53 protein-coding genes and 1 riboswitch (2 of these 54 running past the window's edge) are annotated in these 57,671 nt (G+C 39.9%); of the genes, 46 read left to right on the top strand and 7 right to left on the bottom strand.

All coding sequences use genetic code 11. The annotated features are described in order from the left end of the window. From asnS to BMX21_RS03965, 6 genes are all read left to right on the top strand, one after another. Positions 1-343, top strand: partial view of an asparagine--tRNA ligase gene (gene asnS, locus BMX21_RS03940; protein ID WP_022755345.1) — the 3' portion only. Its footprint begins 1,028 nt before the window's first position; only the last 343 of its 1,371 coding nucleotides appear in the window; its start codon lies off the left edge, out of view; its stop codon occupies positions 341-343. A 343-nt stretch (positions 344-686) separates the two neighbouring features. Next, on the top strand, positions 687-1,994 hold the full coding sequence (locus tag BMX21_RS03945) for a C40 family peptidase (RefSeq protein WP_177173911.1): 1,308 nt from the start codon (positions 687-689) through the stop codon (positions 1,992-1,994). A 165-nt stretch (positions 1,995-2,159) separates the two neighbouring features. Then, positions 2,160-3,716 (top strand): glutamine-hydrolyzing GMP synthase, encoded by a 1,557-nt coding sequence (gene guaA / locus BMX21_RS03950; protein ID WP_092041545.1) that lies wholly within the window; start codon positions 2,160-2,162, stop codon positions 3,714-3,716. A gap of 187 nt (positions 3,717-3,903) precedes the next feature. Next, positions 3,904-4,113, top strand: coding sequence for a helix-turn-helix domain-containing protein (locus BMX21_RS03955; RefSeq protein ID WP_022756159.1), 210 nt, complete (start codon positions 3,904-3,906; stop codon positions 4,111-4,113). Next, a complete protein-coding gene (gene rhuM, locus BMX21_RS03960) occupies positions 4,100-5,041 on the top strand; it encodes a RhuM family protein (RefSeq protein WP_092041549.1) in 942 nt (313 codons plus the stop codon). The genes BMX21_RS03955 and rhuM overlap by 14 nt, the downstream gene beginning before the upstream one ends. 35 nt (positions 5,042-5,076) lie before the next feature. Continuing rightward, a complete protein-coding gene (locus BMX21_RS03965) occupies positions 5,077-5,388 on the top strand; it encodes a HigA family addiction module antitoxin (RefSeq protein ID WP_207647637.1) in 312 nt (103 codons plus the stop codon). A gap of 74 nt (positions 5,389-5,462) precedes the next feature. Here BMX21_RS03965 and BMX21_RS19645 read toward each other — a convergent pair whose 3' ends face one another. Beyond that, the gene (locus BMX21_RS19645; protein ID WP_242952866.1) at positions 5,463-6,566 is read right to left on the bottom strand and encodes a GNAT family N-acetyltransferase; all 1,104 of its coding nucleotides are present in this window, start codon (positions 6,564-6,566) and stop codon (positions 5,463-5,465) included. A gap of 246 nt (positions 6,567-6,812) precedes the next feature. Here BMX21_RS19645 and BMX21_RS03980 point away from each other — a divergent pair, with 246 nt between their 5' ends. The 5 genes from BMX21_RS03980 to BMX21_RS04000 all read left to right on the top strand — a co-directional run bounded on the left by BMX21_RS03980 (position 6,813) and on the right by BMX21_RS04000 (position 10,415). Beyond that, the gene (locus tag BMX21_RS03980; RefSeq protein ID WP_092041552.1) at positions 6,813-6,995 is read left to right on the top strand and encodes a hypothetical protein; all 183 of its coding nucleotides are present in this window, start codon (positions 6,813-6,815) and stop codon (positions 6,993-6,995) included. Between the two features lie 138 nt (positions 6,996-7,133). Continuing rightward, positions 7,134-7,742, top strand: coding sequence for an SAP domain-containing protein (locus tag BMX21_RS03985; RefSeq protein ID WP_092041555.1), 609 nt, complete (start codon positions 7,134-7,136; stop codon positions 7,740-7,742). A gap of 185 nt (positions 7,743-7,927) precedes the next feature. Beyond that, positions 7,928-8,689, top strand: coding sequence for a GNAT family N-acetyltransferase (locus tag BMX21_RS03990; RefSeq protein WP_092041558.1), 762 nt, complete (start codon positions 7,928-7,930; stop codon positions 8,687-8,689). 32 nt (positions 8,690-8,721) lie between these two features. Then, positions 8,722-9,477: a class I SAM-dependent methyltransferase gene (locus BMX21_RS03995; RefSeq protein WP_027217452.1), complete on the top strand. Its 756-nt coding sequence runs from the start codon at positions 8,722-8,724 to the stop codon at positions 9,475-9,477. A 47-nt stretch (positions 9,478-9,524) separates the two neighbouring features. After that, the gene (locus BMX21_RS04000) at positions 9,525-10,415 is read left to right on the top strand and encodes an aminoglycoside 6-adenylyltransferase (RefSeq protein ID WP_092041561.1); all 891 of its coding nucleotides are present in this window, start codon (positions 9,525-9,527) and stop codon (positions 10,413-10,415) included. Positions 10,416-10,544: 129 nt separating this feature from the next. On the opposite strand, the gene BMX21_RS04005 is transcribed toward BMX21_RS04000, so the two are convergent. After that, on the bottom strand, positions 10,545-11,504 hold the full coding sequence (locus BMX21_RS04005; RefSeq protein WP_092041564.1) for an AEC family transporter: 960 nt from the start codon (positions 11,502-11,504) through the stop codon (positions 10,545-10,547). Positions 11,505-11,590: 86 nt separating this feature from the next. On the opposite strand from BMX21_RS04005, the gene BMX21_RS04010 reads away from it, so the two are divergent. The 5 genes from BMX21_RS04010 to BMX21_RS04030 all read left to right on the top strand — a co-directional run bounded on the left by BMX21_RS04010 (position 11,591) and on the right by BMX21_RS04030 (position 14,880). Then, positions 11,591-11,731 carry a helix-turn-helix transcriptional regulator gene (locus BMX21_RS04010; protein ID WP_155243674.1) on the top strand — a complete coding sequence of 47 codons (141 nt, stop codon included), beginning with the start codon at positions 11,591-11,593 and terminating at the stop codon, positions 11,729-11,731. 434 nt (positions 11,732-12,165) lie between these two features. After that, complete coding sequence (locus BMX21_RS04015) at positions 12,166-12,558, top strand: nucleotidyltransferase domain-containing protein (RefSeq protein ID WP_022753994.1); 393 nt, start codon at positions 12,166-12,168, stop codon at positions 12,556-12,558. Between the two features lie 75 nt (positions 12,559-12,633). After that, a complete protein-coding gene (locus BMX21_RS04020; protein ID WP_092041567.1) occupies positions 12,634-13,179 on the top strand; it encodes an NUDIX domain-containing protein in 546 nt (181 codons plus the stop codon). Between the two features lie 364 nt (positions 13,180-13,543). Continuing rightward, positions 13,544-14,638 carry a helix-turn-helix transcriptional regulator gene (locus tag BMX21_RS04025; protein ID WP_092041570.1) on the top strand — a complete coding sequence of 365 codons (1,095 nt, stop codon included), beginning with the start codon at positions 13,544-13,546 and terminating at the stop codon, positions 14,636-14,638. Positions 14,639-14,676: 38 nt separating this feature from the next. Continuing rightward, on the top strand, positions 14,677-14,880 hold the full coding sequence (locus BMX21_RS04030) for a dTDP-4-dehydrorhamnose 3,5-epimerase family protein (protein WP_092041575.1): 204 nt from the start codon (positions 14,677-14,679) through the stop codon (positions 14,878-14,880). 54 nt (positions 14,881-14,934) lie between these two features. On the opposite strand, the gene BMX21_RS04035 is transcribed toward BMX21_RS04030, so the two are convergent. Beyond that, entirely contained in the window at positions 14,935-15,819 is an 885-nt protein-coding gene (locus BMX21_RS04035) for an AraC family transcriptional regulator (protein ID WP_092041579.1), read from the bottom strand. Between the two features lie 290 nt (positions 15,820-16,109). Here BMX21_RS04035 and BMX21_RS04040 point away from each other — a divergent pair, with 290 nt between their 5' ends. Together BMX21_RS04040 and BMX21_RS04045 are read left to right on the top strand one after the other, a co-directional pair. Further along, on the top strand, positions 16,110-16,892 hold the full coding sequence (locus BMX21_RS04040) for an AAC(3) family N-acetyltransferase (protein ID WP_092041582.1): 783 nt from the start codon (positions 16,110-16,112) through the stop codon (positions 16,890-16,892). 594 nt (positions 16,893-17,486) lie between these two features. Further along, positions 17,487-19,925, top strand: a complete 2,439-nt coding sequence (locus BMX21_RS04045; RefSeq protein ID WP_092041585.1) for a glycoside hydrolase family 9 protein — start codon at positions 17,487-17,489, stop codon at positions 19,923-19,925. Positions 19,926-20,397: 472 nt separating this feature from the next. Here the strand turns inward: BMX21_RS04045 and BMX21_RS04050 are convergent, their stop codons facing one another. Next, a complete protein-coding gene (locus BMX21_RS04050) occupies positions 20,398-21,921 on the bottom strand; it encodes an alanine/glycine:cation symporter family protein (protein WP_092041588.1) in 1,524 nt (507 codons plus the stop codon). Between the two features lie 437 nt (positions 21,922-22,358). Between BMX21_RS04050 and BMX21_RS04055 the strand changes: the two genes are divergently transcribed. The 15 genes from BMX21_RS04055 (at position 22,359) to BMX21_RS04125 (ending at position 39,204) form a co-directional block, all read left to right on the top strand. After that, complete coding sequence (locus tag BMX21_RS04055; protein WP_022754000.1) at positions 22,359-22,982, top strand: ECF transporter S component; 624 nt, start codon at positions 22,359-22,361, stop codon at positions 22,980-22,982. A gap of 79 nt (positions 22,983-23,061) precedes the next feature. Continuing rightward, a riboswitch (FMN riboswitch) is annotated at positions 23,062-23,176 on the top strand. A gap of 308 nt (positions 23,177-23,484) precedes the next feature. Then, positions 23,485-24,930 carry a bifunctional diaminohydroxyphosphoribosylaminopyrimidine deaminase/5-amino-6-(5-phosphoribosylamino)uracil reductase RibD gene (ribD, locus tag BMX21_RS20140; RefSeq protein WP_177173912.1) on the top strand — a complete coding sequence of 482 codons (1,446 nt, stop codon included), beginning with the start codon at positions 23,485-23,487 and terminating at the stop codon, positions 24,928-24,930. Between the two features lie 76 nt (positions 24,931-25,006). Further along, positions 25,007-25,720 (top strand): riboflavin synthase, encoded by a 714-nt coding sequence (locus BMX21_RS04065; RefSeq protein WP_092041592.1) that lies wholly within the window; start codon positions 25,007-25,009, stop codon positions 25,718-25,720. A 56-nt stretch (positions 25,721-25,776) separates the two neighbouring features. Beyond that, complete coding sequence (locus BMX21_RS04070; RefSeq protein WP_092041597.1) at positions 25,777-27,021, top strand: bifunctional 3,4-dihydroxy-2-butanone-4-phosphate synthase/GTP cyclohydrolase II; 1,245 nt, start codon at positions 25,777-25,779, stop codon at positions 27,019-27,021. Positions 27,022-27,212: 191 nt separating this feature from the next. After that, positions 27,213-27,683 carry a 6,7-dimethyl-8-ribityllumazine synthase gene (ribH, locus tag BMX21_RS04075; protein WP_092041600.1) on the top strand — a complete coding sequence of 157 codons (471 nt, stop codon included), beginning with the start codon at positions 27,213-27,215 and terminating at the stop codon, positions 27,681-27,683. 176 nt (positions 27,684-27,859) lie between these two features. Next, positions 27,860-28,300: a hypothetical protein gene (locus BMX21_RS04080; RefSeq protein ID WP_092041603.1), complete on the top strand. Its 441-nt coding sequence runs from the start codon at positions 27,860-27,862 to the stop codon at positions 28,298-28,300. A gap of 2 nt (positions 28,301-28,302) precedes the next feature. Further along, complete coding sequence (locus tag BMX21_RS04085; RefSeq protein ID WP_092041606.1) at positions 28,303-28,956, top strand: prolipoprotein diacylglyceryl transferase family protein; 654 nt, start codon at positions 28,303-28,305, stop codon at positions 28,954-28,956. Positions 28,957-29,326: 370 nt separating this feature from the next. Then, positions 29,327-29,866, top strand: coding sequence for an RNA polymerase sigma factor (locus tag BMX21_RS04090; RefSeq protein WP_177173913.1), 540 nt, complete (start codon positions 29,327-29,329; stop codon positions 29,864-29,866). Further along, a complete protein-coding gene (locus BMX21_RS04095; RefSeq protein WP_092041612.1) occupies positions 29,863-31,032 on the top strand; it encodes a hypothetical protein in 1,170 nt (389 codons plus the stop codon). Before BMX21_RS04090 ends, BMX21_RS04095 begins: the two co-directional genes overlap by 4 nt. Positions 31,033-31,170: 138 nt before the next feature. Further along, positions 31,171-32,283: a hypothetical protein gene (locus tag BMX21_RS04100; protein WP_092041615.1), complete on the top strand. Its 1,113-nt coding sequence runs from the start codon at positions 31,171-31,173 to the stop codon at positions 32,281-32,283. A gap of 110 nt (positions 32,284-32,393) precedes the next feature. Next, positions 32,394-33,098, top strand: a complete 705-nt coding sequence (locus BMX21_RS04105; RefSeq protein WP_092041618.1) for a response regulator transcription factor — start codon at positions 32,394-32,396, stop codon at positions 33,096-33,098. Between the two features lie 345 nt (positions 33,099-33,443). After that, complete coding sequence (locus BMX21_RS04110; protein ID WP_092041621.1) at positions 33,444-34,442, top strand: sensor histidine kinase; 999 nt, start codon at positions 33,444-33,446, stop codon at positions 34,440-34,442. Positions 34,443-34,747: 305 nt separating this feature from the next. Then, on the top strand, positions 34,748-35,443 hold the full coding sequence (locus BMX21_RS04115) for an ABC transporter ATP-binding protein (protein ID WP_022756844.1): 696 nt from the start codon (positions 34,748-34,750) through the stop codon (positions 35,441-35,443). Next, entirely contained in the window at positions 35,440-38,031 is a 2,592-nt protein-coding gene (locus BMX21_RS04120; RefSeq protein WP_092041624.1) for an ABC transporter permease, read from the top strand. Before BMX21_RS04115 ends, BMX21_RS04120 begins: the two co-directional genes overlap by 4 nt. A gap of 219 nt (positions 38,032-38,250) precedes the next feature. Next, positions 38,251-39,204, top strand: coding sequence for a hypothetical protein (locus BMX21_RS04125; protein WP_092041627.1), 954 nt, complete (start codon positions 38,251-38,253; stop codon positions 39,202-39,204). A gap of 96 nt (positions 39,205-39,300) precedes the next feature. Here the strand turns inward: BMX21_RS04125 and BMX21_RS04130 are convergent, their stop codons facing one another. Next, positions 39,301-41,064 carry a hypothetical protein gene (locus tag BMX21_RS04130; RefSeq protein ID WP_092041633.1) on the bottom strand — a complete coding sequence of 588 codons (1,764 nt, stop codon included), beginning with the start codon at positions 41,062-41,064 and terminating at the stop codon, positions 39,301-39,303. A 641-nt stretch (positions 41,065-41,705) separates the two neighbouring features. On the opposite strand from BMX21_RS04130, the gene BMX21_RS04135 reads away from it, so the two are divergent. From BMX21_RS04135 to BMX21_RS04170, 8 genes are all read left to right on the top strand, one after another. Continuing rightward, entirely contained in the window at positions 41,706-42,035 is a 330-nt protein-coding gene (locus BMX21_RS04135; protein ID WP_022754015.1) for a PadR family transcriptional regulator, read from the top strand. A 1-nt stretch (position 42,036) separates the two neighbouring features. Continuing rightward, positions 42,037-43,386, top strand: a complete 1,350-nt coding sequence (locus tag BMX21_RS04140) for an FtsW/RodA/SpoVE family cell cycle protein (protein WP_092041637.1) — start codon at positions 42,037-42,039, stop codon at positions 43,384-43,386. A 110-nt stretch (positions 43,387-43,496) separates the two neighbouring features. Beyond that, positions 43,497-43,793 carry an MATE family efflux transporter gene (locus BMX21_RS04145; protein ID WP_242952867.1) on the top strand — a complete coding sequence of 99 codons (297 nt, stop codon included), beginning with the start codon at positions 43,497-43,499 and terminating at the stop codon, positions 43,791-43,793. A 34-nt stretch (positions 43,794-43,827) separates the two neighbouring features. Further along, on the top strand, positions 43,828-45,144 hold the full coding sequence (locus tag BMX21_RS04150) for an MFS transporter (RefSeq protein ID WP_092041640.1): 1,317 nt from the start codon (positions 43,828-43,830) through the stop codon (positions 45,142-45,144). Between the two features lie 32 nt (positions 45,145-45,176). Then, positions 45,177-45,539 carry a hypothetical protein gene (locus BMX21_RS04155; protein WP_092041644.1) on the top strand — a complete coding sequence of 121 codons (363 nt, stop codon included), beginning with the start codon at positions 45,177-45,179 and terminating at the stop codon, positions 45,537-45,539. 362 nt (positions 45,540-45,901) lie between these two features. Next, positions 45,902-46,426 carry a GNAT family N-acetyltransferase gene (locus tag BMX21_RS04160; RefSeq protein WP_092041648.1) on the top strand — a complete coding sequence of 175 codons (525 nt, stop codon included), beginning with the start codon at positions 45,902-45,904 and terminating at the stop codon, positions 46,424-46,426. A gap of 58 nt (positions 46,427-46,484) precedes the next feature. Then, positions 46,485-47,042: a GNAT family N-acetyltransferase gene (locus BMX21_RS04165; RefSeq protein WP_092041651.1), complete on the top strand. Its 558-nt coding sequence runs from the start codon at positions 46,485-46,487 to the stop codon at positions 47,040-47,042. Between the two features lie 153 nt (positions 47,043-47,195). Beyond that, positions 47,196-47,567 carry a hypothetical protein gene (locus BMX21_RS04170; protein ID WP_022754022.1) on the top strand — a complete coding sequence of 124 codons (372 nt, stop codon included), beginning with the start codon at positions 47,196-47,198 and terminating at the stop codon, positions 47,565-47,567. 209 nt (positions 47,568-47,776) lie between these two features. Here BMX21_RS04170 and BMX21_RS04175 read toward each other — a convergent pair whose 3' ends face one another. Next, positions 47,777-48,673 (bottom strand): LysR family transcriptional regulator, encoded by an 897-nt coding sequence (locus tag BMX21_RS04175; RefSeq protein WP_092041656.1) that lies wholly within the window; start codon positions 48,671-48,673, stop codon positions 47,777-47,779. Between the two features lie 494 nt (positions 48,674-49,167). Between BMX21_RS04175 and BMX21_RS04180 the strand changes: the two genes are divergently transcribed. From BMX21_RS04180 to BMX21_RS04200, 5 genes are all read left to right on the top strand, one after another. Beyond that, positions 49,168-50,490 (top strand): O-acetylhomoserine aminocarboxypropyltransferase/cysteine synthase family protein, encoded by a 1,323-nt coding sequence (locus tag BMX21_RS04180; RefSeq protein ID WP_022754024.1) that lies wholly within the window; start codon positions 49,168-49,170, stop codon positions 50,488-50,490. A gap of 356 nt (positions 50,491-50,846) precedes the next feature. Continuing rightward, positions 50,847-51,971: a cysteine desulfurase family protein gene (locus BMX21_RS04185; RefSeq protein ID WP_092041660.1), complete on the top strand. Its 1,125-nt coding sequence runs from the start codon at positions 50,847-50,849 to the stop codon at positions 51,969-51,971. A gap of 107 nt (positions 51,972-52,078) precedes the next feature. Beyond that, positions 52,079-53,155, top strand: coding sequence for a tRNA 2-thiouridine(34) synthase MnmA (gene mnmA, locus BMX21_RS04190; RefSeq protein WP_092041663.1), 1,077 nt, complete (start codon positions 52,079-52,081; stop codon positions 53,153-53,155). A gap of 190 nt (positions 53,156-53,345) precedes the next feature. Further along, the gene (locus BMX21_RS04195; protein WP_092041667.1) at positions 53,346-54,845 is read left to right on the top strand and encodes an ABC transporter substrate-binding protein/permease; all 1,500 of its coding nucleotides are present in this window, start codon (positions 53,346-53,348) and stop codon (positions 54,843-54,845) included. Positions 54,846-54,944: 99 nt separating this feature from the next. After that, positions 54,945-55,694, top strand: coding sequence for an amino acid ABC transporter ATP-binding protein (locus tag BMX21_RS04200; protein ID WP_278303924.1), 750 nt, complete (start codon positions 54,945-54,947; stop codon positions 55,692-55,694). On the opposite strand, the gene BMX21_RS04205 is transcribed toward BMX21_RS04200, so the two are convergent. Further along, positions 55,666-57,671 carry the 3' portion of a metallophosphoesterase gene (locus tag BMX21_RS04205; protein WP_242952868.1) on the bottom strand. 166 nt of this gene lie beyond the right edge of the window, so only the last 2,006 of its 2,172 coding nucleotides appear in the window; the start codon falls outside the window, past its right edge; its stop codon occupies positions 55,666-55,668. The genes BMX21_RS04200 and BMX21_RS04205 overlap by 29 nt on opposite strands.

Raw genomic sequence — 57,671 nt, forward strand, 5'->3', positions numbered from 1 at the left:
GGTATTCATCTACAACTGGCCCAAGGATATCAAAGCTTGGTACATGAAGCTCAACGATGACGGCAAGACAGTTGCTGCTGTTGACCTTGAAGTTCCAGGATCAGGCGAGCTTATGGGCGGTTCTGAGAGAGAAGTAGACATGGACAAGCTCGAAGAACTTATCAAGATCCATGGCGTAGACAGAAGCCAGGTAGAATGGTATGTAAACCTTAGAAAGTTCGGCGGATGCTACCACTCAGGATACGGAATGGGATTTGAGCGTCTTATCATGTACTTAACAGGCGTTGAGAACATCAGAGACGTAATACCTTTCCCAAGAACACCTGGTAACCTTAACTATTGATATAAGAGATATATTTTATCAAAGAGGTGAAGATCAAAATTCACCTCTTTTTAATGTGCATCTTGAAATAGCGAGAAATGATGATGGATAATACAGATCATAAAGATCATAAAGATGTTACATATATGCCATGGATGGCGAAGGATACAGTATTGTGATAAAATTACTCTAATAGGACTACTTTTACCGGGGGATTTTTATATCGAACGGAATAATCTAAAACATAGACAGGCACCAAAGCTTGAAGTTTGAAAATGTTTCATTTTCAAACCCGCCTTGATGTCGCGAACTCCATTAAGTTGAAACATTAGTCACTCGTTTCATTCGCGATATGAGGTTGAAATTGAACTTAAAGCATTCAGACTTTGATGTGGGAGAGACCATGAAAAAAGGCAAAAGGATTTTTTCCGTATTAACTATAGCTATACTTACGACAATTCAACTGGTGGCAGTACCTGTATGGGCAGCCACCAGTTCTGATTTGAAAAAACAAAAAGAAGAGCTACAAAAACAGCAGTCGCAGACTCAGGATGCATATGACAGCGCCAGTGACGCAGCGCAGGAGATAGCTGATGAGCAGACTGAACTTGGTGAACAGATCGATGATACCAATGACCAGCTTGTTGGGCTTATAGCAGATATCTCCTTGATTGAAGACGAAATAGCTGATAAGGAAGCCGAGATAGAAGCAACTCAGGCAGCTTATGATGAAGCCAAGGCACAGGAAGAAAAGCTCTACCAAGAGATGTGCGCACGTATCAAATATATGTATGAAAAGGGTGAGACTACATATGTTGAGATACTCATGAGTGCAACGAGCTTTTCGGATTTTACCACCAAGGCTGAGTATGTAGAACAGCTCTATGAATATGACAGGCAGCAGCTTGAAGCTTATGTAGAGGTGCAGCTTGAGAAGGCTACCTACAAAGTTCAGCTTGAGGATGAAAAGGGAGAATTGGAGACAACCAAGGAAGAGCTTGCCCAGGAGCAGGAACTTCTTCAGAAGACGCTGAATGAATATAAACTGGCCTATGCCGATTATGAGACTCAGCTTGCCAATGCCCGTGCTCAAGCTGCCACTTATAAAGAACAGCTCAAGGCTCAGACAGCACAGATCGCATCACTTGATAGTGAGATCAAGGCCAAGGAAGCTGAGGAAGAGGCTGCCAGAAAGGCGGCAGAGGAAGCTGCCAAGAAAGCAGCCCAGGAGTCGGCCAATGCTTCTTCCGGATCGGATTCGACTTCTTCGTCATCTTCATCATCAACGCCGTCATCTTCTTCAGGCAAGACTTATTCGCCTGCGGGAGAAGCTACAGGTGATAATATAGCAGCCTATGCCTGCCAGTTTGTAGGTAATCCATATGTATTTGGCGGGACGAGTCTTACTGATGGGTGCGACTGTTCGGGATTTGTTTATTCTGTTTACAAGGCATTTGGAATCACTGTGCCAAGGACTTCGTATGCACTTAACTCTGCCGGAACGGGAGTTGCCTATGAAGATGCCAGACCGGGCGATGTTATAGTATACGCAGGTCACTGCGCTATATACCTTGGTAATGGAAGGATAGTACATGCAAGCTCTGAAAAGACAGGAATTAAGTATGGATATGCAACATACCGCACGATCACCTCAGTAAGAAGGTTTGTATGACTATCTTTACAAATATACTGTGAAGAGATGAGATGTTTTGAATAATTGTTCAAAATTGCATGATAAATCTCGATTTTTAGCCCGTTTTTTTTACTTGCGTAATTTCGGCAATTTATGTAGAGTAATAGTGGTTTATTAAAAAGATATTATTTATAAGGAGAGTTTATGGCACAGGAACTTATTATCGTTCTTGATTTCGGTGGTCAGTACAAACAGCTGATCGCAAGGCGTGTCAGGGAATGCAATGTATATTGCGAGATTCACCCGTATACTATGCCTCTTGATGAAATCAAAGCAAAAAATCCCAAGGGAATAATTCTTACAGGCGGTCCCGCAAGTGTGTACAAAGAAGATTCACCGACTTACTCCCGTGAACTCTTTGAAGCAGGAATCCCGATTCTTGGAATCTGTTATGGTTCACAGCTTATGGCTTACAGAATGGGAGGCGTTGTTAAGACTGCTCCTGTTTCAGAATATGGTCATACAGAAGTTACTTTGGAAGCACTTGACAGCCTTCTTTTCCAGGATGTTGAGACAGATGGTGATGGCAACACAAGCTGCTGGATGAGCCACACAGATTATATTGCTAAGGCTCCGGAAGGATTTATGATCACAGGTCACACCAGAAACTGCCCTGTTGCAGCCATGGAGAATGCTGCTAAGAAGCTTTACGCAGTACAGTTCCATCCTGAAGTACTTCATACACCTCAGGGAACCAAGATGATCAGCAGCTTCGTTCGTAATGTATGCGGATGCTCTGGCGATTGGAAGATGTCTTCATTTGTTGAGACAACAGTTAAGGAGCTTAGAGAGAAGATTGGCGATGGTAAGGTTCTGTGTGCACTTTCAGGCGGAGTTGATTCTTCTGTATGTGCAGTTCTTCTGTCCAAAGCTATCGGCAAACAGCTTACATGCGTATTTGTAGATCATGGTCTTCTTCGTAAGGACGAAGGCGATGAGGTTGAGGCTGTATTTGGTCCGGAAGGCCCTTATGAACTTAACTTTATCAGAGTCAATGCACAGGATTATTTCTATGAGAAGCTTGCAGGCCAGACAGATCCTGAGACCAAGCGTAAGATAATCGGTGCAGAATTCATAAATGTATTCGAGAAGGAAGCTAAGAAGATAGGAGCAGTTGATTTTCTGGCTCAGGGAACTATATATCCTGACGTAGTAGAGTCCGGAATCGGCAAGGGTGCTACTATCAAGTCACACCACAATGTAGGCGGACTTCCTGATCATGTAGATTTCAAAGAGATCGTTGAGCCTCTTAGAATGCTCTTCAAGGATGAAGTAAGACAGGTCGGCCTTGAGCTTGGAATACCTGAAAAGCTCGTATTCCGTCAGCCATTCCCAGGTCCCGGACTTGGAATCAGAATCATCGGAGAAGTTACACCTGAAAAGGTTAGAATCGTCCAAGATGCAGACTATATCTACCGCTCAGAGCTTGAGAAGGCAGGCATAGACATGGGCAAGGGACAGTTCTTTGCTGCACTTACCAACATGCGTAGCGTAGGTGTAATGGGAGATGAGCGTACATATGATTATGCTATCGCTCTTCGCGGAGTTATAACATCTGACTTCATGACAGCAGAAGCTGCCGAGATCCCGTGGAATGTACTTCAGATATGCATGACTCGTATCATCAACGAAGTAAAGGGCGTTAACAGAGTAATGTATGATCTTACTTCTAAGCCGCCGGGAACTATTGAGATGGAGTAACGGGTGAGTAGTTCCAAGTGATTTACAAGTGTATGGAAATCCAGTAATATCAAGAGCTGAGAGCATTTACTCCCGGCTCTTTTTTACTATGATTCTATGAGTGATTCTAAAATGAAGCAAAAACCACACATTGCGTGTTTGACGGTCGTGTAATATAATTATATAAACGCAATGCGAGGAGGATGTTATGGATACTGCAAAGGTGATAAGAGAACTACGCGAGGGTGTGAATATGAATCGAAAAGAGTTTTCGGAACACACGGGGATTCCGGTCCGAACACTTGAGGATTGGGAAGCGGGCCGCCGTACTCCACCGGAGTACATTCCTAGGCTTATTGCGTATCAGCTGAAATATGAGGAATTAACGGGGGAGAAGAATCGGCATGAAGAAAAATGAGATTGTATTATTTGAGACAAAGGATAAGGATGTTACATTATCAGTTCCAATGGATGGCGATACCGTTTGGTTGACACAGGCGCAGATGACGGAATTGTTTGATGTTGATAGAACAGTTATAACGCGTCATGTGAACAATGTTTTCAAAGAAGGTGAATTGGATAAAGAGAGCAATGTGCAAAAAATGCACATTGCAAATGCAGATAGGCCGGTTCAGTTTTATGCGCTTGATGTGATTATATCTGTTGGATATCGTGTTAAATCGCATAGAGGAATTGAGTTTAGGCAGTGGGCGAATAAAGTACTTAGGGAGTATATTGTTGATGGCTATGCAATCAACGAAAAGCGACTCAATGCGTTGGAAAAGACTGTAGATATCCAAACACGAATGTTAGCAGATGCATTAAATGTTGAAGAAAAGGATATCTTAAGAGCAGTAAATCTGTATACGGATGCGCTGACTTTATTAGATCAGTATGATCATCAATCGATTATAAAACCTGACGGAAAGTCTCCTATATATAGGATTACTTATGATGATTGTATGACAATGGTTTCTCATATGAAGGATTCTTTTGAGACAGATGTATTTGGTGTCGAAAAAGAAGCGGGTAAAGTTAATGGGATTATTTCAGCGATTTATCAAAGCGCATTTGGTCAAGATGCATATCCGACTATAGAAGAAAAAGCTGCTAATCTACTCTACTTTATGATTAAGGATCATCCATTTGCGGATGGATGTAAGAGAATTGCTGCTTCTTTGTTCTTGGAATTTTTAGAGAGGAATCAAGCTTTGTTTAAAGATGGTAATAAGCGTATTGGCGATGGTGAATTGGTAGCCATCACGCTTATGATTGCGGAATCGAATCCGGATGAAAAGGATATCATGGTCAAGTTGGTGATGAATTTGCTGAATATGAAATATTAGGTGGTATGCATTAGAAATTGCAATAAGCCTCATTTATGGCTATTTATGATGGATTTAGAACCTATATCACCAGGCGAAATTTTACAGGAAGATTCCTGAACCCTTTGAATATAACAGCATATAGACTTGCCAAAGAGATTCATATTCCTCAGTCAAGAATTAGTGATATCTTAAGTGGCAAGAGAGGAATTACAGCAGATACTGCAATGAGATTTGCAATGTATTTTGGAACTACCCCACAGTTTTGGCTGAATATTCAGAATCAGTACGACTTGGATATGCTTAAGGTATCCGGTAAGATTGTAAATATGTCTGATATCAGACCATATAATTTGATACAAGGATAATCGGTTGCAAAAAGGATCGGATTTTACTCCGATCCTTTAAAAATGCAATCCTTATTTTTCTGTAAAAAGAATTATTAAATATCTTTTGAATACAGAAGATCATCACCGCCACCGTAATTAGTGATCTCCTTTACAAACGAATATCCATAATGTTCATATAAACCCACATTTTCTACCGGTGCAGGGATATAGCTTTTTCTAAATCCATGCTCTTTCAGATACTCATTTGCATGATTGATCAGTTTTCCGCTGATCCTTTGTCCGCGGTATTCTTCAGATACAAATACACAGGATATCCAAGGATAAATATCAGGCAGGGGATAATAATCCTCTTTCATGGCGGATGCCATTCCGATTATTTTGCCCTTGCTCTTTGCAACAAACATTGTCTCCCAATCGGTGAATTCCCAGTTCCTTACTAGATCTGCAATGTGATTTTTTGCTTCAGTCCAAGAACAGTTCTCTATAAAAGACAGGAGTTCATTTGCAAGATCGGTTCCTTTATCGACCTTTTCGATAGACAGATCATCCAGCAGACGCCATCCGAAATGATTCGCAACTAAAGCAGCAGTATCTTCAACACTTCTGCTATTATTACGCTCAACCCAGAAGTAATTGCTCTGCTTGATATAGTTGTATGTTTCAATGTTTAGTTCAGTCAAAGTCTGCTCGCAGGTTGCCTTGGCTTTTTCGTAATCAGTTGCACTGTGGATGAAATCGCTGAACGGTTTGTGATCCGGACGGTTACAATATGTATCCACAATATTCTCGGGTTTGGAGATCATGAAAGCAATTCTGGAAGGATCTGTAATTATGTCAGCTTCCTCTACAACGATGTGAAGATCGCACAAAATAATCTGATCTCTTGAAAGCTTGATAAGATCAAGAAGTACATAGTCGAGCTGCTCTCTCTTATTTCCCAAAAGCCAGTTTTTGTATTCTTCTACGCTTCTTCCAAAGAACTCATCTGCATCTCTGAATCGGGTATTCATAGAGGGCTGATGTTCTTTGTCTGACATAAGCTGATGAACTGTGAACTGATCATCAAAAATATATACGGGAATGCCGTATTTTTCACTGAGCGCCTTAGTAACTGTTGTCTTGCCGCCGCAAGCAGTGCCTGAAATAAAATAAACGTTGCGTAAATACTCTTTAATTATATTGTCTTGAAATATCATTTGGATTCTCCTTATAAAAATAGTTTTCGTTTCGAGTTGATCGAAGCATGAAACTATTCTATAAGTTTCATGCTATTAGATATTTCTTAACTTTAAGAACATAACCATGTGTGTTACCACCTTTCTGATTTTTACAAAATATATATTAAAACAATACTAGTAAATACCGCAAGACAGGAAATCATTTATTTAGTATTAGGGCATATGATCTATGTGTAGTTAGAGAGTATTAAGGAAGGAAAAAAGATGATGGAATTTGTAGAAGCATTACAAAAAGGTAGTATAGAAGCATTACAAAAAGGTAGTATAGAAGCGATACGTAAATGTCCTAAAGCTGATCTGCACAATCACTTTGTATTAGGCGGAAGTAGGAATTATTTGAAAGAGCATACCGGAAGAGAAATTCAGCCAATCACGAAACCACGATAAAAACTGAATTTATCGGCATTGATAGTTTCTTATATGTTATTATTATATGGTGTGTTTGAGAGAAATAATGATTATTGTCATTATACGATATGAATATTTAAGCTGTATAAAGATAAACATAAGGATGGATTATAAGGCGTGCAACGACCCGAATTTGACAACATAAAAGACTACACAGAATTTTGCAAATACTATTGGTATAGAGACGAACTTATCAAAATTTGCAAGGCTCATGGGCTTAAAGCGACCGGCAGCAAGATAGAACTTAATAAGGTTGTGGAAGCCTATTTTTCAGGTGAAAAGATCTTACCGGAAAAGAAGAAACCAGCTAAAAAGAAAACAGCAGTGGTAACCGAGCTCACGCTGAATACAGGTCTTATAGCCAGCGGCTTCACATTTGGAAACAGGTTCCGTGAGTTCTTCAGGCAGCAGACAGGAGAAGAGAACTTCAAGTTCAATGTCGATATGGTTGCTACTGCAAAAGCGGTTAAAGAAAGCGGCGATGAGAGTTTTACACTTGGAGATCTTTTGGATATCTATTATGAAAAAAAGACGTATGCTACATACGATAAGTCAGCTCTTCAGTGGAATAAGTTCGTAAAAGATTTTTGTGCGGACGAAGCAACCGGAATATATAGTGAGAGACTTAAAGCAGCTGCAGCGCTGTGGAAGATTGTCAGAGAGTCTGATATGAAAAAAGAGTATTCTCATGATCTGTTCGAAAAGTACAAAGATATGTTCTTGTAACTCTGAAACATAACTATACATTTCCTCGCGTTAAAGAAATATACTAGAATCATACATTCCAGCTAATTTGAAAGATAGAGTATTTTACATAGAAAACGACTGTGCCGATATTTGGGCATGGTCTGAGAAGGTATATGAATTTGCAAAAAATCATAAGTGAAAAAGATAAGCAAGGATGATAAAAGATGTTAAAAAAATATTATGAAAAGCTTTTTAAGCAGATAGCCATTGATTATAACTGTACTCCGGAAGATTTAAATAAGGGTGAGATCATCATTACAAAATCAGAATGGAATGATGGCAGAAGAAGCTACAGCCCGGATATGCCCTTTTTGCAAATGGCGACACTTGGAGCAAGCACAGTGATCATGGCTGATGAATGCCTGCATGAGTTCTTGCACGGTTTCATCAAAGATGTGGAGGGGCATAGACTGTTTGAATTTGATAATCTTCTAAAGCTAAACGAAGAGCTGAAACAGTATGGTTATCAGATGAATTCTACACATCATATGTTTTTGCCCTGCCTTGATGTAACCGTACCAGAACGTTTTCAGGTGAAGTGGCTGTATGATAGTGAAATAAACAAGTTCTACGGAGATCCGCGCTTCCCCAATGCAATTGCATATCCGGAGCCTTGTCCGGTGCGGCCTGACAGGATTGTAGTCATTGCTACCGATGGAGATAATATTATGGGAATGGCAGGTTGCTCGGAGGATGCGCCGCACTGGCAGCAGGTTGGAATTGATGTGCTTCCTGAATACAGGTCAAGAGGAATTGGCACTTACCTGGTAACACTATTAAAGAACAAGATCATTGAGATGGGCGATACACCTTTTTACGGAACTGCAGCAGCTAATATCATGTCGCAAAACATTGCCATTAAGAGCGGATTCAGACCTGCATGGGTAGAAACTGATGCAGTTAAGATCACAGAAGATCATTCTTGATTGGAAAAAGAACTGATAAGGGGGAGAAACATTTGGAAGATTACAGCATGCAACATAAGAAAGCCTGGGAGTTTGACGCATACGATTTCTGGGTTAGAACAGCAGGGTCGCCACAGGAACGAGCAGCTAAGGATAAAGAAAATCCTGAAAAAATGCTCAAGCAGTATGCAAACTATTTTGATTCATATAAGGGAATCAAAGTTGCCAATATATGCGGATCATGTGGTAAAAAAGCAATTCCGCTGGCACTTCTGGGATCCGAAGTAACTGTTTTTGACATATCGGAAGCGAACAAAAAATATGCAGTAGAAACAGCAGATGCAGCAGGTGTCAAAATAGGCTACGAAGTCTGTGACATTATGGAAATCGACATGAACAAATACGCAGGTTTCTTTGATGTAGTATTCATGGAAGGTGGAATCCTTCATTACTTCCATGATATAGACGCCTTTATGAAAGTTATGAACAACCTTCTTAAACCGGGTGGAAAGATGATTTGCAGCGATTTTCATCCCTTCACCAAAATTTCTGATATACTTGGGCTGCAGCAGCCAACCATGAGTTATTTCTCAACAGATATCTTTGAAGGTGAGATGGCGCACGCAAGATTTTACGATGAGGAGATCCGTAAGCAGATCCCGAAATGCCATTACAGGAAGTACACCATCAGCGAGATCATAAATTCTATCATCGGGAGCGGATTTACTTTGGAGCGTTTTGATGAATATCCTTCATGGGAAAATGAAAAACTCCCGGGTGAGTTTACTGCGATTGCAAGAAAGAACTGAAAGAAATGTCTAAGACTTCTCAATCAACAATGCGGGGTAAAATATAAATGCGTACAGAGAAAGAGATGATGGAACTGATCCTGCGTACAGCGAAGGAAGATGCCAGGATCCGTGCCGTTTATATGAATGGATCACGAACCAATCCCAATGCACCAAAGGATATTTTTCAGGATTATGACATTGTTTATGTCGTAGAAGAAACCGGATCCTTTATCCGGGACAAGGAGTGGATCCGGCGGTTTGGGGATATCCTGTTTATGCAGTATCCGGACGAACATCCGGATTACCCGAGTGATAAAGAAAACTCCTATGGCTGGCTGATGATATTTACGGACGGAAACAGGCTGGATCTTACCGTGAAATCGATAGAGCATGCAAAGGAAAACGTTACGGAAGACAGCTTATGCAAGATTCTGCTGGATAAAGACGGAATTCTTCCTGCGATCCCTGAGGCATCGGAAGAAACCTATTTTGTTAAACGACCGTCAAAGGAACAGTATGCGGCCGTCTGCAACGAATTCTGGTGGTGCCTTAACAATATCGCAAAGGGCCTTTGGAGAAAAGAAGTGACATATGCACAGGATATGCTGAACTTCGTGGTCAGAAAGGAGCTTGAAAAGATGCTTTCCTGGAAAATAGGAGAACTGACCGATTATTCTGTCAGCGTCGGTAAATCCGGAAAGTATATGAAGAAATGGCTATCTGAGGAAGAGTGGCAGAAGTATCTGGACACTTATTGCGGCACTGATGTAAACGACATGTGGAGCGCCGTGGAATCTATGTGCCGGCTGTTCATAGATGCTTCAAAATGGGTGGCAGAACATGGCAATTTCGTCTTTGATAGGCAGGAAGCCGATAATAGTTTCAAATATTTTGTTGCTGTGAAAGAAATGGATGAAAACGCTGTAAGCATTTTTGAAAATATGGGTGACGAATGAGCGAGACAATGTTAGAATCATCTCGTCACTCGTGACAATAATGACAATTTAACTGGCAACTAGGAAGGGATTTAGTTTTGTGCCTTGGGGGCATCATTGTTTGATGACTAAATATATATAGAATTCACCTCAGATTATCCCAAATGTTTTTAACAAAAAGAGCCAAAAGGCCAGAGAGAAGGAACATCCAAAGGTTGTCATCATAATGATGCTGCTACTAAGTGTTCCATCATGGCCCATGCTTTTTGCCATGATGAAGCAGCTAACTGTTGTGGCGGAGCCTAGCATTACTAGAAGTGCGACAATTTGTTCGCCTCTAAATCCAAAGCTTACAGCCACTGAAATGAAGATGGCAACCAGTAGAAATAACTTGATGAATGTGGCTGTAAGAGCTGGCTTTACATCCTTTGCTGCTTTTTTGAAATCAAAGGTTGCTCCCATAGACATAAGTCCTAGAGGAGTAGCGAGCTTTGCAAGATTATTTATAATTGACTCTCCAATCTTGGGCATTGGAATTTGAAAAAGTGACCACAAAAGACCTGCCACGATGCCTAGAATAATAGGATTTGTGAGGATTCCCTTAGCAGTTTTCTTGAAAATGGTCTTTGAATCCTGGCTTTCACCGTTATCTTCAGCAGTAAACATCAGAATTATCACAGCAAAAATATTATAAAGTGGGACACTTCCAAGTATCATGAGGGGAGCCATACCGGAACTTGATTCACCGTAAATGTTGTGTATAAAGGCAATTCCCAGTAATGCGGCGCTGCTTCTATATGCACCCTGCACGAATTCACCTCTTTTAGCAGTATCCTTTATAAGAACTCGTGATAACAAGTATATTCCTGCGATGCTGACCATAGTGACAACAAAGCAGAAAAAGACAAATTTGCCATTCCAGGTTCCTGCAAAGTCTTGAGTAGCAAGATCTTCAAAAAGAAGAACCGGAAGAGCAACTTTAAATACAAATTTGTTCATCCATGAAGCGGCCTTTTCATCTATAAGTCCGATCTTATTGAAAATATATCCCAGGATCATAAGCGAAAATATAGGTAGAGTGGCGTTTAAGCTAAAGATCAGATTTTCCATTTTTTTCCTCGATTATCAATGATTACGTGCTGTGTTTTGCATTTGTATAATATGATACCACAGGAAAAATAACTACAGATACTGCTATGAGATTTGCAATGTATTTTGGAACTACTCCGCAGTTTTGGCTTAACATTCAAAATCAGTATGATCTCGATATGCTTAAGGTATCAGGTAAGCTTGTTGATATGTCAGATATCAGACCTTACAATCTGATGCAAGGCTGAAGGGTTATAAAAGTCTTAAAAAGAATTGACGGAATAAACGCAAAACCACAACAACATATAGACACAAAAGAAAAATCAATATCTCAAGATATTGATGCTTTTCCAGAGGTGGAATGATATAATAAGCCCTAGAAACCGCATAGATAGCGGATTCTAGGACTTTGCTCTTATAAAAATAAGTCTTGATCTTTTTGACAGTTTTCCCTAAGCAATAAGAATGGAGAGAAGAAAATCTATGAAAATGAAAATAGATACAATAGAATGGCTGTTTTTTGATATTAGATCAAGCAGGGATTTGGAAAGTATTGGCAGGTACGTGGCGATGAAGAGCAGGCGGATTATGTAGTTGCAGATCTAAACGAGCTTACTAATATATTTGTAAATCGTACTTTATATTAAAAATATACATATAAAGCATTGGGGAGTACAAAAAGATGGAAGTATTAGAACTTCAAAGCAGCAAGCTGTATAAGGTTACGAGTAAGTTTACAGAAAATGCCAGGAATATTCTTGGCGACAACTTAACAGGTGTCTATTTGCACGGATCTGCCGTAATGGGCTGCTATAATCCGGATAAGAGCGACATAGACCTGATCGTTGTGGTAGAAGATTCTATATCTGACGAAGTCAAAAGAAGATTCATGGACATGGTCATAGCGCTTAATGAAGAGGGACCTTCGAAAGGAATCGAGATGAGCCCAACAGGCAGAAACAGTAATGAAGTTTCTCCCGAAGAGTTTGAAAAGATATATGAAAAGAGTGGCAAAGACCATGCAAGCCTTAAATGGAGATTACAGATAGAATCAAGAAATAGAGTTAAGACTTAGGGTTAAGATTTAGAATAATTAAGATATAGAATTAAGATATATAGCTAAGATATATAAACAAGGGAGACTTCACATATGAATAACAATCAAGATCTATATATAGAACTTAAGGACGAAGAGTGGCCGCTTACATATACTGATCATGACAGAAATATTGCAAGAGGTATAGTCTTTGACGATGATGGGAATTTCTATTTTGTAAGAGCGATGAGAGATGATGATTTTGGCAAGGCAACAATAATAGAGACTGCCGGCGGCGGAGTTGAAGCTGGTGAAAATCTTGAAGAAGCAATTCGAAGGGAGCTTAATGAAGAGCTTGGAGCAGATGTTGATGTCATCTGTAAGATAGGAGTTGTAAGTGACTACTATAACCTAATCCACAGGCATAACATCAACAACTACTTTCTGTGCAAGGCCAAAGGCTTTGGTGACAGGCATCTTACCAAGGACGAGATTGAGGATTTCCACCTCTCCACCCTTAAGATAGGATATGAAGATGCCCTTGCAGAGTATGAGCTTAGAAGACAGACACCGCTTGGAAGACTTGTTGCAGGAAGAGAAGTACCTATTCTTAAGAGAGCAAAAGAGATAATAGACAGTATGGACTTGATAAAGTCCTGACATTACAGGATGTAAAAAGGAAATGCTATTTTAAATAATGAAGTTCATGGAATTCATAATTCAAAATCAGTATGATCTCGATATGCTTAAGGTATCTGGTAAGATTGCTGATATGTCAGATATCAGACCTTACAATCTGATGCAAGGCTGAATGGTTGTAAAAGTCTTAAAAAGAATTGACGGAATAAACGCAAAACCACAACAACATATGGCCACAAAAGTAAAATGAATCTCTCAAGAAGAAGGAGTAGCTAACTCTGATAAACGAATCGTTGATTTATAAACAATGAATTGATTGTTGAAACACATATTTTTTTTTTCATAATGAAATCACACCGGTGAATTCATTGAAGGAGAAACTAAAATGCAGATAATGTTAGGCGAAAAGATCAAAGAACTTAGAAGGCGTGATGGAAGGAAACAGGAAGATCTTGCAACTGCGCTTGGAGTAACTAATCAGGCAATCTCCCGTTGGGAATCTAATAAGGGCTATCCTGACATGGAAATGATACCGGCTATAGCTAATTATTTTCATGTGACAATAGATGAGCTCTTTGGTTACGATAATGACCGTAATATAAGACTTTCTGGCATTTTAAGAGAAGCGGATGTTATGAATAATCCCGGAGTAAAGTGGTCAAAGCAATCGGTTGATAAGCTGGTATCTCTTTTGAGGGAAGCGCTCGCAGAGTTTCCTAATGAATGTCAGCTGCAGTTCAGGTTGTCGGTGGCTCTCCAGTTGAAGAGCTCCTATATAGATAAAAGTAAGAAAGAAAAAGAGGAGTCTTTAAGAGAAGCTGCAGAACTATTAAAGAAGGCCAAAAGCAACACAGACGATTCCCATTGGAAAGACAATATAACGCAGAGCCTTGCCCGTATATATTATGAACTGGGTGATGGAGTTGAGGTAGAAAAAATAGCAGCGGAGAGTTCACCTGCATATGTATGCCGTGAAATAATCCTTACCAATACTCCGGATGCAGATAAGGCAAAGGAATACATGGAAAGAGCGCTGCTTTCTCTTATTCATGAAGCAGTCTTTGTAACGGTTAAAGGGCATAGGGACTATCATAAACCAGCATATAAAGATAAATTAGAGCTATATCTTTCTTTGGTAAAGATACTTGAAAGTGTATTGGACGGATCGCAGTACGGATATTTCCATAGCGATATGTGTTTCCTTTATCTTGGTGCTGCTCAAGTGAGCGCTAAGGAAGGAAAAGAAAAAGAAACGATCAAATACTTCGATAAAGCATATGAGTATATTTTGGGATTTAAAGATGCCTGGGAGAGAAAAGGAATTGATTCGGATTTGGAAGAACCAAAAACCATATCGGATTATCCCGGACTTATAGCTCATGTAAACGAAAATATGCTTAGAGAATATATAAAAATTATTCCTGAGGAGATAGCTGAAAAGATTCGCAAAGCGCCTAAATATCAGGCTGTTTTTGGATAGTCAGTCCTTCAATTAAAAAAACAGAGGAGTACAAAAAGATGGAAGTACTTCCGGATTTTGTAAATGGATGGGAGCAGATCAATCTTACAATAACTAAAAAGGGCGCTGTAAGAGGTCTCCACGGCGAAGCTATGAATAAGCTCGTTACAGTAGCTTACGGATACGTCTTTGGAGCAAATGTTGATACAAGAACTGACAGCAAGACATTTGGTGCTGTTCAGAAAAGGTATATGAGTTTGTAAAAAATAGAGAACGCTGAAAGTGTGATACCACTTATAGATATAAAACTCAATGTATTAGAACTGTGTCAGTTTTATATACGAAAGAGGCGTCATATGGTATTTTTTTTTGAATGCCCTATGAAAATATGATAGGTTATTAAAGCCTACAGACAGGGAAACATCCACGATGGATGTATTTCCCTGTTTAAACAATTCTATTGATTTTTCTAATCTTAAGATATTAATATATTCTATGCATGTCATGTTCATATGTTTCTTGAAAAAACGCATAAAATGGTAGTCGCTAAAATTGCAGACATCTGCTAATTCTGATATTGTCAAATTTTTTGCATAATTTAATTCAATATAATCAAGTACATTTTTCAAATTGTCTGATTTGGTAGACACATTTGGGAAGGTTGATTTTTCCCTAGTCTGCAGCAATAGAAAAATAGCCTGGAGTAACAGACCTTTTATTGCAAGCTCGTATCCATACGATTTTTCGGCATATAAGTTACTAATCTGATAATAGATGTCCTTGAGCGAGCAATATGCTTTATGCTCTGGTGAGATAATAAATGGTATAGAAAATTCTAAATTCATTATAGGTGTCAAATATTGTGTAGAACATATATCTGTGGTATTTGCTCCAAGAAAATTCAAATGAAATACAAATGTTTCAGATAGAATCTCGTTGTTTAACTTATTGCAAAGTGAATGGAGAATTAGTGGAGGGATAAATACCAAATCCCCCGCTTGGATGTGATATTCCTTCAAATCAATTTGATATGTACAATCACCCTCTATAAGCATTGTTAATTCTGCTTCTTCATGCCAATGAGTTGTGACAACTGGACAATCAGCTGATAAAGTTGTGATGTATTTTCGTACAGGAAAGGAATGCTCTCCATGTTTTGTGGATTCCTTTTGATCTAAAACAAGTGAGTGATAATTATTCATTTTTAACCTCATGTCGCGAGCAAAGCGAGCGGCTAATGGTTCAAATTGGTGGAGCTCGCGACACCAATTTGGGTTTGAAAGTGGAACACTTTCAGATTTATTCTCCTTTATAAAACATAAAGCAGTATTGTGTAATCAAATGAAAGTTTTATACAAGAATAAAACTATAATTATGCATATAATAGCATTATTATACATAATAACGAAATTGTAAATTTGTAATTAAAAATGGGAATAGGCTTATTTTCGAACACTACTTGATGATTTTTAGAGAGGATTCTGTGATTAATATGCAAACAATAACTAAGCAAGAGTTAATTGATGATTTTATTAGGATTGGACTAGAAAAAGGAGATGTTGTTATTGTACATACATCATTAAAAAAAATCGGATATGTATGTGGAGGAGCACAAACAGTAATTGAAGCGTTGATCGATGTGGTTGGTCTTGAAGGCACAATCATGATGCCGACCCAGTCGTGGAAGAATTTGGATCCAGAAACGGGAGTACACTGGGAGGTGGACGAATCAGAGTGGGACAAAATCAGAGCAAATTGGCCGGCATATGATAAAAATATTACTCCGACTAATACAATGGGAGCGGTTGCTGAGATGTTTCGTAGATGGCCTGGAAGTGTCAGGTCAAATCATCCCGCAAGGTCAGTCTGTGCCTGGGGAAAATATGCTACGTATCTTACTGAAAATCATTCATTATCTAATATATTTGGAGAAGGTTCTCCAATTGCAAGGCTCTATGAGCTTGATGCTAAGGTTTTGTTAATTGGGGTAGGCTACGACAAAAATACTTCAATACATTTAGCCGATGTCAGAGCAGATTATCCGGGAAAGCATGATTGTATAGAACACAGTGCAATCATAGAGAACGGCATCCGAGTGTGGAAAGCATACTCCACATTATTTGTTGATGGAGAGGACTTTGAGGATATAGGATTAGAGTTTGAAAAAAATAGTAAAGTTAACATTGGAAAAATAGGAGAAGCTGAATCAAGATTGATGAGCCAGGTAGAGCTGGTTGATTATTCTGTCTCTTGGATAGAACAAAATCGAAGATAAAGTTTGCGGCTACGAATTTAATCAGGAGGAAGCTGATAACTGTCTCCTGTTCCTAAATAAGGTCAAGGCGCTAGGTGCAGATGCTGACAGCATATTTTGATGGAACTCTTATCTTATATAAATTCGATGCAGTTATTAAAAAAGTATACTAAAAGTATACTTTTTTAATGTCTAAAATCCACAAAACAAGAAAAAACAGTACGATATTTTGTGATTAATATCTATAAAAAGCGTAATAATATTAATAGATATTAACAAATATTAACTTGCTATATTTACTAAAGTAAACGTTTAAGTTATGATATTTATGGCATCTATAGATGGATTTGTTTTTAGCTTAAAATATAAGTGTGAAGATATTGATGTAAAAATTACGTAATTTGTAAACTGAATTTTTGTATCCTCTAAAATATACTGATTGTATAGTTATTTGATGGAAACTAAATGCTTTTTCGATACATAATAGTGCTTTTCCAAGTTACTTTTTGTAGTAAAACTATTCGAGAATGTATACATAGTACGAGATAACGAATTCTAATATCATGCGCGCTGATATTACTAAATACAAAACCATTTAAAGGAGGAAGCCTTGAAATGCACAAAGAAACAAAGTCTTTTTGCAAGAAAGTTCTAGTGGGGTCATTGTCGGCAGTCCTGCTTGCGACATGTTGCAGATTCCCATCAGTAACAGTGACGGCAGATGCTGCAGGCAATTACAATTATGGGGATGCTCTCGCCAAATCATTGCTTTTCTATCAGCTTCAGGAGTCAGGTAAGCTGTCCGAAGAGACACTTTCGAGGACTAACTGGAGAGCTGATTCAGGATTAAATGATGGTGCTGACAATGGTCTGGATCTTACAGGCGGCTGGTACGATGCAGGCGATAATGTTAAGTTCAATCTGCCAATGTCTTATTCATCAATGGTTCTTGGCTGGTCATATCTTAACAACCCGGACGCATATTCCCAGTCTGGGCAGGCCAAGTGGATGCTTCATGATATCAAGTGGGCCAATGACTATTTCGTAAAATGCAATCCCGATTCAAACACATATTATTATCAGGTTGGCGATGGTGGCAAGGACCATGGCTTCTGGGGAGCACCCGAACTCGTTGAACTAAAGATGGACAGACCTTCATTCAAGGTCGATGATACGTCAGCTGGTGGCGGATCCTGCGTTACCGGTGAAGCAGCTGCTTCCCTTGCAGTAGCATCACTTGTATTCAAAGATTCTGATCCTTCACTAAGCGCTTCGTATCTTGCACATGCAAAGACTCTTTATGGTATGGCAGAGAGAGCTAAGAGCGATTCCGGATACAAGGCTGCTAATGGATTCTATACATCTTATAGCGGTTTTTATGATGAACTTTCACTTGCTGGATGCTGGCTGTATAAGGCTACAGGAGATGAGTCTTATCTGGAAAAAGCTGAGCAGTACTCTGCATATTTTGGCAAAGAGTTCCAGGGCGGTGACGAGGTTGCATTTTCATGGACCATGTCCTGGGATGATACTCACCTTGGAGCATGCCTCCTTCTTGCAGAACTCACAGGCAAGGACGAGTATTATGACGTAATTGAGAACAGTATTGATTGTTGGAATGGCAAAAAAGAAGGATCCAATTCTATAACGATCACACCCGGCGGATTATCATTCCTTAGCGAGTGGGGTTCAGTACGTTATGCATGTAACCAGGCTTTCATAGATACTATCTATGTAGGACTTGATAAGGCTGATGCTACTCATATCGCAGATGCCAATGCGTATATCGAAAGAACTATTAATTATACACTTGGTAGTTCCGGTCAGAACTTCATGGTTGGCTATAATGAGAACTCTCCTAAGAATCCTCACCACAGAGCAGCGCACGGATGCTGGTCCAATAATCTCAATGCAGCACCTGAGAATTCAAGGCACACACTCGTTGGCGCTATCGTAGGCGGTCCTGGAGCTCCTTCAGACAGCTCTTACAAGGATGTCCGCAGTGATTATCAGGCCAACGAAGTTGCATGTGATTACAATGCAGGCTTTACAGGCGCATGCGCATACCTTTATGAGAAAAACGGATATGGCGCAGTTCAGATCCCAAGTGCTATAGAAGAGACAGATGGCAAAGAGTTCGTCCTTACAGCAGGCATCAACTGTGAAGATAAGAACAATGCGGTTAATTTTGTTGAGATCAAGACTGTTATGGAGAACCATACAGCATGGCCTGCAAGATTGACCGACAACTTAACACTTCGTATGTTCTTTGATCTTAGTGATGTTATCGCACAGGGATACAGTGCTTCAGACATGAAAGTATCTACAACTTATATGCAGCATGCAGTTAAGATCTCTGAATTCAAGGAATCTGATACAAAAGGTATATATTATATAGACCTTAACCTTGATGGAGCTAAGATATATCCCGGTGGACAGAGCGAATGCAAGTGTGAGCTTCAGATAAGAGTATCAGCTCCCGGCAAGTGGGACTATTCTAAGAGTCCTTGCGTTGCAGGCCTTGGCGGCACAAGCAATAGCCAGATGACAGCACCAACAGGTATGCAGTTGTTCGAAGGATCCAAGCTTGTAATAGGTGAAGGCTATGCTCCTGAACCTGTTCAGGAGCCCGATCCAACACCAGTTCCGGATCCAACACCAGATCCTGATCCAGAGCCAACACCAGACCCGGAGCCAACACCAGATCCAGAGCCAACACCAGATCCAGAGCCAGTACCAGACCCTGATCCAACACCCACGCAGCTAGGTGAACTTACAGCTGATTATACAGTCAACAATTGGGGAAGTGGATATCAGGTTATTATCAAGGTTGAGAATAATTCCGATACTACAGTCGATGGATGGACAGTCAGAGTTAAGAAGAGTGAAGTTACAATTGATTCAAGCTGGTGCGTCAATGTTGATGAGTCAGGTGATTACTATGTGATCACTCCAATGTCCTGGAATTCTACGTTACAGCCGGGTTCTTCTACAGAATTCGGTATTCAGGGTGCAGGCAGTGTTAGTGAATCGATCAGCGTGACAGTAGAGTGAGGGAAAGGACAATCTCAATGCATAATATGAAAAGAGTTATTCGAAATAGAGCACTGGTCGGTATGCTGTCAGCTTGTATACTCACCTCACGACTATGGCCCACTTGTATATGCACAGAGCTGGTTCAAGAAAGACTTCACTGAGCAGACACTTCTTGATGACGTATGGTACGACAGATGGTTCTAATGGCAAGTTCATAGGTCTTGATCATGTTGTAGCTCTTGGAGACAACGGTGAAACAGTAACAGCTTATTATCGCTGATAAAAAGCATTGCAAAAAAGCATTGCAAAAAGCCTTGATAAGTTCAAAACATAGCTTATCAAGGCTTTTTAAATATTTGTCGTTTTATACAACACATTAGGAGAATGTAATGATAAAACTAAAACTCTCTTGATGTGATAATGATTTATAAAATGTAGGCACTGGCAAATCCCAAGGGATGAACACTTTTCTGATTTTGGTTTGCAGCACTTACGCAGTCTCTACCTCATCATTTTCAAGCTTTTTTCTTAATTCCCTTTCGTGAAGCTCCTGAATATCATCAATAGCTGACAGCATTGGCTTTATATTCTGGTGTAGGATATTACGCTGTACATAGTTGCGTGTGATCTTCATAACAGTACCGCTTAAGGAGATGACACCGATAAGGTTAGGTATAGCCATCATACCATTGAAGGTATCAGACAGATCCCATGCAAGTGTCAGATCCATAGTAGCGCCGAATACTATGAACACTACAAAGATTATATGGTAGAACTTGATATTTTTTCTTCCAAAGAGGTATTCAAAAGCCTTGCTTCCATACTGGCTCCAGCCAAGAGTTGTAGAGAAGGCAAAGAGCAGGATCGCAATAGCGATAAATGCATACCCAAACTTACCAAATACAGTAGAGAAAGCCTCTGCTACAAGAGCAGTAGACACCTGATCTGATATAACAGTTCCTGTTTCGAGATCCACAAGGCCGCTTGAAAGAACTGCAAATGCAGTAATAGTACATACGATAATAGTATCTGCAAATACTTCGAAGATTCCCCACATACCCTGAACTACAGGCTCTCTTACGTTAGAACTTGAGTGAACCATAACTGAAGAACCAAGACCTGCTTCGTTAGAGAACACACCTCTTTTCATACCCCACTGAACAGCCATAGCTACGCCGCTGCCTACAATACCGCCGCCTACAGCGCGCATACCAAAGGCGCTCTTGATGATGGAAGTAAATACAGCACCGAACTGATCGATGTGCACAAGGCATACGATGATAGCACATATCATATAGATGATAGCCATGAATGGGACGAGCTTCTCTGTAACAGAAGCAATCCTCTTAAGACCACCTACTATAACAAGGGCTGCAAGGATCATAAGAAGGATACCAGTGACTATGCTGGGAACACCAAAAGCGGTATTCATATTAACAGCGATAGAATTGATCTGGCCCATGTTGCCTATACCAAAAGAAGCGAATATACAGAATATACTAAAAAGAACAGCAAGTATAGAACCGATATACCTGCATCCTGGCTTTGAACCAAGTCCGTCGCTAAGGTAGTACATGGCACCGCCGCACCATTCATTGCGTTCATTTCTTCTGCGGTAGTAGATACCAAGGACATTTTCTGAGAAATTGGTCATCATTCCAAAGAAAGCGACGATCCACATCCAGAATATTGCACCGGGACCTCCGGAAACGATGGCAGCAGCAACACCTGCGATATTGCCGGTTCCGATCGTAGCTGCAAGCGCAGTACAAAGGCTCTGGAACTGGGATATCTGTGTGTCATTCTTCTTAGTATGCGCAGTTACATGAGAGTCTTTGAATATTCCGCCGATGGTATTGGATATCCAATGTCTGATATGTGATATCTGGAAAAAGCGGGTAAGGCATGTCATAAGGATACCCGTACCTACTAACAGTATCAGCATAGGAAGTCCCCATACAAAGCCGTTTACAGCGTTGTTGACGTTTTCTACCGTAGATAAAAAATTATTCATAATACTCTCCGTTCCTGTAATCTAGTGTGCTGGCTCATTCATATTTGACCAAATATGAACGAGTCAGTACACTGGCATCGATGTGGCATTAAAAAAGCAATATCCAAGTAATGCATAAACATGCACTTCTTTACTTTACCACATTAAAATAACAAAATAAAGAGAAAAAATGTCCATACATGAAAAACATTTGTCTTTGGTGGGCGCATTTTTTGTTAAATTTTTACATATCAATCAAACTGGTATTAATTATTTTTGCATAATTGGTAATATAATCAAGATCAGATCAGTGTTATATTATCTGAAACAAAAAGTCTGAGTGAATAATATCTCATCCATCTTTTGACATGCTTCATTACTTATCGTCATATGATGGCCAAGGAAACTTATGACACCTGACCCATATGATATTAATTCGCTTATAAAGGGAGGACATTATGAAAAAGACAGAAAAGAACCAAAGACTATTAAAGCTTGCATATGCAGGTCTTATGGCTGCACTTTGTTATGTAGGATATACAGTATTTCCTGCAATAGATGCGGCGGGAACCAAGATTCATGTAGGTAATGCATTTGTTGTGCTTGGAGCACTGCTTCTTGGCGGTGTATATGGCGGCTTTGCAGGTGCTATTGGACTTTCAATAGCGGATATCCTCGGCGGATTTGCAGCAACAGCTCCCAGAACATTTATCTGTAAGCTGCTTATAGGACTTATCGTTGGCCTTGTTGCACATAAAGTTGCAAGCATATCCCACAATCATGATAAGGCTTATATTGTAAGATGGTCCATAATTGCAGCAGTAGCCGGTCTTGCTTTTAACTGCGTGTTTGAGCCGGTCCTTAAATATATCTGGTATACCATTCTCATACCTAATGCAGACAAAGCCCAGTCAGCCATCGGTTCACTTCTTGCAGTTACCAGTACAGTAACTGTTATCAATGCTGTTACCAATTCCATAATAGGAGTGATCATATATCTTGCACTTCGTCCTGTTCTATTTAAGACAGGTCTTCTTGGAGCAGTAGATGGAAACTATTCTGAATCCAAAACAGTTGCATAAAAATGTATTTGACAAGTATATAAAAACTAATCTATACTATGTGGCGTAAGCTTATGCTTACATAAAATTAAATACTAATAATAAACTTCGGGGCTGGGTGCGATTCCCAACCGGCGGTATAGCCCGCGAGCCTTATGGCATGACCTGGTGAGATTCCGGGGCCGACAGTAAAGTCTGGATGAGAGAAGTAGGATTACCTTCGTACTTGTATCTATAGTTATAAGATTATATCAATATTGATGATATAGCTATTATTGTATGTAGCTACTTATTATCGGATTAGTAGTATTATCATAATTACTATTTATTGATATAAATACAGATATAGTATATGAATCTTTAAGATGGTGATGTGTCTCTTTCCGAAGGGGCACATTTTTTATTGGTTCTAAGGGGATAATTCTTATCATATTAGTCGGTATTCTTCTGGGCTTATCATATCTAAGCCATTTACTCATCATCTTATCGGATTCCCATATCCCCGAAGAAAAAGGGGGAACAATTGAATCAAAACAACCTAGTATGCACTGCTTCGCAGTATGTTAATTCCTCAATAGAATCTGATCTTGATCCGCAATATATGAGGCGAGCTATCGAACTGGCACTATCAGCCAAGGGACGTACTAATCCCAATCCCATGGTAGGAGCAGTGATAGTCAAGGATGGCAGAGTTATAGGTGAAGGCTATCATCACAGATATGGCGATCTTCATGCTGAAAGGGATGCTATAAGGCATCTTAAGGAAAGCGCTCAGGGTGGGACTATATATGTGACCCTTGAACCATGCTGTCATTATGGCAAGCAGCCGCCTTGCACATTGGCAATTGTAGAGGCAGGGATCAGTAGAGTTGTTATAGGTTCAAGAGATCCTAATCCTTTGGTGTCAGGTCAAGGGGCAGCATTTCTTAGAAAAAATGGAATAGAAGTAATAGAGGATTATCTTAGAGAAGAGTGTGATGGGATCAATCCTGTCTTTTTCCATTATATTGTGAACAAGGAGCCTTACGTTGCCTTAAAGTATGCGATGACAGCTGATGGAAGGATTGCTACAGACTTTGGGGACTCTAAGTGGATCACAGGTCAAAGGGCAAGAGCATACGTTCATGACCTAAGAAGCTACTACACAGGTATCCTTGCAGGGATAGGCACGGTTCTTGCAGATGACCCGTTGCTTACCTGCAGACTTTCCGGGGGAAGGAATCCTATAAGGATCATAATGGATAGTCATCTCAAGATTCCTCTTGACTGCAACCTTGTTAAAAGTATAAATGAAGCCCCGTTGATAGTAGCCTGTCTTGATAAGTATCTTACTGATAATGAGAATTATGAAGAAGAAAAAGAAGATGATGAAGATAAGGTAAATAAAGACAAAGAGGATAAAAAAACTAAAGATAAAGAATCTGATCATAAAGATGCTAAAGATAACGAGGCAATTAGAAAGAAAATCGCTGCTCTTAAATCTATGGGAGTAACAGTACTTGGAGTTGCCGCGCAAGGCTCTGGCGGATTCACCCAATATGATCTTGAAGATGATCATAAAGATAATCACGAAGAAGATCATAAAGAGAATTATAAGGCTGATCATAAAGCTATTCCAACCCATGAGACTAAAGCTGAATGGGCGGATGATTCAGGTGAACATATAAGCGTTGAAGACCTTTTGTACAAGCTTGGTAAGTTAAAGATAGACGGAATCTTAGTAGAAGGTGGCAAGCATATAAATGCAGCTTTTATCGCGGCAGGGAAGGTCAATAAGATATACACATTTGTAGGAGCACAGATTGTCGGCGGAAGCGGCACTTATACCCCAGTTGCAGATATTGGCATTTCGAAGATGGAAGAAAGCATAAGGCTGTCCGATCCTGAGATAAGAGCTTTTGATACAGATGTACTTATCGAGTACGAAGTTCAGCAAAAATCCAATACTAAAAAGATTAAAAATATATAAAGCCTCATATCAATGATAGATAACATACTAAAAGTAAAAAAATAATAGTAGGAATAAATAATAGCAAAGGAAAGCCATGTTTACAGGAATAATCGAAGAAAAAGGAAAACTTCTTGCAAAGCAACTTAATGGCAGCAGCTCGTACATTAAGGTAGGAGCATCCAAGGTTCTTGAAGGAACAAAGATAGGAGACAGCATAGCAGTTAACGGCGTATGCCTTACAGTCACTTCCATGGACGATACATCATTCACGGCAGATGTCATGCCGGAAACTCTTAACAGGACAGGGCTTGGAAGTCTTAAAAATATGGAGCATGTCAATCTTGAAAGAGCGATGGCAGCAGACGGCAGGTTTGGCGGTCACATAGTCAGTGGCCATATAGACGGAACGGGCAGGATCGTATCACTTATACGAGATGGCATAGCTATTCGCGTAACTATAGAAGCTTCTGAAGATATCTTAAGCCTGATCATAGAAAAAGGTTCCATCTGTATAGATGGCATCAGCCTTACTGTTACTGATGTTGGTAGTAAGACCTTCAGCGCATCAGTCATCCCACATACAGGATTCCAGACAACTCTTCTTGATAAGAAAAAAGGAGATATCGTCAATCTGGAAAATGATGTTATTGGAAAATATGTCATGAAGCTTCTGGGAATGACAGGCAGCCATGTCAAAGAAAATAGAAGTGATCTAAAAACGGAAGGTTTAACAGGATCTTCTCATAATACAAATACGCTGTCGCATAGTGGTATAACAATGGATTTTCTTGAAGAACACGGATTTTAATATACCACGCTACTAAAGTAACAAGACTGAGTAATGAATAGAAAGAAGGATAGAATATGAACTCAAATTTTGACCAGACATCTGTAGTTAAGGCTCTTGAAGATCTTAAGAATGGCAAGATCATAGTAGTTGCAGACGATGATGACAGAGAGAATGAAGGAGACCTTATCTGCGCTGCAGAATATGCAACTCCGGAGAATCTCAACTTCATGGCCAGTATCGGTAAGGGCCTTATCTGTATGCCCATGAGCGGCGACATAGCAGCAAAGCTTAATATACCGATGATGGTAACAGACAATACAGACAATCACGAGACAGCATTTACAGTATCCATAGACCATGTAGATACCAGCACAGGAATTTCAGCTTACGACAGATCGCTTACAGCTATGAAGACAGTATCTGATGATGCAAAGCCCGAGAACTTCAGAAGACCTGGACATATGTTCCCTCTTGTGGCCAAAAAGGGCGGAGTCCTCATCCGTAATGGACATACCGAAGCAACCGTAGATCTGATGCGACTTGCAGGCCTTAAGGAGTGCGGCCTTTGCTGCGAGATAATGCAGGAAGATGGTCACATGATGAGAGCAGATGGGCTTAAGAGACTCTCAAATGAATACGGACTTACTTTTATCACGATCAAAGATATCCAGGACTATATCAGAATCCATGAAAAGCACGTTGTAAGAGAGGCAACAGTCAATCTTCCTACGCAGTATGGCATGTTCAAGGCATACGGCTATGTCAGCGATGTTACTGGTGAGCACCACATCGCACTGGTTAAGGGCGATATAGGAGATGGAGAGGGTGTGCTGTGCAGGGTGCATTCTGAGTGCCTTACAGGTGATGTTTTCGGATCCCTTAGGTGCGACTGTGGCAAGCAGCTCTCAGCGGCTCTTTCACAGATAGAGAAAGAAGGCAGAGGCATCCTTCTATACATGCGTCAGGAAGGAAGAGGCATAGGTCTTATCAATAAATTAAAAGCCTATGAACTTCAGGAACAGGGCAGAGATACAGTAGAAGCTAATCTGGAACTTGGCTTTGCACCTGACCTTCGCGAGTACTGGGTAGGAGCTCAGATACTAAGAGACCTTGGAGTTAAGTCCCTTAACCTCCTGACCAACAACCCCAGCAAAGTGTACGGCCTTGACGGACTTGGCCTTTCTATAAACAAGCGCATCCCCATAGAGATAGAAGCCCAGCAGTACGATGAGTTCTATATGCTTACTAAGGAAAAGAAAATGGGCCATATCTTCCTAAATGAGAGAACCAAGAAGATACAGCCCAAATATGCAGGTTAAGTTCTAAAAACAAAAGCTAATAAAACTTGCAGAACAAAATCCAGAACAAAGAACTAATAATAATTGCAGGCTGAGATCTAATAAAAATAATAACAATAGCAGGATATCAGCAAATGATATCAAGGTAATCATTTGAACTGATAGCCATGCACTAGCATAAAATTAAAAAAGTAAAGAAAGAAGGACATGAAATGAGCACAAATTTACTTGAAGGAAAACTTGTAGCAAAAGAAGGAATGAAAGTCGGAATCGTAGCATCCAGATTTAACGAGATCATAGTCAATAAGCTTGTTGGAGGAGCTCTGGATGGACTCAAAAGACACGGCGTAGATGAAGACAATATCGTGACAGCATGGGTACCGGGAGCTTTTGAGATCCCACTCATCGCACAGAAGATGGCAGCAAGCGGCAAGTATGACGCTGTTATTGCAGTAGGCGCAGTTATAAGAGGATCAACATCTCACTACGATTATGTATGCAATGAGGTATCCAAGGGCGTTGCACAGGTAGGCCTGTCTACAGGTGTTCCGGTACTCTTTGGAGTAGTAACTACAGAGAACATCGAGCAGGCAATAGAAAGAGCCGGATCTAAGGCAGGCAATAAAGGTTACGACTGCGCTCTTTCAGCTATAGAAATGGTAAACCTTATAGACAAGATCTGATCATATCATATTTCATAAATGTATCTCATGAATATATCCCTTCGGCCATTTTGGAACCGGCAGTTTATAACCTATCAGTTTCGGCAAGGCAGAAGGGATTTTTGTGGTTGATTCAGCAATAATAATGTAAAATAGGTCGTGAGGTTCAAAAGACATTTTTTTACAGAGGGAATCATATGGGAGAGAACGAACAGAACACTAATATAACAAATGGTCCGGCTGTGCCTGAGTATATTGCCAAAGAGGCTATCAAACAACAGAAAAAAAATAATGACAACCACAGTGCTACATGCAAGGCTTTATGTACTGCATCTCTTGTGTGCTGGGCACTGGCCAATCTGATACTTATCGTGAGTAATCAGTTCTTTGATCTATTAATAGATGTCATGGCTATGTTCACCGAAGCTGTACCGGGCTTGTTGCTTATATCCGGATATGTCCTTGCTATAGTCGCGATAGTCAGGTATCCCAGAAGTACTTTTGCCAGAGTGCTTGTCATCATCTATATAACGGAGCTTATATTATTATTCTTGATGATGCTATTACTCGTTATCGCATGCTCAAGCGCGATTGGTAGTTGCGGCGGAGAGTTTATTTCCTGTCTTGAGATGGGGTGATCATGTATCGTTTAATGATTTTATCATCATTTGTGCTGGGACTTTTGTCCGCAGCGGTTGTACTTAGAAGACAAAATGTAAAGGCATCTATCATAGGATTGTCCGTGATTTTAGAGATGGCTCTCACATTTTATATGGCGTTTATCATAACTGCAATACTATCAGGAACCAAGAGTTGCGGCCTTAATAGTACGGGAGGAGCTTTAGGACTTATACTTGGAGTTATAATATTTGGACTTATAACACCTCAGTACAAAAAAGATTTCTGGATAGCATATACCCTAAGCCTTCCACTTATGTACGGAATTGGCAAAATAGGCTGTGCTTTTGCCGGATGCTGTGCCGGCATTCACTACGATGGCATATTTCACGTTGTTACAGACAAAGGGAATCTTTTTCCGGTGCAGATAACTGAAGCGGTTATCTTTATACTTATATATATTATTTCTATGATCATATACTATAAAGATATATATGATCCCTTCGCATCATCTGTTATATATGCTGTAGTCAAGATGCTGCTTGATTTTCTGAGAGATACGCATGAAGATAAGATTATCAGCGCCAATCAGATAATGTGCCTTGCGATAGTTATAATACTAATAGTATATATAATTGTAAGAAAGCATCAGAGATTCTTAAAAAAGGATATTTAGTATCAAAATTTGCTTGTTAAGTATGCCTAATAATATGATGTATTGGTCAAAAGTGACTTTTGACACTAACCTCATAAGATAAGAAACGGAGTTACAGATTTGCTGGAAGTAAAACGCAAGAACAGTTGCAAGCCAGGTTCTTGATCTTTTTTCTGACAACAAGGACAATCTTGAAGTTCTGATCAGGAAGCGTCGCAGTGAGCTAAATGCATGAATTACAAAAATAAAGATTATAGCCTTCTGATTTTATAAATCCGGAGGCTATTTTTTATATAAATGAACCTTTTTGACGCCTTATTACGATATATCTGTGAAAGGATTAATGAAAGCTTTCAAAATACAAGACGTCTTGAAAAACTATGGTGATCAAATGAAACAAACAGAACTTGAGTATGTAATAGAAAAGTATGGCAGGGATATATATTCTTTTTGCTGTTATCTTACCAAAAGCCGGCAGGAAGCAGATGATCTCTATCAGGACACTTTTTTAAAAGTCATGGAAAGTCCCAAACTTCAAAGCGGATATGATGATATGAAAACTATGTTACTATCTGTTTCTGTAAATCTTTGGAAAGATAAGAAAAGGAAATTTGCCTGGAGAAAGAAGATTGAAGAAGAAAAATATCTTCCGCAAGCTCAGCTTGATATCAGTCCGGAATATTCTGATCAACTGGAGGAACGCATCATAAGAAATGAAGATGGAGCTTTCGTGAGAAAATGTGTAGCAGCACTTCCGGAAAAGATGAAAATTGTGGTTCTACTTTATTATATGGAGAACAGAAAGATAGCAGAAATATCAGAACTGCTTGGCGTTCCTGAGGGAACTGTTAAGAGCCGGCTCCATCAGGCGAAGGCTTTGCTCTTTAGAAAACTGACTGAAAGCACGGGTGAGGAGGTAATTGCCAGATGAAAAATATGGATGATGTATTATATGAAGCACTTTCTCCTATGGAGAAACCATCTATCAACCTGAACCGGAAAATATTAGAAGCTAACAAGGAGATTAACATGAAAAGAATTGTTCCGCTTAAACATAAGTTTTCATTATCTGCAGCAGCTATTTTTGCTTTGGTGATTGCACTTTCTTCCGTAACAGCATATGCTGCTCTGAAATACTTATCAGCACAGGAAGTGGCATCAGCTCTATCTGAGAATAAACTTGCTGAAGGTTTTGGCTCGGATAATCTTCTAAAGGAAGCGCAAACTCAGCATTTTGAGGACTATGATGTAACTCTCCTTGGGCTTGTATCAGGTCAAAATCTGTCTGAATACATCTCTATAGATAATGGAGAAATAATCAGTGATAATACATATGCTGCTGTTGCGATCAGTAGAGCAGATGGTTCTCCTATGCCTGACACATCAAGCGATGATTATGGAAAAGAAGACTTTCTGGTATCACCATATATTGAGGGCTTAGATCCTGCCCAGTATAATATTTTTTCACTGAATGCAGGAGGGTATTTGGCTGTTGTAGAAAACGGAGTTCAGTATAGAATCATGGAAGTTGAAAACATTGAAGCATTTGCAGATCGTAAAATATACTTAGGTGTATCTGATGGATCTTTCTATAATTCTGAGGCTTATATTTACGATACAAATACCGGTTCATTATCAAGGAACAGTGACTACAGCGGTGTGAATGCCCTGTTTGTCCTTCCAATTGAAGCTTCAAAAGCTGATCAGGATAAAGCAAATGCTATTCTTGAGAAGATCAATAATCCGGATGAGGCTGATGAGAATGAACTTTCTCAGAAACTGCCTGCAGATGTAGAAGAATTCATGGCAAAGCTGACTATAGACAATATTGATGAATATGCCGAGCCGGTAGAATCCACAAGACAGATACTTACTCCTGATAAGGATGGCTTAATAAATTATGAGTACGTGATTCCTTCAGGCGGCTCCGGAAATGGGTGTGTGGCAGTCGATGATCTGTTTCCTGATGGTGTGGCAGGCATGAGTGACAGATTTGGATGGGCATCATCAGAAGGATTATCAGATCTTTGGATAGAAACATATACTCTCAATGAGGATGGGACAGTTACTTTTGTAATATATGTACCCAAGAGCTGATAGATCATTATAACCGTAAAGCGTTGTAGTATGTCATAGATCATATTATTCAAAGATAATAATTATGACAACACCTCCAAGAAAATATATACTAATGTAAGTAAAACTATATTAATTGGTATATGGAGATTAAACAAAATGATGAGAAAAGCTTTTGGGATATTCCTTTCACTTGCCCTTGTATTGTCAGCTTGCGCCAGCCCTGATCTTGACAAGAAACAGAGCGGAGCGGATCAGGCAGTAGAGGCAATAAGCGAAGATGACTCTGATACAACTGATATTGAACAGCAGAAGGAAGAAGAAAACAAGATCCTGGAAAAGTTCAAAAATTTAGCCGAAGAGACTTTTCCGGAGAAGATTCAGAGAAGCCTTAGCTGGGAGACCAAAGAGTGCAGTGATAATCTTATAGGGACCGTGACTGTGCCGATATTAGATGAAAACGGTATGCAGGATATATCCTGGTTTTGTGAAGATATATGCGATTGGATAGAAATCTGTCTGAATGAGATTACCTATGACGAAGCACCATGGATCTATAGAGAAATAATTGTGAATTTTGGTTCGTCATCAGATTCTTTTAACCCATCTTTTTATATATGTAATCAATATAATAGAAAAACTCTATATAACGGCATATATGATTTTGTGGACTATAAGCTTAATAATCCAGATTCTCAGTCAGATAGACAGACTGATTATGGTGCGCTTATATTTGATGATAAAGCAAATACAGAAGATTTTTCAGATTATGAAGCAGATAGTTCATATCAAACGGGCAATGGAATCACATACGAGATGGTTCCGGTTGATAGAGCTGCCGGTAGTAGTTATTTCTACTTGATTTCTTATAAGAATGGGAGAGATGAGTCGATAGTGATAAATGATAATCCCTTTAATGGAAGCGGTGGAGAGTCAACCTGGATCACATTTATTGATGACACATGCCTTGGCTTTGCCTGCCTTACATATAGTGGTGGAGATTACGCCCTTTTGTTCAGAACTACAAATGGAGGACATTCATTTAAGCAGATCAATTATCCATCAGCCAAGATCGAGCTTTCAGATGGAACGGTCTATAATCCTTTTGTCATTCCTGAGAAAGTTTGGTCAGAAGATGGGAATCTATATATGCTTGTAGGGCAGAGCCAATGGTCGGGTGATTATTACAGCGAAGAGCTTGGCAAGTATCCATCCGGATTGTACATATCCCATGATTATGGAGCGAGTTTCGAGTATCTTGGGGAGCAGTAAGCTTTATGAATCAGCCTATGTAATTGTGACAAAACTGTAATGTAAAAGCTTCCGCATTGTAATATGATGGTAGTGACAATAACCGGGACACTGATTTTGAGGAGATATCCATGAAGCTGTTCTTGCTGGAAGATGATGATGCAATTGCAATGGGGCTTAAGTACTCACTGGAAAAAGAGAATTACGAAGTGGTTCATGCAAGAACCAAGAGCGAGGCGCTGAGCACATTTGCAGAAAATGAATATGACCTTTGCATACTTGATATCAATCTTCCTGACGGAAACGGATACGATGTCTGCAGATATATTAAAGGAAAAGAAGATGTACCGGTAATCTTCTTAACAGCCAGCGATGCAGAAGTCAACGTAGTCATGGGACTTGAAATGGGAGCTGATGATTATGTATGTAAGCCCTTTAGGATCAATGAACTAATGGCCAGGATCAAAACAGTGCTCAGAAGAAGTGGCCATGGCAGAGAGAATAACGCAGATAATGAAGGCATTCTTCAGATTCAAAATGTTCGTATATATATAAGTGAAGCCAAAGTTGGAATAGTCAACGACACAGGCAAAGAGGAGATGGCTGAGCTAACAGCACTGGAATATAGGCTGCTTCTTGCCTTTTGCAATAATAGAGGAACTGTCATGACAAGAAGCCGCCTCCTTGAAGATATGTGGGATGTTAACGGAGATTTTGTTAACGACAATACACTCACTGTCTATATCAAAAGACTAAGGGATAAAATAGAAAAAGATCCATCCAATCCCCAAATCATAAAGACAGTACGCGGACTTGGTTATATTATTGATAAATAAAATATATAATTACTAAAACTTCTCACTTGGACGGACCAGCATCCCCAAAGCCTTTACAGTGATAGGCAGTATATAAGTTATTGTCACGCTTTTTAATCATTTTATAGAATTCATGAGTGTGATATCTGTAGCTTTTTATTCTGCCAGGGGTCCACATGTTTGAGCGAAGCGAGTTTGGACCCCAGAATAAAAAGCTACAGATATCATGCCATGAATTCATAAAATGATTAACAGTGTGAAAATGACTTATATACTGCCTATCACTGTAAAGGCTTTGGGGATGCTGGTCCGTCCAAGTGAGACGGTTGCTAATAACCTTTTGTACTAAAACCGGAGAAAACCTATATGCTTAAAGACAAAGATTTACGGACAATGATCATGGCAGCAGCGCTGGTTACTCTTATAGCTTCTATATGCGGGTATGCACTTTATGGCATAGCCGCATTTATTCTACTTACCGGGCTTGGAAGTCTTATAACAGGCGGCTTTGTCTATATAACCAAGAAAAGGTATGAAGACATCAGTGCTCTTAGCTCCTATCTTGAGAAAGTACTTGCAGGCGGAGAGACTCCCAATATCCTGGATCAGGAAGAAGGTGAGCTGTCACTATTAAAAACCAATATCTATAAAGCCACATCAACCCTTCGCCATCAAAAAGAACTTCTTTCCAAAGATAAAGTGGCTCTGTCCAATGCTATTGCAGATATCAGCCACCAGCTCAAAACTCCGCTTACATCTATGATAGTGATGAATGATCTATTAATGACAGAAGATGATAAGCATAAACGAACTGAATTTCTTACGACTCAGTCCCATCAGCTTGACAGAATGAACTGGCTTATACAGACGCTTCTAAAACTATCAAAAATAGATGCAGGTACTATCACTATGAAGCCGGAAGCTGCAAGGGCAGACGAGCTTATCACAGAAGTGATGAAACCTTTTGAGATTCAGCTTGAGCTTAAAAACATCTCATATCACCATGATAATAAAAAGATGCTCATAAAATGCGACAGAAACTGGACCATAGAAGCTCTTCAGAATATTGTGAAAAATTGCATTGAACATATAGATGAAGGCGGGAATCTTGAAATATCTGCAAACGAAACCAACATTTATTCAGAAATAGAAATAAAGGATAATGGCTGCGGAATTGCAGAAGATGAGCTTCCACACATTTTTGAAAGATTCTATAAGGGTAGTAATGCGGGAAAAGACAGTGTTGGAATAGGGCTTGCTCTTTCAAAGACTATAATCACAAGTCAGCATGGCGATATCCTTGTAGAGAGCAGGCAAGGAGAAGGAACCAGGTTCAAAGTTAGATTCTACAAGACAATCCTGTGAAAGAGGAAGACAATATATGTATGTATACAGACGTAGTATCTACAATGGATTGCAGATCTATCTGGCATTAATCATAAATGTAGAGATATAAGTATATATGACTAAATTGTAATCTAATAGTCATTTGATAGTAAGGTCTTTACGATAATCTATTCTCAGAACAGCAAAACACAAGTGAACAAGAAAAGATTGCAAAGGTGAATGATTCTTTTGGCAATTTCATCAAATTAATAGAAAAACTATTACCGATTAAGTTCACTTAGTATAGTAGATGTTTTTGCACTGAGAAAGGAGAAAAGTATACAATGAATATTTTGGAAATCAGAAACTTATGTAAAGTGTATGGACAAGGAGAGACAAGAGTTGATGCTCTTAAAAATGTCTCTTTTGACGTAGAACAGGGAGAATTTGTGGCGATCGTGGGGCCTTCAGGATCAGGCAAGTCTACACTTATGCATATACTTGGCGGAGTGGATGTACCCACATCAGGAACCTGTAATATCGCAGGAACTGACATAGGTAAGCTTGATGAAACCAAGCTTGCTATCTTTAGAAGGAGAAATATCGGATTAATATATCAGTTTTACAATCTTATCCCAATCCTCAACGTTGAAGAGAATATGACACTTCCGATCCTTCTTGACGGCAAGAAGCCTGATAAGGATCTTCTTAATGAACTCGTAGACAAGCTAGGGCTAAAAGCAAGATTATCACACCTTCCAAACCAGCTGTCAGGCGGGCAGCAGCAAAGAGTCTCTATAGGAAGAGCACTCATGAATCATCCGGCTCTTCTTCTTGCAGATGAGCCTACAGGTAACCTTGATTCTGAAAACAGCAAGGAGATCATTTCTCTTCTTAGGAAGTTCAATAAGGAAAACAATCAGACAGTTATCATAATAACTCATGATGAGAGGATAGCTCTATCAGCAGACAGAGTGATCACTATAGAAGATGGCCATATTACCAGAGATTCAAAGAAAGACGGGGTGATGGCATCATGAATATCATATACAGGCTAACCCTAAGGCATCTTCTTGAGAATAAAAAAAGGTCCGTTGTTACAATCCTTGGCATTGCCACTTCAACAGCCCTCATCAGTGCAATACTTCTGGGAGTTTTCTCTTTCTTTAACTTTTTTGGCTATATATCAGTTCAGACTTCCGGCTCTGCAAATGCTTCTTTTGACGAAGTGTCCAGAGCCCAGTATCAGGCGCTTCTTAAAGATAAGAGCCTTAAAACTGTTGGACTTAGAGAACTCGACGAGGAGAAGACAGGCGTACGTCTTATAACAGATACAGAAGAAAGATATAAAGTTGGCAATATAGAGCATGCAACCATGGGAGATTATTCTATGAGTGTTGTCTCTGATTACGATGGTACACTTCCATCAGATTCAACAGAGATCGCTGTAGAAGAGCAGTTCCTAAAAGATAATGGTCTTGATCTGAAAGTAGGCGATACTCTCACATTTGAGGAAGGCTACAGATATATTGATGATGATCTTGAAGGCTTTTCTTATCTGGGAGGTAACTACAGATCAGGTGAACGCTTTGAAAAAAAGTCTGTTGAGACCTGCACTATTACTGCTATCTTGCATGGTAACAGGCCTACCAAGGATTGGGACATCCTTAGGGGACTTGATGAAGATTATTATCCTTCTCAGGATAAAGCGCAGGTTTTTATAATGCTGGATAAGTGCGACAGCTCTGCCATCAGACAGGTCAAAGACCTTGCAAAAAAGTATGGAATAGAGAAGTATACTATAAATACAGAATATATGCTAAGCAGGTTTGCTTTTGAAGGAAGCGGCGGATCTTACAAGAGCTTTTTTGTAATGCTGGGGATTGCACTTGCTATAGTTATTGGAACTTCAATTATATTGATATTCAACTCAATAGGTATGTCTCTTACAGAGAGAATGCGATATCTTGGAATGCTGGCAAGCGTTGGTGCAACTGCAAGGCAGAAGAGATTTTCAATCTACTACGAAGGATTCGTCCTTGGAATGGTCGGCATCCCTCTTGGACTATTATTTGGTTATATTGGAACCAGGATTACACTTGCTGCTTTAGGAAGCAGGATCCTGGAAGCAGATATACTTGCAGGCGCAGAAGGAATGAGAGGTACGATTCCGATAGTAGTACAGATGCCTGTGGTTATAGCTATAGTCTTTTTTGCGGCACTTACAATTCTGATATCTGTGCTGGTACCCGGCATTAAGGCAGCCAGGATCATGCCTATTGATGCTCTTAGACAGAGCACGACTATCAAGGTAAAGGCAAGAAAGCTTCGCGTAAATCCTCTTGTTAGCAAGATATTCGGCTACGAAGGAGAGCTTGCCTATAAGAATATCAAAAGAAACGGAATAAAGGGCAAGGTTATTACAGTCTCTATTGCAGTTTCTATAATTCTTTTTCTCACAATTAACTTTATGTGCAGATCAATTGCAAGGGCTAATAGATACGACGTTGATATTCCTTATCAGATCATAGCATCCTGTTCGCTCGATGAAAGCGACAGACTTAGAAGCCGTATCCAAGAAATAGACGGAGTAGAAGCTGTCTATAGCGCCGGCATGATCCATTTTACATTTAAGAAAAAGCCTGATGACATACATACAACTCTTGCAAACACTGATATAGCAAATAGGGACTTCCTTACAGAGAGCTTTAGGGATAAGCCGGATGCATTTGACCTTTATACTATGGCTGTAGCAATAGTTGATGATGACGATTTTGACAAGATACTGGATGAGAATGGTCTTTCAAGTGATGATTATTATTCCGGACAATTGCGAGGCGTCCTTCTAAACAGCTATTTCCATGAAGAAAATGATGAGCCTGTTTTTAATGATAAGATCATAGGTCAGAGCCTTCATTATGATGAAGCTTTAGGATTCCCACCTGCGATCGAAGTTGCAGCTATTGTACCGTATAGTGATGACAATAAGGTTTATAAGTACACACCTGCTGGTATGATGACAGTCTATGTACCAAGGTCAGTTTATTATGATAAGGCCAAAGAGGTGCTGCCAGCTGATAAGCTCACTCTCGATCTTGGCGTAGAGTGTAGTAATAACGAAGAAGTCTTTGCTAAGATCAATGAGATTTTGAACGGGGAAGGTTATCATAACTATTTCTGTCAGGATCTTACAGGCTCTCTTAAGATCATGGACACTATTACCCTTATGCTGAACACTGCTATGTACGGCTTTTCCATACTATTAACTCTCATAGCCGTTGCTAATATTGTTAATACTATCTCTACAGGAGTACTCCTTAGAAGGAAAGAGTTTGCAATGTACAAGTCTGTGGGTCTTGATAACAAAGGTTTTAAGAAGATGATATGGCTTGAAGTATTCCTTTATGGCTTTAAGGCTCTATTATGGGGACTTCCATTATCTCTTTTCATAAGCTATATGATGTACCGTTCATTTGACTCAGCGCTTTATGCCTTTAAGCCCAATCTGGATTTCTATGTCGTAGTTACAGTTGCGGTATTTGGAATACTTGGTATCAGCATGGCCCTTAGCATCCATAAGATCAAGGACGACAATATAATCGAAACGTTAAAAGAAGATGCGGTATAAATACTGACGGGAATAGAAGTACATCCGTGTACTTCTGGACATTCCCCTATTACATCCTGTAACGTCGGGATATGTGGCTTATATCTAGTATAAAAAAGCAATATATGGGAAGAGAATAATTAGCAATAATTGTAAAATGAATAGTGCATAAGGTATTATTTTCTTATCTGCTCACGATCTATTTTGTGGGCAGACCATATTTTTTAGGGGGATACAGCTATGGAGGCACTATTTCATATACCGGGGCTTAGGTATAATTTTCCACTTAATATGTTACTTATAGACATGCTTGAAAGATTTCCAAAGTATTTCAGAGAAGGTGTTAAGATTTCGTCTGTCTTTGGCGATTTTCCAGCATCACTTTGGAGTAGCGGCAGATACAGCGCAGGAGATCAGTGCGCAAGAGAATATGTAACAGGCGTTGTAAGAGCTATTAATGCCAAGAACGTTGCTGTAAGATATACCTATACCAATCCGACTATCACAGAAGCTGATCTTGAGAACGAGTACTGCAATTTCTGCCTTGATCAGATCGATACCAAAAAGAAGATGAACGGAGTTCTTGTAGTATCTCCTATTCTTGAAGAGTATATCAGAAAGACTCATCCAAACCTTAAGCTCAACAGCTCTACCTGCAAGTGCATCAGAACTATTGACGGTGTTAATGAGGAGTTGAAAAAAGACTATAACCTCGTAGTCCTTGATTACAATATGAACAACCATTTTGATGAACTAGACAAGATCATCGACAAGGAAAGATGCGAAGTTTTGATCAACGCCTGCTGCATACCGGACTGCCCCAGAAGAGCAGAGCATTACAGAGTTATAGGCGAAAATAACAGAATCACATTAGAGAACAGAAAGCTTCCAAAGGATAAGCAAAAACCCCTTATTCCATGGGAGTGCTCCTACGGCGATAACTCAATGCCGTCCATTACAAGGAAGTACAAAACTCACATAAGCCCTGATGCAATATGGGAAAAATATATCCCAATGGGCTTTAAGAACTTTAAGATCGAGGGTAGGACAGCTAACATCTTCTCCCTTGTTAAGACATATGCCTACTACTTCGCAAAGCCTGAGTACAGGGATGATGTAGAGCTCCTCCTTCTTACAAACCTTGCAGCGAACAAGATCATAAATCTCGCAAAACCCAAGGCTGTGAGAGAGTAAATAAGCCAGATCGTCCATATATTAAGACAGCGTCCCCTTCGGATTTGCCGGAGCTGACAGTTCCGGCAAATCCGAAGGGAATTTTATTTTTATGTTTTATTTTACTATTGAATAGATTCTGAAGACTCCCGGATCTGTGCCAAGCTTGAATACAGCTTCGTCGCCTTCAAAATAGAGCGGTTCTATACGGCTATTCTCCATAGGGAAGCGCTTGGGAGATGCTTCTAAGGCTTTGGCGCCTGCTACGTGTACGAGTATTTCTTCATGCTGGACGTTGTCCATTACATATGGATATATGATGAAGGAATCGTTGTCGTAGTTAAAGAGGCTGATCTTGGAGGGGCCTTCGAACCATACTCCGTTTACAGGAAGTGCCTGTCTTATGCGGCTAAGGACTTCTGATGGCAGTCTGTAGTAGTCGGGGAATGCGTCAGGTGCTGCAATAGTCCAGATGTGTCCGTCGCAGTAGTCATCTCTAAGGAGGATTCCGTAGCTTTCTTCATCGTGGGATGCCTTAACAACTGCCCAGGTCGAGTTATTCCTGAACTCAGCTACAGGGATAGTTACAGGCTTATCGCTGTAAGGGAATGAATAAGTTGAATGTCCTTTTGTAGCGGCGCTTTCAACTCTATATCTGTTTGCGCTTATCTTCCTTCCACGAAGTCTTATTGATGTAAGGTCATAGCCCTTTTCACCTACTGCTTCCCAGAATCCTGTTGTTACAAGGACGTTGCCTCCCTTTTCTCTAAGGTACTTCTCAAGCTTTTCAATAATATCAGGATCATAAGCTGACGATCTTGTGAGCATGATCTGATCTTCTTTGTCCGGAAAATAAGGACTGCACACTATAGGAAGTCCCACCATTCCAAGGAAGTCCTGAATGTTGTCTTCGCCCTGGCAGTTGTCAGGAAGATAACAGGTGATTCCAACAGGTTTGCCTGCCTTATCCATAACATCATCGAGCTTATCAAGCTGGAATCCAAGGGACGGCGTGAACATATTGTCATATATTGACTGGAAACAGAAGAGCATCAGTTCCTTTGGCTGTGAAAAGGCTGTAAGGTAAGCCTGCTCAAGATAGTGCTCCGTGATATGCATATCAAAAGTATCAAACCAGCCGCCGCCGTTGTGATCTGGCCACATATTCTCAAAATAGGTCATGAGGCTGTAGCTAAGGTATCTTGGCAGGTGTTGATCAGTCGATACAGGATCTCTTGTCTCTGTTCCTGTGTAGATGTTATCAAAAAGCTCGCGCTGTTCTTTAGGGTTATAGCCTGTTTCCTGATAGCTTTCTGCCCAGTTGGGATATTTTATAGTGATTTTGATATTCGGATTTTCTTTTCTTGCAGGAGCTATTATATCTTCTTTGCTGATTCTCTTTAGAAGATCAAGTCTGTATTCCTGCCATCCGCTTTTTATGCCGTGAGATTTATTAAAGTCATTTTTTTCTTTAACACATTCCGGGCACATGCAGTTAGTAAAGAAGAAATCATCTATTATAAATTCGTCAAAATGAGCCCCTAAAAAGCTTGTTACTTCCCTAAGCTTTGCTCTCATCTTGGGATCGTTATAACAGAAAGTGTCAAAAAGCCTGGCCTTTTCTTTGTCTCCTTCGGGAGTTGGGATTACAGTAGTGATTCCGCCTGAAACTATGATTCCGTGTCTTTCAAATACTCTCTTGCACATCTCTACCTGCTCGTGCGAAGCCATAAGACCGCGCCATGGCTCAAGGTATACTTTATCAAGTCTTATGTGCTTAAGTATAAAAGAAAGCTGTTTCTCAAGCTCTTCTTCTGTGATAGTAGCAGTTGCCTGAGCTACGAAGTACGTAGTCAGAGTGAAGTTACGATAGTTCCCCATAAAAAGTATCTCCTTCCTATATATTCAATTCAATTGATATTAATTATCACATGTATACTTTATGTATACAATATGTCAGTTTGAGTTTTGATTTGGACATTTCGTTGCATTTATGGTGCAGTTCGTCGGGTGAAATGTGCATTTCGTCAGAAAATTGAGACAGACATTTTTATTCATTGTATAGTGAACATGTAGCCGGCGCTTAGAAGGACCGAAAAGCAATGACATTATAGCTTTGTGCCTGTTGCAAATAAGTGAAACGTAATAGTAAATCACCCAAGAAATTTATTATTAACGGTTCATTGGAGTAGCCTTCATAAGAGGCTACTCCGAAAACTGAAAGACTTACTATCTTAAGTAAAGTCAGATGAATTAGTTAACATCCGTAAGCGTGGAAAAAGTGGGGATGAGCATTTGGGGAAATGCTCGAGTCAGAAGTTTTGCTATAAAGATAGCAGCAGGGTCCCGGGTAGAAATACCTGGGACCCTGTTCGTTTTTCAGATGGTTATCTGATGCTGAATAAAATAGTTGACATATATAGGCTGTCGATATAGTATATAGATAATCTACATACTATATCGGCGGCCTATATATTTTATAAAAGCTAAACATTTCAGATAACTACAACAAGGAGGACACTATGGCTATTGATAAATCTTTAATTTCCGGAAGCATGACTATGCTGATCTTAAAGCTCTTGTCTGAGAAAGACATGTACGGCTACGAGATGATCGACACTCTTCGCAAGAAATCTCAGAATATATTTGAACTTAAGGCAGGCACTCTTTACCCTCTTCTTCATAACCTTGAAGAGAATAATTTCGTAACGGTATATGAGCAGGAAGCTCTTGGCAAAGTCAGGAAGTATTACAGCCTTACCAAACAAGGTAAAAAAAAGCTTGAAGAAAAGACTCAGGAATGGAACACCTATCAGAAAGCGGTTTGTAACGTACTTGTAATGGAGGCTTGAAATGGAAGAATATTTAAAGGCAGTAATAGAACAGATCCGGTGTAAGAACGTAAGACCATATGTTGAGAGAGAACTGCGTGACCACCTGGAAGACCAGATTAATGACAATATCGCAAGCGGAATGGATAAGGATGAAGCTGTAAGGGCAGCAGTAAAGGATATGGGAGATCCCATAGAAACTGGAATCGCGCTTGATAGAGTTCACAGACCTAGTATTGCGTGGGGGATGATAGCTCTTGTGTTTGTTATAAGTATTGCTGCAGCGCTTATACACTTTGCAATTGCAAGTGGTGCTGAGGGTAGTGTTTATAACCAGTCCAGTAAAACGATGATCATGTTTGGAGCAGGTTTTCTTGTAATGCTTGCTATATATTTTGTTGATTATACGCATGTTGCAAGATTTTCAAAATTGATTGCTCTTTGTCTGATCGGTCTTTGTATCTATGCAAGAATGTTTGGAACATACATTAACGGAGCACAGTTATGGGTCAGAGCTTTCTTTATAGATATTAATGTTGAAGCTGTGATGATGCTGTATGTGCCTGTATTTGCAGGTATACTTTATAAATACAGGAATGGTAGTGCGACTTCAAGCAAAAGACATAGCGCAGTCTTTGATTTTATTAAGATACTTTTCTGGATGATCGTCCCTGTTTTTCTTGTAATGCAGATGCCTGCACTTGTAACAGCTCTTATGATGCTGATATCAATGCTTACACTACTTACCATCGCAACCTCTAAAGGCTGGTTCAAGGTTTCAAAGCCTACAGCAATAGCATCAATATGGGGCGTATTTGTAGGACTTCCGGTGATCGCATCTGTAGTCATGTTCTTTGGAAATGGATTAGCAGATTATCAGAAGGCAAGACTCGTAGCCTTTTTTACAGGCAGCGGCGAGGCAAGTTATCTTCCCAATATTCTTAGAAATGTAGTAGCATCCTGCAGATTCTATGGAAGTAACGGAGTAGATGCAAGTATTACAATACCTGAATATAACTCAGCATACGTTCTTTCATATATATCAATTACATACGGGCTGATCGCAGGAATACTTATTGCATGCGCACTTGCAGCTCTTATAGCAATTGTCTTTGGAATATCACTTAAGCAGAAGAATCAGCTTGGAATGCTCATGGGATGCGGCTGCGGAATGGTGCTTCTTGTAACTACTTTTATCAACATCTTTCAAAATCTTGGATGGTTCCCGCCTTCAAGAACATTCCTGCCACTTATGTCTTCCGGCGGAAGTTATATCATAGTTACGTATATACTAATAGGAATAGTTCTTAGTATATACAAATACAAGAGTATCTATCCAAAACATGTATCAGTAGACTATAGATTATTATAAAACTCAAACTTCACCCAAAATGATAAAAAACCGGCAACATGTGATAAAAAGTTGCTGGTTTTTCTTTGCCCACTAGTATAAACTTTAGATTGAAAGAGAAGAGGTCTAAAGTGAAAAATCAAAAAACATCAATCTTAAACATGACCGAGGGTAATCCGGTCGCACTTATAATACAATTTTCGATACCCATGCTTATCGGTAATCTGTTCCAGCAGCTTTACAACCTGGTGGATTCTATTATCGTAGGCCAATTCGTAGGTGCAGATGCCCTTGCAGCGATAGGAGCCACAGGATCTGTAACGTTTCTGTTTTTCGCGCTCTGCAATGGTATTGGCAGCAGCGGAATCACAGCCTGGATGAGGTATAGGTACTTCAAAAAGAGGATGGCAATCGATCAGTCGCTATAACATGCCATCATAATCTATAAACGGGAGGCTTAATATGGGTAAAAATAATGCAAAAAGCGGTATTGTTTTTTGGCTACTTATCTGGCTTCTTGGACTTGCGGGGCAGTTATGCTGGAATATGGAGAATCAGTGGTTTAACACCTTTGTATATGCCAAGATAGCCAAGGACCCGACTATCATTTCATGGATGCTTGCAATATCTGCAGCAGCAACCACAGTTTCTACATTTCTTTTTGGATGTGTCTCCGACAGAAAGGGTAATAGAAAGACTCTTGTGTCTGTGGGATATATCCTCTGGGGAATTTTCACCATTATCTTTGGAACAACAGAATTTATGAATAAAGGCAGTGATTCTGCACTTATTGGAATTGCATTTGCAGTAGTAGCAGCTGATGCAATCATGAGCTTTTTTGGCTCCATGGGAAATGATATAGGTTTTAATGCCTGGATCAATGACCATATGACACCTGATAACTCTGGTGCTTTGGGAGCAGCTCTTGCTGTACAGCCAGTAATAGGAACCATTGTGGGAACTATTGCGGGAGGATTACTTGTTGGTGCAGATGACAACTATATGAGATTATTTACAGTTATTGGAGGAAGTGTGATCCTTCTGGGAATAGTATCACTGTTTGGAATGAAGGATGTTGATAGCTTAAAGCCATCAATAAAGGGCTCATTTTCAGAGCAGTTCTTTTCAATATTTAACATAAAAACATATCTCCAGCACAGAGAACTTGTATTTGTAAATCTGATGCTTGCGGTATACTTTATATCTTTTAACGTGTACTTTTCACATCTTGGGAACTTCATGATCTATTATCTTGGATTTACAGCAGACACTATGGGACTTATAGAAGGCGTGGGTCTTATTGTTGCTATGTTTGTGACTATTCCTGCTATTAAGCTTATAAAGGCTGACAGATCGTCGCTTCTGATATTTGCAGCGATAATTTTGAATTCTATTGGGCTTCTTGCTATTGGGCTTTTCGTATCACCTACAAACGTTGACCCGAGTACCATATGGAATCCAAATCTTATGGCAGGAATGCTGTTTGTTGGCGTTGGATATATTCTCTTTTTACAGACTATCACAGTATGGTCAAAGCGTCTTTACCCTGAGGATTCAAGAGGACAGTTTGAGGGGATCAGGATTGTCTTTTACGTGCTGATACCTATGGTGATCGCGCCGCTTATATCCAATCCTGTTATCAAAAATAGCGGCGAATTTGTTGATGAGTACGGATTTACTGAATATCTGCCTACAAATGCTGTTTTTATCGCAGGGCTCATAGTGCTACTTGTAACGCTGATTCCACTGTATTTTGCTGATAGAGAGCATAAAAAGTAATTGATGAATAAATATAAGGCATATAGTGGCAATTGGTTGCTATATGTCTTTATTTTTGTATGCCAGAGGAAAACGGCTATAAGTTATGTGATGGTGTAACACTTACGGGAACAGGAATGGTTAATGGTAAACTTCACATTCAGTGTAAGTATGATGATATCCTTAATACAGACAATCATGGATATATTTATCTGAAAAACTCTTCTGGAGAAGTTGACGAGTATTATAGCAGCATATCTTTCTGGGCAGACAATAAAACTGATAGTTACGAAGAGTATATTTTTGATATTCCATATGATGAGTTAGTTGAATTCGAAATATGGGGTGAATTCTGGACTTGTAACAATGCTCCCATACAAGGGGAGTGGCAAGTTACATTCGCAATTTCAGAATGATAATAAATATTAAAGACCAAAATGAGAATTAGTTATTGACATAAAATTATCTGACAGTTATACTTACAACTAATATTTTTCTGAAATTCAATTAACCGATTACCAAACATACAAACAATATAAGGACGTACATATGATTTTATCCAGACTCGTCAATTCAATGCTCACTACCAAATCCGTGAATAATAATCAGGGGTTTAAAAGTGTTGAACTGATGAGGATAAGAGAATTGCAGTATATTATATAAAAACAAGCAATTCAAAAGATATACCTATGAATTCATTCCTCATCATACTAATTCAGTTTGATGAGGATTTTTTTTACCAAAAGAAATACGAATACAGAATAGGAGAAAAGAAAAAATGAGTCTTAAGCTGATCAAACTAACAAAAGAATACGAACACCAGCTTGGTGAGATGATCGATGAGTGGAAAGAAGATCAGGTCAAAAATAATACTGATCGTTCACCTTATGCAATCTTTAAAAATGATTATCACGATTTTGATTACTATCTTGAGAATCTGGAACTTAAGGAAGCAAGAGACGGCCTTGTGCCAGACTCAACTTTTTTCCTTCTTGATGAAGACAGGAACAGACTTCTTGGGGCTGTCAACATCCGCCATTATCTGAACGATCACCTTCTTAGAGAAGGCGGACATATAGGCGATGGCATAAGACCTTCAGAAAGACGTAAAGGCTATGCTAGTAAGATGATAGGCATGGCACTTGAAGAATGCAGGAAGCTTGGAATAGAAAATGTCCTTATAAGTTGCCATAAGACCAATATAGGCTCTGCCAAGTCCATAATGAATAACGGCGGAGTCCTTGAAAATGAGGTCACAGATGAAGACGGCGAAATCCTGCAGAGATACTGGATCACTTTATAAGCGTCTAACCTGAAATATATAGGGATTACAGAAATAGTTATTACGAGGAGACAAACTCATGAGAATCAAAGAACAGCAATACCAGCTCCCCAATGGTGAAATTGCCATTATAAAAAGTGCAGGCCCTGAAGATGCCATGCAGATCAAAACTCACAGAGAGCTGACTTCTTCCGAGACCCATTTCATGGCAAGAGAGCCTGAAGATGGTCAGATGAATTTGGAAAGGATTACCGAAATCCTGAAAGGTGTTTCGGAAAGTGACAGAGACTTCATGGTAACAGCCTATGTTGACGGCAAGGTAGTAGGCGATCTTGGAGTTACCCTTGTAAGACCACATGTAAAATATCTCCATCGCGGATACCTTGGAATGTCCATCCGCCAGACTTATACAGGCATGGGTCTTGGAAGCTTCATGATGAAGACAGCTCTTGAACAGGCCAGAGAGAACGGCTTTGAGCAGGTAGAACTTGGTGTATTTGCAGACAACGACAGAGCAAGACATCTCTACAAGAAATTCGGCTTTAAAGAATATGGCGTAAACCCAAGAGCTTTCAAACTTAAAGACGGCACTTACATTGATGAGATAATCATGGCGAATATTTTTGATGAGGAATAATATATGATAACCAAAAACGAAATTCCGGTTTTAGAATACGAGGATTTTGTACTTTTAGCTTGCCAAGCCTCTATTATCGTGATAATATGTGAATCTGTACGCAAAAATGAAAACCGTTTTTGCAAATTGGTTAAGAAATAGGAGATATATTAAATGTTAGTTAGAATTCAGTACAAATCATTAGATGACAATACTAAACGTGCCATAGAGGCCGGACAGCTAAACAAGAACCAGCTTACACAGATAAATGCAAGCATAACAGAACATGTTAATTCTAAAAAGAAAAATGTGATCGTTTCTTTTGCTATTATGCTTATACTGTTTGTATTCATGACAGTTTCGATGTTAAGTAATACAGCATTGGAAGACAAAACACATCTGTTCATATTCATAATCCCTGTTTTTGCTATGATCCTTATCATGGAATATGTTTCTGCATGGCTTGCATATGGACGCCTTCGCAGTCAGTTCAACAAAGCTCTTAAAAAGGGCTATCCGGGATCTTACGGTGAGTTTCTGGTATGATAGGATAGCTCACACAGTAGGTAGATACAGGATGTATTTCTATGTACGGAGATACAGGATGTATCTAGTACATGTCCAGAAATACAGGGATATATTTCTATGTACGGGGATACAGGATGTATATAGTACATGCCCAGAAATACAGGGATGTATTTCTATGTACGGCATATTTGCTAGTATTTCATGTATGGGTGAAGAGTCTATTCTCTTTACCCATATTTTTTCATCTCTTTGATGAACTGCTTGGCGATTGGAGATAGCTTGGTGTCAGATCGCTTGATATAGCCTATGCGCATTACCTCATCACTTTGAAGAGGGATGGATGTGTATCCATCTCCGTTGAGCTCTTTGCAGATGACACCGCTGCACAGAGTGAAGCCGTCTAAGAGAGTCATCATATTAAGGGCAGTCGCTCTGTCATTTACATGGATTATTTTTTTATAAGGATATGTGCTCAGAACTTCCTCTGCATAATAGAAGGAATTTTTCTCTCCCTGATGGAAAGATAGGCAAGGGTATTCTTCCAAGTCGCTTATGGATACACTCTTTTCACCGGCAAGAGGATGATCTGAACTTAGATATGCGTAGGTATTGCAGGTAAAAAGTTCTGTGAACACCAGATTGTTCTCCTTAAAATCATCATTTAGTACTTTTTCATTGAAGTTGTTAAGATACAGGATTCCAAGTTCACTTCGCATATTCTTGACATCCTGGATTATCTCGCTTGTTCTTGTCTCGTATATGGCGAAGTCATATTCATCCATTCCTGCTTTTAATATAGTCTTGGAGAAAGCTTCTACAGCGAATGTATAGTGCTGTGCGGATACGTAGAATTTCTTCTCGTTTTCAGGCTTGCCCTGATAGTGGTCTTCCATGAGTTTGTACTGCTCTAAGATCTGGCGGGCATAGCCTACGAATTCACTGCCTTCTGTAGTAAGTGTTATGCCTCTGTTACTTCTTGAAAAGATGCTGATCCCAAGCTCCTTCTCAATCTCTCGCACAGCTCCTGACAGGCTTGGCTGTGATATATAGAGTGCCTTGGAAGCTTCATTGATGGAACCGCGTTCTGCAATTTCTATTACATATTTCATCTGCTGTAGTGTCATGGTCAACCTCGTGATGTGGTGAATCTGTGGGTAATAGAGCCTTCGATTAAGGTGAATTTGATTGGCTTTATTACTATATTTATTGAATACTATGATGCCATCTGATATCAGCTTTTATTAGGGTGATACGAATCATACATAAATATACCATTGTTTTGCTATATATAGAATAACAATATACATATAGCAGCGGCTATTGGAAAATAATATGTGCTTTGCGGATTGCTTATAAAAACTAGTAATTAAAACAATATGGAATTGATCAGTTGTTAATAATAGCTTCCCTGTTATAGTTTTAGGCTATAACAAGTTCTTGGATTTAGGAATTATACAAGCTCATCTCTATAGTGTATTGTTATTTCAACAGCAAGAAACCTAATTCGAATAGGACAACACAAAAGATAACAATAACGAAATGATCAATATAAAGGTCATTGCAAACAACTAAAAAGATCATCAATTATAAATTGATAAGGTAAATGGAGGATGAGAGTATGAGCGAACATAATTACAAATTTGAAACATTACAGTTACATGTAGGTCAGGAACAGGCGGATCCTACTACAGATTCAAGAGCAGTACCGATCTATCAGACAACATCATATGTATTCCATAGTGCACAACATGCTGCAGACAGATTTAACTTAAGAGATGCAGGTAACATATACGGAAGACTTACAAACTCAACACAGGGCGTACTTGAAGAGAGAATAGCAGCTCTTGAAGGCGGTGTAGCAGCACTTGGAGTTGCAGCAGGAGCAGCAGCTGTAACATATGCAATACTTGCACTTGCTAAGGCAGGCGACAACGTAGTAGCACAGAAGACAATCTACGGAGGAAGTTATAACCTCCTTGATCAGACACTTCCCGGATATGGCATCAGCACAACTTTTGTAGATGTACATAACCTTGACGAAGTTGAAAAAGCTATTAACGATAAGACTAAAGCAGTCTTCATTGAAACTCTTGGAAATCCTCATTCGGATATTCCGGACATCGATGCACTTGCAGAGCTTGCTCATAAGCACGGCATACCGCTTGTGATCGATAATACATTTGGAACACCTTACCTTATCAGACCTATCGAACATGGCGCAGATGTCGTAGTACACTCTGCGACCAAGTTCATAGGCGGACATGGAACAACCTTGGGCGGAATCATTGTAGACAGCGGTAAGTTTGACTGGAAGGCTTCAGGTAAGTTCCCTCAGTTCACAGAGCCCAATGCAAGCTATCATGGCGTATCCTTTGTAGACGCAGCAGGCCCTGCAGCATTCGTAACTTACATAAGAGCTATCCTTTTAAGAGATACAGGAGCAACACTTGCACCTATCAGCGCATGGATCCTCCTTCAGGGACTTGAGACACTTTCACTTCGTCTTGAAAGACACGCTGAGAATACCAAGAAGGTTGTAGAGTTCCTTGCTAATCACCCTCTTGTAGAGAAGGTTAACCATCCATCTCTTCCTGATCATCCTGATCATGAGCTTTATAACAAGTACTTCCCGAATGGAGGCGCTTCAATCTTCACATTCAACATTAAGGGCGGCCAGAAGGAAGCATATGCATTCATCGATGGACTTAAGATTTTCTCACTTCTTGCTAACGTAGCAGATGTAAAGAGCCTTGTAATCCATCCTTATGACACAACACATGCAGAGATGACACCTGAGCAGCTTGAGGCGGCTGGTATCTACCAGAACACAATCCGTCTCTCAATCGGAACAGAGCACATCGACGACATTCTCTGGGATCTCGAGCAGGGCTTCAAGGCAGTAGCAGAGGTTAGCCCTGAGCTCGTAGAAAAAGCAGTATAAGTTTTGTAAACTATATAAGTGTGGATTTATAAAGATATAGTATCAAAACCTTATATAAAATCTGACTTGTAAGTCAGAAACAAAGTACAGTGTAACAACAAAATTTGCCATTTTTAGCATTGATAAATTGCCAACTACATACCAAAAAGTATAATTGCCGATACTTGTTTGAAATAGTTTTCAAACTCTGGTCTGTAAATCTCCTATACCTTATTACCTGAGGGCCGCTTGTCCGGTGACGAATGTCATTCGGAGGGCGGCTTTCTTGATGCTTTATTAAGGGCATGTTGACAGTAGTATATGTTTGTTTTTAAAATACCTAGTGAAGTAGTAGGAAAATAACCAAATAGAGGATTATGATGATATATCTTGATCACGCGGCTACGACCCGCCCGGAATCAGCTGTAGTAGAAGCTATGATTCCTTTTTTGACTGATAATTATATGAACCCTTCATCGTTCTACCAGCCTGCAGTCAGGACCAGAATGCAGGTAGAGAGAGCCAGAAGGAATATCGCACAGTTTATAAATGCTCCATATGACAGCATCATATTCACAAGCGGCGGTACTGAGTCTGATAACTGGGCTATCCGCATGGGAGCAAAGATAAGTGAAGATAAGGGAAAGCATATCATAACAACCAGGATAGAGCACCCGGCTGTCCTTAATACAGCCCGCTTCATGCAGGAACAGGGATATGAAGTTACATATCTTGATGTGGACAGCACTGGACGTATAGATCTTGAAAGCCTTGAAAACGCTATACGTAAGGACACAGTTCTTATATCTATAATGCATGCCAACAATGAGCTTGGAACTATCCAGCCTATCAGGGAGATAGGAAGAATAGCCCATGATCATGGTATATTGTTTCATACAGATGCAGTTCAGACCTTCGGACATTTGAAAATAGATGTAAATGAGTGTAATATTGATCTTCTGAGCGCCAGTGCACATAAGCTGTATGGCCCTAAAGGAATCGGCCTTTTATATATTAAAGACAGGAAGAAGTTTGCAAAACTCTTATTTGGAGGAAGCCAGGAGCTTGGACTTCGCCCCGGAACTGAGAATGTAGCTGATATCATAGGTTTTGACAAGGCTGTAGAGATAGCTGCTTGCAAGATGGATGCAGATACAGCTGTTATAAGTGCTTTAAGAGATAGTCTTAAAAGTGGGATTCTTAATAATATAAGAGGCGCCATTATCAATGAAAATGAAAATGAGCATCTTCCGGGAACTTTAAATGTAACATTTCCTTCAGTAAGCGCCGAAACAATCCTTATAAGGCTTGATCTAAACGGTATATGTGCATCAGCCGGAAGTGCCTGCAGCGCAGGAGCCTTAGAGCCTTCGCATGTATTAATTGCGATAGGTAAAAGCGAGGATGAAGCCGGAAGGACTATCCGCTTTAGTATAGGAAGAGAGAATACGCAGGATGATATAGATAAGACTGTGAAGGTGTTATCAGAGCTTTTTTCCTGATGGAGGGATATATTAAATAACCTTGTGATATTTTTTTGTACTTGGATTTGTTTTGTATAGGTTTTGTATTTTGATCATTTTTGTATTCAGATTAGGTAAGGTAATATATGAGTAAAAAAGTTGTAGTAGGTATGTCAGGCGGTGTTGATTCATCAGTTTGTGCCTATCTGTTAAAAGAACAGGGATATGAAGTCATCGGAGCTACCATGCAGATATGGCAGTCTGATGAATGCAAGATAGAAAAAGAAGGAAGCTGCTGCGGAATCTCTGCTGTAGAGGATGCAAGGAGAGTAGCAGAGTGTCTGGATATCCCCTATTATGTCATGAACTTCAGGCAGGAGTTCAGGAAGGATGTTATCGACCGCTTCACAAGCTCATATCTTATGGGTCTTACACCTAACCCGTGTATTGCCTGCAACAGATATGTGAAGTGGGGAGCTTTTTTAAAACGCGCCAGCGAGATAGGTGCAGACTTCCTTGCGACAGGACACTATGCAAGAGTAGAACAGCTACCAAATGGAAGATTCTCTGTAAAGAAGTCTGTAACTGCTGAGAAGGATCAGACCTATGTCCTTTACAACCTGACTCAGGAAGAGCTCGCCCATACCCTTATGCCTGTAGGCGAATATACCAAGCCTCAGATAAGAGAGATAGCAGAGAAGTTAAACCTTCCGGTTGCACACAAGAAGGACAGTCAGGATATATGCTTTGTAGAAGACGGCGATTATGCCCGCTTTATCAAGGAAGAGACAGGTACTCTTGGCCAAAAAGGTGTGTTTAAACTGGTAGACGGAGAGGTTGTCGGCAAGCATACAGGAACAGTCCAGTACACAATAGGCCAGCGCAAAGGCCTTGGAATAGCTCTCGGTCACCCTGTATATGTAACCGGTATAGATGCAGAGACAGGTGATGTTATCCTTGGCTCTAATGATGACCTTTTTAGCGATGTTGTATATGCAACAGACATCAATCACATGGGTGAGGAGCGCTTCGATGAGAATAAGACTTATACAGCGAAGGTAAGATATTCTCAGACCAGCGTACCTTGCCACGTAAAATATGTTGATGACAACACTATTAAAATTGAATTTGAAAGCAAAGTCCGCGCCGCAACACCAGGCCAGGCAGCAGTAATCTACGATGGTGAATTCATCGCAGGTGGCGGAATGATAATTAGGAAATAATATATGCCTACAGCTTACAAGTGATCATAACTTTAGCTGTAGGCATTTGTTTTTCTATGATCTGTATAATAGTGTTCTCCTGCTGATTTGATAAAAATTAATATAAAATGCATATTTATACTTTTCATAATGTTAAAATTGTGATATAGTTTGTTTTGCATAAAAATAAATTATATAGGAATAAATATACATGAAGAAGAAATTATTAATTTTACAAGCTATTATTATGATGCTGGCAGCAACAGGCTGCAGTGCAGAAGATAAGGGTAAGAGCGTCGAGTCTGTTGATGATCTTCCGGGTGCTACTATAGGTGTTCAGCTTGGTACAACTGGCGATATCTATGCAAGTGATTATGAAGCTCCGGAGTATGGATCTACTGTAGAGAGATTTAATAAAATTACAGACGCTGTTCAGGCTCTGAAGCAGAGCAAGATCGACTGCGTTATAGCAGATGAGCAGCCTGCTATTGCTTCTATAGAGACAGAGCCCGGTCTTGTGATCTTAGATGAGCCTTTTGCCCTTGAAGAGTATGCAATGGTTGTTGCCAAAGACAATGATGAGCTTCTTGCTGATATCAATGATGCTCTGGTTCAGCTCAAGGATGATGGTACACTTGACAGCATCATAGCCAATTATATAGGCGATGATACTAAAGGTAAGACTCCATACGTAAGTCCCGAAGGAACTACTTATGAGAACGGAACTTTGGTAGTAGCTACCAATGCTGCATTTAAGCCTTATGAATACTATGATGGCAATGAGGTCGTTGGTATTGATATAGATATCATCCGTGCCATAGGTGACATCCTTCATATGGATATCGAGATTGAGGATATTGAGTTTGATGCTATCATAAGTGCAGTCAGCTCACACAAGGCTGATGTTGGTATCGCTGGTATGACTATGACCCAGGAGAGAGCCAAGTCTATCAACTTCTCCGATTCATATGTTACAAGTAAACAGGTTATGATAGTTCGCGGTGACAATGCATCTTTTTCCAACATAGGTTTTGTAGACAAAATCTATCAGAACTTCGTACAAAATGACAGATGGGCATATGTACTCTCTGGACTTAAGAACACTCTTATCATAGCGCTGTGTGCTGTAATCCTTGGTGTGTTCATAGGTTTCCTTGTAGGTATCGTAAGAGTTGCTCATGATAAGACCGGTGTACTTCCTATACTTAATGCTATCTGCAAGCTGTATCTTACGATCATCCGCGGAACACCTGCTATGATCCAGCTCCTTATCATCTACTATGTAGTATTCCAGTCAGTTAATATATCCAAGATCCTGGTTGCAGTTATAGCTTTTGCCATTAACTCTGGTGCATACGTAGCTGAGATCATAAGAGGCGGTATCATGTCTATTGATGAAGGTCAGACAGAAGCAGGACGCAGCCTTGGCCTTAATTACAGGCAGACTATGATCTACATAATCCTTCCGCAGGCAGTCAAGAACGTACTTCCTTCACTTGCCAACGAGTTCATCACTCTTATTAAGGAGACTTCTATCTGCGGTTATATCGGCCTTATGGATCTTACAAGAGGCGGAGATATTATCAGAAGCCAGACTTATGAACCGTTCCTTCCTCTTATAGCTGTAGCTCTTATCTATCTTGTGATCGTAGAGATCCTTACAGTGCTTGTAGGCAGATGGGAGAAGAGTCTTCGCAAATCCGACAGATAATTGGAAAATGGAATATTTTCATGATTTAGATTAAGAAAAAGACACATAGTCTCTAAGGCTGCTTTGAGACTTATAGCATAAGATATAGAGGTAATTATTTTGAGCGGAAATATAAATGATCAGATTTTAATAGATGTAAAGAATCTTTCTAAAGCTTTTGATGATGTAAGTGTTCTTGAAAATGTAGACCTGCAGATCAGGAAGGGCGAAGTTGTAGCTATCATCGGACCTTCCGGATGCGGCAAGTCAACTTTTATCAGAACTCTTAATCAGCTTGAAAAGGTCACAGGCGGCAATATACTTCTTGACGGCGAGGATATCACTTCAAAGTCAGCTGATATCAACCAGATCAGAAGGAGAGTGGGAATGGTATTCCAGCATTTTAACCTTTTCCCTCACCTTACGATCCTTCAGAATCTCACACTTGCTCCTGTGAAGCTTAAGATCATGTCCCAAAAAGAGGCGCAGGACAAGGCTTCCCAGCTCTTAAAAAGAGTAGGACTTTATGACAAAAAAGATTCATATCCTGATAGCCTTTCAGGCGGACAGAAGCAGAGAATCGCGATCGCAAGGGCGCTTGTCATGAACCCTGAAGTGATGCTCTTCGATGAGCCTACATCAGCTCTTGATCCTGAGATGGTTGGAGAGGTTCTGTCTCTTATGAAGGAACTTGCAGATGAAGGCATGACAATGGTTGTCGTAACTCACGAGATGAGATTTGCAAGAGAAGTTGCAGACAGAGTCCTGTTCTTCGATGAAAAAGGTATCAAAGAACAGGGAACTCCCGAAGAGATCTTCGAAACTCCTAAGAGCGACAGACTTAAGGAATTTCTGTCCAGGGTATTATAAATGAAGGATTGGATTTGGGTTTAGTTATCGAATCTAGCGGTATCTGTTCTGAATCCCATGAGCCGTCAGCGTGTATGGTAATAAGCTCTGCACCACGCTGTTTTGTTTCCTTTTCAATACCGGGCATAGCGAGATAGTCAATGCTCATACCGTAGGTTAGGCGGATGCCTTTATATTCAAGGGATGCATTGTTGTAGTGGTCGTGGCCACAGAAAAAACCTGTTGTGCTTCCAAGTTCAAGGGCTGTGTCGAACATCTTGCTGGGATAGTCGGAACAGCATACGAGGTCGTTGGTGATGCCGCCGTGGTCGCCGGGGTTCTCACCATAGAAATATTTTACTTCATCACTTCCTTCAAGATAAAGTTCAGTGGCAGTCTTGTATTCCTGCAAGGGGATATGGAAGAACACCAATGAGTTTACCGTGTGACCTGCCTCAGAGTTCATGCGCATTATTTCATCAGTGTACCACTCTACTTGGTCGTCGTGGATATAGTCATAGACGTTGATGCCCTCGCCTGTGTAGGCGTTGGAGTCTATCATAAATAGCCCCGTGTTCAGTGAACCGTCGGAGTTTCTGATTTCTATAAGTTGATTATTTCTGCCCATAACATCGGGTTGAATGTAGGGGTAAAGTAAAGTCCCAGACGTCTTAAATGACAGTGATTTGTACACTTCGTTTAGTTCCCGTTTATTGGCTGATGCAAGTGACTCTGTGTCGTGGTTGCCATAGGTGAATGCCCACGGGATTCCAGTGTTTCGCATAAATGCCGCAAACTGTCCAACAGGTGCCGTGTTATTCAGAGACATTGACATGATGCCTAGAGGAAAACTAAGATCACCTGTTACTATAACAAGGTCAGGGTGTGTATGCTCTATCTCTGCATAGCAAGCCTTTAGAGCTTTCATATCTTTGCGGTAAGAATACAGACTCCCTCCAATGTGAATATCGGTAAGGTGCAGTATCTTAAAATCGTCGGTTGACTTTGTAATAGTATAAATGCCAGTGGAGTCATTGTATTCTATATTATGAATGTTATGTTCCACAATGGGAACAGAGTTGATGTAGCTTTGCGTATACCATGTGTCCTGCCTCAAGAACATAATTCCTGATGTCGTAACAACGAAAGCCGTGTAAAGAGCTATTCTTGGCTTGTTAATAACTATATTTTGAAATGTGATTTTTCGTCTGAGAGTAAAGTTATAAGTTGTTATGAGTAGCCCGAAGATAATTCCAGCTGTCAAGAAGACATTTACTGGGAATGGTATATTCTTGCTCTTGATGATAGTAAATGCAAACACTATAAGCCAGTAAACGGCTGAAAATGTAGTAATGCCGATGATGTGCTTTTTATACTTTTTTATGTCGGGATTGTTTATTCGTTGCCTTATCATTTTTAGGCTTAGAATATTTTTTATTAGCAGAAAAACTGGTATCTCGATAACTATGCTGTTATTGAAGAAATTTTCAGAAAATTCAGCTGATTTTGAATGTCCGAAAAAGATAAAACTAAGTTCCGATGCCACAAATGCGAATAACACAGCAAAAAGCAGAGCGATTCCGTTTAACAGACGCTTTGAGTATTTGTCGCTACGTGCGCGGAGGTATTTGTAGGCATCAGTGTCGTATTTATTTCCTACAGCGGACTTCTCTGTTTTCAGATATTTACAGAATGGAATTGATGCAATAAAAAGATCGACTGTTATTAAAATAATATTCCCCAATATTGCAGAAGGTGCAGACACGATATTATATATCAGCCAAAAGACTTGCAACATAGCAAACACAGAAAATGCCGATGTAAGATATATTCTTAATCGTTGTTTCCATATTTCTTTTTTTAGTATGCGATAGTCTACTGCTTGTGTTTCGCCACGCCATTTTTTCGCATCATCAGCAGAAAAACCAGCAAGTTCTGCCATTTGCGACAGCTTCCCATATTTGCCGAGAAGCTCTTCCAACGCCTCGTCTTCGTGGC

Origin of the sequence: Butyrivibrio sp. TB (assembly GCF_900110805.1) — a bacterium.
Lineage (GTDB): Bacteria > Bacillota > Clostridia > Lachnospirales > Lachnospiraceae > Butyrivibrio > Butyrivibrio fibrisolvens_C.

Coding starts and splice junctions, on each gene's coding strand:
- BMX21_RS04180 (WP_022754024.1), top strand. CDS start 49,168: ATGAGCGAACATAATTACAAATTTGAAACATTACAGTTACATGTAGGT.
- BMX21_RS04055 (WP_022754000.1), top strand. CDS start 22,359: ATGAAAAAGACAGAAAAGAACCAAAGACTATTAAAGCTTGCATATGCA.
- BMX21_RS03965 (WP_207647637.1), top strand. CDS start 5,077: ATGGCTATTTATGATGGATTTAGAACCTATATCACCAGGCGAAATTTT.
- BMX21_RS04020 (WP_092041567.1), top strand. CDS start 12,634: ATGAATAACAATCAAGATCTATATATAGAACTTAAGGACGAAGAGTGG.
- BMX21_RS04045 (WP_092041585.1), top strand. CDS start 17,487: ATGCACAAAGAAACAAAGTCTTTTTGCAAGAAAGTTCTAGTGGGGTCA.
- BMX21_RS04035 (WP_092041579.1), bottom strand. CDS start 15,819: ATGAATAATTATCACTCACTTGTTTTAGATCAAAAGGAATCCACAAAA.
- BMX21_RS04130 (WP_092041633.1), bottom strand. CDS start 41,064: ATGGGGAACTATCGTAACTTCACTCTGACTACGTACTTCGTAGCTCAG.
- BMX21_RS04000 (WP_092041561.1), top strand. CDS start 9,525: ATGCGTACAGAGAAAGAGATGATGGAACTGATCCTGCGTACAGCGAAG.
- BMX21_RS04125 (WP_092041627.1), top strand. CDS start 38,251: ATGGAGGCACTATTTCATATACCGGGGCTTAGGTATAATTTTCCACTT.
- BMX21_RS04005 (WP_092041564.1), bottom strand. CDS start 11,504: ATGGAAAATCTGATCTTTAGCTTAAACGCCACTCTACCTATATTTTCG.
- BMX21_RS04030 (WP_092041575.1), top strand. CDS start 14,677: ATGGAAGTACTTCCGGATTTTGTAAATGGATGGGAGCAGATCAATCTT.
- guaA (WP_092041545.1), top strand. CDS start 2,160: ATGGCACAGGAACTTATTATCGTTCTTGATTTCGGTGGTCAGTACAAA.
- BMX21_RS04015 (WP_022753994.1), top strand. CDS start 12,166: ATGGAAGTATTAGAACTTCAAAGCAGCAAGCTGTATAAGGTTACGAGT.
- BMX21_RS04090 (WP_177173913.1), top strand. CDS start 29,327: ATGAAACAAACAGAACTTGAGTATGTAATAGAAAAGTATGGCAGGGAT.
- BMX21_RS03980 (WP_092041552.1), top strand. CDS start 6,813: ATGATGGAATTTGTAGAAGCATTACAAAAAGGTAGTATAGAAGCATTA.
- BMX21_RS04160 (WP_092041648.1), top strand. CDS start 45,902: ATGAGTCTTAAGCTGATCAAACTAACAAAAGAATACGAACACCAGCTT.
- BMX21_RS04165 (WP_092041651.1), top strand. CDS start 46,485: ATGAGAATCAAAGAACAGCAATACCAGCTCCCCAATGGTGAAATTGCC.
- BMX21_RS04115 (WP_022756844.1), top strand. CDS start 34,748: ATGAATATTTTGGAAATCAGAAACTTATGTAAAGTGTATGGACAAGGA.
- BMX21_RS04080 (WP_092041603.1), top strand. CDS start 27,860: ATGGGAGAGAACGAACAGAACACTAATATAACAAATGGTCCGGCTGTG.
- BMX21_RS04100 (WP_092041615.1), top strand. CDS start 31,171: ATGATGAGAAAAGCTTTTGGGATATTCCTTTCACTTGCCCTTGTATTG.
- BMX21_RS04195 (WP_092041667.1), top strand. CDS start 53,346: ATGAAGAAGAAATTATTAATTTTACAAGCTATTATTATGATGCTGGCA.
- BMX21_RS04150 (WP_092041640.1), top strand. CDS start 43,828: ATGGGTAAAAATAATGCAAAAAGCGGTATTGTTTTTTGGCTACTTATC.
- BMX21_RS04085 (WP_092041606.1), top strand. CDS start 28,303: ATGTATCGTTTAATGATTTTATCATCATTTGTGCTGGGACTTTTGTCC.
- BMX21_RS04070 (WP_092041597.1), top strand. CDS start 25,777: ATGAACTCAAATTTTGACCAGACATCTGTAGTTAAGGCTCTTGAAGAT.
- BMX21_RS04040 (WP_092041582.1), top strand. CDS start 16,110: ATGCAAACAATAACTAAGCAAGAGTTAATTGATGATTTTATTAGGATT.
- BMX21_RS04170 (WP_022754022.1), top strand. CDS start 47,196: ATGTTAGTTAGAATTCAGTACAAATCATTAGATGACAATACTAAACGT.
- ribH (WP_092041600.1), top strand. CDS start 27,213: ATGAGCACAAATTTACTTGAAGGAAAACTTGTAGCAAAAGAAGGAATG.
- BMX21_RS04105 (WP_092041618.1), top strand. CDS start 32,394: ATGAAGCTGTTCTTGCTGGAAGATGATGATGCAATTGCAATGGGGCTT.
- BMX21_RS04140 (WP_092041637.1), top strand. CDS start 42,037: ATGGAAGAATATTTAAAGGCAGTAATAGAACAGATCCGGTGTAAGAAC.
- BMX21_RS04110 (WP_092041621.1), top strand. CDS start 33,444: ATGCTTAAAGACAAAGATTTACGGACAATGATCATGGCAGCAGCGCTG.
- mnmA (WP_092041663.1), top strand. CDS start 52,079: ATGAGTAAAAAAGTTGTAGTAGGTATGTCAGGCGGTGTTGATTCATCA.
- BMX21_RS04120 (WP_092041624.1), top strand. CDS start 35,440: ATGAATATCATATACAGGCTAACCCTAAGGCATCTTCTTGAGAATAAA.
- BMX21_RS03955 (WP_022756159.1), top strand. CDS start 3,904: ATGGATACTGCAAAGGTGATAAGAGAACTACGCGAGGGTGTGAATATG.
- BMX21_RS04050 (WP_092041588.1), bottom strand. CDS start 21,921: ATGAATAATTTTTTATCTACGGTAGAAAACGTCAACAACGCTGTAAAC.
- rhuM (WP_092041549.1), top strand. CDS start 4,100: ATGAAGAAAAATGAGATTGTATTATTTGAGACAAAGGATAAGGATGTT.
- BMX21_RS04025 (WP_092041570.1), top strand. CDS start 13,544: ATGCAGATAATGTTAGGCGAAAAGATCAAAGAACTTAGAAGGCGTGAT.
- BMX21_RS04185 (WP_092041660.1), top strand. CDS start 50,847: ATGATGATATATCTTGATCACGCGGCTACGACCCGCCCGGAATCAGCT.
- BMX21_RS03990 (WP_092041558.1), top strand. CDS start 7,928: ATGTTAAAAAAATATTATGAAAAGCTTTTTAAGCAGATAGCCATTGAT.
- BMX21_RS04135 (WP_022754015.1), top strand. CDS start 41,706: ATGGCTATTGATAAATCTTTAATTTCCGGAAGCATGACTATGCTGATC.
- BMX21_RS04095 (WP_092041612.1), top strand. CDS start 29,863: ATGAAAAATATGGATGATGTATTATATGAAGCACTTTCTCCTATGGAG.
- BMX21_RS04010 (WP_155243674.1), top strand. CDS start 11,591: ATGAGATTTGCAATGTATTTTGGAACTACTCCGCAGTTTTGGCTTAAC.
- BMX21_RS04065 (WP_092041592.1), top strand. CDS start 25,007: ATGTTTACAGGAATAATCGAAGAAAAAGGAAAACTTCTTGCAAAGCAA.
- BMX21_RS19645 (WP_242952866.1), bottom strand. CDS start 6,566: ATGATATTTCAAGACAATATAATTAAAGAGTATTTACGCAACGTTTAT.
- BMX21_RS04175 (WP_092041656.1), bottom strand. CDS start 48,673: ATGACACTACAGCAGATGAAATATGTAATAGAAATTGCAGAACGCGGT.